Annotated in this window: 39 protein-coding genes; 8 read left to right on the forward strand and 31 right to left on the reverse strand. The window is 31.4% G+C overall.

The window, feature by feature from the left end; translation table 11 throughout:
• Positions 1–66 precede the first annotated feature (66 nt).
• Together RH915_RS10215 and RH915_RS10220 are read right to left on the reverse strand one after the other, a co-directional pair.
• Entirely contained in the window at positions 67–879 is an 813-nt protein-coding gene (locus tag RH915_RS10215; protein WP_310479840.1) for a phage integrase N-terminal domain-containing protein, read from the reverse strand.
• 562 nt (positions 880–1,441) lie between these two features.
• On the reverse strand, positions 1,442–1,573 hold the full coding sequence (locus RH915_RS10220) for a hypothetical protein (RefSeq protein ID WP_310479842.1): 132 nt from the start codon (positions 1,571–1,573) through the stop codon (positions 1,442–1,444).
• A gap of 631 nt (positions 1,574–2,204) precedes the next feature.
• Here RH915_RS10220 and RH915_RS10225 point away from each other — a divergent pair.
• Positions 2,205–5,096, forward strand: coding sequence for a DEAD/DEAH box helicase family protein (locus RH915_RS10225; protein ID WP_310479843.1), 2,892 nt, complete (start codon positions 2,205–2,207; stop codon positions 5,094–5,096).
• 46 nt (positions 5,097–5,142) lie between these two features.
• Here RH915_RS10225 and RH915_RS10230 read toward each other — a convergent pair whose 3' ends face one another.
• From RH915_RS10230 to RH915_RS10250, 5 genes are all read right to left on the reverse strand, one after another.
• Positions 5,143–6,513 (reverse strand): DNA methyltransferase, encoded by a 1,371-nt coding sequence (locus tag RH915_RS10230; RefSeq protein WP_310479844.1) that lies wholly within the window; start codon positions 6,511–6,513, stop codon positions 5,143–5,145.
• A gap of 2 nt (positions 6,514–6,515) precedes the next feature.
• The gene (locus RH915_RS10235; RefSeq protein WP_310479845.1) at positions 6,516–8,369 is read right to left on the reverse strand and encodes a DNA methyltransferase; all 1,854 of its coding nucleotides are present in this window, start codon (positions 8,367–8,369) and stop codon (positions 6,516–6,518) included.
• 208 nt (positions 8,370–8,577) lie between these two features.
• The gene (locus RH915_RS10240) at positions 8,578–8,790 is read right to left on the reverse strand and encodes a hypothetical protein (RefSeq protein WP_310479846.1); all 213 of its coding nucleotides are present in this window, start codon (positions 8,788–8,790) and stop codon (positions 8,578–8,580) included.
• 93 nt (positions 8,791–8,883) lie between these two features.
• Positions 8,884–9,099 carry a helix-turn-helix domain-containing protein gene (locus RH915_RS10245; RefSeq protein ID WP_310479847.1) on the reverse strand — a complete coding sequence of 72 codons (216 nt, stop codon included), beginning with the start codon at positions 9,097–9,099 and terminating at the stop codon, positions 8,884–8,886.
• A gap of 381 nt (positions 9,100–9,480) precedes the next feature.
• Positions 9,481–11,118 carry an ATP-binding protein gene (locus RH915_RS10250; RefSeq protein ID WP_310479848.1) on the reverse strand — a complete coding sequence of 546 codons (1,638 nt, stop codon included), beginning with the start codon at positions 11,116–11,118 and terminating at the stop codon, positions 9,481–9,483.
• Between the two features lie 183 nt (positions 11,119–11,301).
• On the opposite strand from RH915_RS10250, the gene RH915_RS10255 reads away from it, so the two are divergent.
• Positions 11,302–11,517, forward strand: coding sequence for a helix-turn-helix transcriptional regulator (locus RH915_RS10255; protein WP_310479849.1), 216 nt, complete (start codon positions 11,302–11,304; stop codon positions 11,515–11,517).
• A gap of 72 nt (positions 11,518–11,589) precedes the next feature.
• Here RH915_RS10255 and RH915_RS10260 read toward each other — a convergent pair whose 3' ends face one another.
• The 7 genes from RH915_RS10260 to RH915_RS10290 all read right to left on the reverse strand — a co-directional run bounded on the left by RH915_RS10260 (position 11,590) and on the right by RH915_RS10290 (position 19,261).
• Positions 11,590–12,804, reverse strand: coding sequence for an OB-fold nucleic acid binding domain-containing protein (locus tag RH915_RS10260; protein WP_310479850.1), 1,215 nt, complete (start codon positions 12,802–12,804; stop codon positions 11,590–11,592).
• A 156-nt stretch (positions 12,805–12,960) separates the two neighbouring features.
• Positions 12,961–13,296 carry a hypothetical protein gene (locus tag RH915_RS10265; protein ID WP_310479851.1) on the reverse strand — a complete coding sequence of 112 codons (336 nt, stop codon included), beginning with the start codon at positions 13,294–13,296 and terminating at the stop codon, positions 12,961–12,963.
• Positions 13,297–13,710: 414 nt separating this feature from the next.
• Complete coding sequence (locus RH915_RS10270) at positions 13,711–14,880, reverse strand: hypothetical protein (RefSeq protein WP_310479852.1); 1,170 nt, start codon at positions 14,878–14,880, stop codon at positions 13,711–13,713.
• Positions 14,881–14,924: 44 nt separating this feature from the next.
• Positions 14,925–15,767 carry a hypothetical protein gene (locus RH915_RS10275; RefSeq protein WP_310479853.1) on the reverse strand — a complete coding sequence of 281 codons (843 nt, stop codon included), beginning with the start codon at positions 15,765–15,767 and terminating at the stop codon, positions 14,925–14,927.
• 358 nt (positions 15,768–16,125) lie between these two features.
• Positions 16,126–17,112 carry an endonuclease/exonuclease/phosphatase family protein gene (locus RH915_RS10280; protein ID WP_310479854.1) on the reverse strand — a complete coding sequence of 329 codons (987 nt, stop codon included), beginning with the start codon at positions 17,110–17,112 and terminating at the stop codon, positions 16,126–16,128.
• A 159-nt stretch (positions 17,113–17,271) separates the two neighbouring features.
• On the reverse strand, positions 17,272–18,252 hold the full coding sequence (locus tag RH915_RS10285) for a hypothetical protein (protein WP_310479855.1): 981 nt from the start codon (positions 18,250–18,252) through the stop codon (positions 17,272–17,274).
• Positions 18,253–18,322: 70 nt separating this feature from the next.
• Positions 18,323–19,261 (reverse strand): hypothetical protein, encoded by a 939-nt coding sequence (locus tag RH915_RS10290; protein WP_310479856.1) that lies wholly within the window; start codon positions 19,259–19,261, stop codon positions 18,323–18,325.
• A 383-nt stretch (positions 19,262–19,644) separates the two neighbouring features.
• On the opposite strand from RH915_RS10290, the gene RH915_RS10295 reads away from it, so the two are divergent.
• From RH915_RS10295 to RH915_RS10305, 3 genes are all read left to right on the forward strand, one after another.
• Positions 19,645–21,225, forward strand: coding sequence for a recombinase family protein (locus tag RH915_RS10295; RefSeq protein WP_310479858.1), 1,581 nt, complete (start codon positions 19,645–19,647; stop codon positions 21,223–21,225).
• A gap of 220 nt (positions 21,226–21,445) precedes the next feature.
• On the forward strand, positions 21,446–21,646 hold the full coding sequence (locus RH915_RS10300; protein WP_331618392.1) for a hypothetical protein: 201 nt from the start codon (positions 21,446–21,448) through the stop codon (positions 21,644–21,646).
• Positions 21,636–22,460, forward strand: coding sequence for an ABC transporter permease (locus RH915_RS10305; protein WP_310479860.1), 825 nt, complete (start codon positions 21,636–21,638; stop codon positions 22,458–22,460). The genes RH915_RS10300 and RH915_RS10305 overlap by 11 nt, the downstream gene beginning before the upstream one ends.
• Positions 22,461–22,548: 88 nt before the next feature.
• On the opposite strand, the gene RH915_RS10310 is transcribed toward RH915_RS10305, so the two are convergent.
• From RH915_RS10310 to RH915_RS10335, 6 genes are all read right to left on the reverse strand, one after another.
• Positions 22,549–23,301: a hypothetical protein gene (locus tag RH915_RS10310; RefSeq protein ID WP_310479863.1), complete on the reverse strand. Its 753-nt coding sequence runs from the start codon at positions 23,299–23,301 to the stop codon at positions 22,549–22,551.
• 90 nt (positions 23,302–23,391) lie between these two features.
• Positions 23,392–23,685: a hypothetical protein gene (locus tag RH915_RS10315; RefSeq protein WP_310479864.1), complete on the reverse strand. Its 294-nt coding sequence runs from the start codon at positions 23,683–23,685 to the stop codon at positions 23,392–23,394.
• A 31-nt stretch (positions 23,686–23,716) separates the two neighbouring features.
• The gene (locus tag RH915_RS10320; RefSeq protein ID WP_310479865.1) at positions 23,717–24,376 is read right to left on the reverse strand and encodes a hypothetical protein; all 660 of its coding nucleotides are present in this window, start codon (positions 24,374–24,376) and stop codon (positions 23,717–23,719) included.
• A 129-nt stretch (positions 24,377–24,505) separates the two neighbouring features.
• Entirely contained in the window at positions 24,506–24,913 is a 408-nt protein-coding gene (locus RH915_RS10325) for a hypothetical protein (protein ID WP_310479866.1), read from the reverse strand.
• Between the two features lie 630 nt (positions 24,914–25,543).
• Positions 25,544–25,930, reverse strand: coding sequence for a hypothetical protein (locus RH915_RS10330; protein ID WP_310479867.1), 387 nt, complete (start codon positions 25,928–25,930; stop codon positions 25,544–25,546).
• Positions 25,920–26,213, reverse strand: a complete 294-nt coding sequence (locus RH915_RS10335) for a hypothetical protein (RefSeq protein WP_310479868.1) — start codon at positions 26,211–26,213, stop codon at positions 25,920–25,922. The genes RH915_RS10330 and RH915_RS10335 overlap by 11 nt, the downstream gene beginning before the upstream one ends.
• A 176-nt stretch (positions 26,214–26,389) precedes the next feature.
• Here RH915_RS10335 and RH915_RS10340 point away from each other — a divergent pair, with 176 nt between their 5' ends.
• Positions 26,390–26,866 carry a metal-dependent transcriptional regulator gene (locus tag RH915_RS10340; RefSeq protein WP_310479870.1) on the forward strand — a complete coding sequence of 159 codons (477 nt, stop codon included), beginning with the start codon at positions 26,390–26,392 and terminating at the stop codon, positions 26,864–26,866.
• Positions 26,867–26,907: 41 nt separating this feature from the next.
• On the opposite strand, the gene RH915_RS10345 is transcribed toward RH915_RS10340, so the two are convergent.
• The 11 genes from RH915_RS10345 to RH915_RS10395 form a co-directional block, all read right to left on the reverse strand.
• Positions 26,908–27,861, reverse strand: coding sequence for a DUF523 domain-containing protein (locus RH915_RS10345; RefSeq protein ID WP_310479872.1), 954 nt, complete (start codon positions 27,859–27,861; stop codon positions 26,908–26,910).
• Between the two features lie 164 nt (positions 27,862–28,025).
• On the reverse strand, positions 28,026–29,219 hold the full coding sequence (locus RH915_RS10350) for an aspartate aminotransferase family protein (protein WP_310479873.1): 1,194 nt from the start codon (positions 29,217–29,219) through the stop codon (positions 28,026–28,028).
• 13 nt (positions 29,220–29,232) lie between these two features.
• Positions 29,233–30,090: an acetylglutamate kinase gene (gene argB, locus RH915_RS10355; RefSeq protein WP_310479874.1), complete on the reverse strand. Its 858-nt coding sequence runs from the start codon at positions 30,088–30,090 to the stop codon at positions 29,233–29,235.
• 12 nt (positions 30,091–30,102) lie between these two features.
• Positions 30,103–31,323 (reverse strand): bifunctional glutamate N-acetyltransferase/amino-acid acetyltransferase ArgJ, encoded by a 1,221-nt coding sequence (gene argJ, locus RH915_RS10360; protein WP_310479875.1) that lies wholly within the window; start codon positions 31,321–31,323, stop codon positions 30,103–30,105.
• Positions 31,324–31,338: 15 nt separating this feature from the next.
• Positions 31,339–32,382, reverse strand: coding sequence for an N-acetyl-gamma-glutamyl-phosphate reductase (argC, locus tag RH915_RS10365; RefSeq protein ID WP_310479876.1), 1,044 nt, complete (start codon positions 32,380–32,382; stop codon positions 31,339–31,341).
• A 172-nt stretch (positions 32,383–32,554) separates the two neighbouring features.
• Positions 32,555–32,956 (reverse strand): hypothetical protein, encoded by a 402-nt coding sequence (locus tag RH915_RS10370; RefSeq protein WP_310479877.1) that lies wholly within the window; start codon positions 32,954–32,956, stop codon positions 32,555–32,557.
• Between the two features lie 15 nt (positions 32,957–32,971).
• The gene (locus RH915_RS10375) at positions 32,972–33,364 is read right to left on the reverse strand and encodes a YtxH domain-containing protein (protein ID WP_310479878.1); all 393 of its coding nucleotides are present in this window, start codon (positions 33,362–33,364) and stop codon (positions 32,972–32,974) included.
• Positions 33,365–33,646: 282 nt separating this feature from the next.
• Positions 33,647–35,608 (reverse strand): glutamine synthetase, encoded by a 1,962-nt coding sequence (locus RH915_RS10380; protein ID WP_310479879.1) that lies wholly within the window; start codon positions 35,606–35,608, stop codon positions 33,647–33,649.
• A gap of 346 nt (positions 35,609–35,954) precedes the next feature.
• Complete coding sequence (locus tag RH915_RS10385) at positions 35,955–37,169, reverse strand: SpoIIE family protein phosphatase (protein WP_310479880.1); 1,215 nt, start codon at positions 37,167–37,169, stop codon at positions 35,955–35,957.
• A gap of 167 nt (positions 37,170–37,336) precedes the next feature.
• A complete protein-coding gene (locus tag RH915_RS10390) occupies positions 37,337–38,152 on the reverse strand; it encodes a hypothetical protein (protein WP_310479882.1) in 816 nt (271 codons plus the stop codon).
• Between the two features lie 204 nt (positions 38,153–38,356).
• Positions 38,357–39,151 (reverse strand): MgtC/SapB family protein, encoded by a 795-nt coding sequence (locus tag RH915_RS10395; protein WP_310479883.1) that lies wholly within the window; start codon positions 39,149–39,151, stop codon positions 38,357–38,359.
• Between the two features lie 155 nt (positions 39,152–39,306).
• On the opposite strand from RH915_RS10395, the gene RH915_RS10400 reads away from it, so the two are divergent.
• Positions 39,307–40,935 (forward strand): MBL fold metallo-hydrolase, encoded by a 1,629-nt coding sequence (locus RH915_RS10400; protein WP_310479884.1) that lies wholly within the window; start codon positions 39,307–39,309, stop codon positions 40,933–40,935.
• Positions 40,936–40,992: 57 nt separating this feature from the next.
• Positions 40,993–41,892, forward strand: coding sequence for an intracellular short-chain-length polyhydroxyalkanoate depolymerase (gene phaZ / locus RH915_RS10405; protein WP_310479885.1), 900 nt, complete (start codon positions 40,993–40,995; stop codon positions 41,890–41,892).
• Positions 41,893–42,030 lie beyond the last annotated feature (138 nt).

A 42,030-nucleotide genomic window follows, 5' to 3' on the forward strand; every position in this document is an offset into this window, starting at 1 on the left:
TTATATCCAACTGAATATTTCTTGCCAGATTGAGTTTTATTATTTACTCAATAAGCACAAATTTATTTACAGTCTCAGTTTTTCTAAGCATTTTTTATCAAATCCTCTGTAATCTTTTTTATCTTCTCCTTTTTCATTAACTAATTCTTTGTATCTTTCCTTTGCATATTCTGCTCTGAAGGCATGATTATCTATCTTTTTTGTGTATCTATTAAATAGGGTTTCCCCTTCTTTTTTATCTTTTAAAAATTCCTTAAGTTCTTCTCTATGTTCTTTTAAGATCGTTGCATATCTTTCTTTTCCGCCTTTCTCCTTTAAATGTACTTTTTCTGGTAAATTATTCTCTCCGGTAATAAAATTTTCTGGCTTTATCTTAAGGATACTTTCTCTTCTGCACCCTGTTGCTTTTGCAACTAACATTTGATATCTATAATTATCAGGATTGTACTTCCTGTCGTTTTCCGTATTTTCTCTGCTTCTTGTTATATATTTATAACTTCTCTGGTCAATATTTGCTTCTTTTTTTGTTATATTCGTATTAAATAGTTTATTAAGTGCAGCCATATCTTTGCTGACCGTGTACATACTTTTTCCTTGTTCCTGTCTTATTTGCAAATACTCGATAATGTGTCCTTTTGATATTTGAGATATGTTTTTTATATCCTTATATTCTGCTCTTATATATTTTATAAACTCCTTACTCGTTTGCTTATAAGCGTCATAGGTCTTATAACTGTGTATTCCTACTGTTCTATTAAAACTTTTTTCATTCACTGCTTGTCTATATTCTTCCTTTGCTTTGTGTCTACTCTGCCCTATACACTTCATTTCCTCCATCCGTTCATGCATTTGGTAATCTAAATAAGACATTCTTGGCATCTCATTCACCTCCTCCCTTTTCTTATGTAAAAGGACAGAAGGATGGTGTATAAGGTTAAATAAGTTTTCTTTCTTTAACGACTAAGATTAAAGTCAAAAGACTGTAAAATACCTACTTCAAAAACATAAAATGCCTTTTGCGGTTCGCTGGGGTTTATATTCCCCTGCGCAGCGCTTGGGATAATATAACCCCCAGCGCCTCAGCCAAATTCCTGTAGATGCAACTTCCCCGAGTACAGTTTCTTCATCAAATGACCTTCTTATTTTCCTAATATCCTTAACTGTACTACTGATGATAAAAGTAGGTTTTACATGAATTTAAATTCCTTATTTAATTGAGTTAAATACCTTAATACCTTAAATGTAATATAATGAATAATGGTTTTTGTTGTCAAGTTTTTAAAAAAATAAATTTTTCTAAACTTTTAGATTTAATTCTTATTAGGACTAAACAATAATAAAGCATTAGAATAACAGTCGCTTTTTTTCTCAAATAGACTAAAACAGGTTAGTTTATCCCCTACTTATAAACTAACCTGTTCATTTCAGCGGTGTTAAATTGTTATAGATCTGATAGCATTACTTGCCAATCTAATGAAAAAATACCTCTTATCTTTCTATGGTTATATCCCTTTGTCTTATAATAATCTACTAATTTGATTACATTAGATACATGAACTGCTGACCCACGCACATTTGTTTCCTCTGCTATTGCCCTTATTTCCCATCAATGTATTTAGCAAATTTACCTGTTATTTAGTCTTCCAATTTTCTTTAGGCTTTTTTATTTATTTTGAAAGGTATTTAATAAGTTATACGTTATTGACAGGTACTACTATTCAAGTTGCGTATGAGAGGCCCAAAAAATAATGGTCATTATTACTTTAATTCTTATTAGAAGGGTTTTTTCTTATTGCCAAACATATCTCGCATCTATCGCCTTCTTGAGATTCACTTCAAAAAAAATCTAAAGTGGCTTCGTCTTGATATTCAACATCATTGAAGTTTCAGTCTATCTCGGAAGGGTTTTCTTCTATATGAGATGATAGCTCCTCAAATATTTTATTATAAAATAAGTCTTGTACGACATCTCTAAAAGAGTTTATTGTTCCCATTAAATTCCCCCTTTTCATAAAGCTTTATGATTTAATTGTAATTGTTTTCCACAATTATAACTATATTTTATCATCAAATGTACGATTTGTCACGTGTGTTTATTTTATCACTTTGTAATTTTATTTCACGTATATAACAATTTTGCTATATACAAATCTTTTATCACGTGTTATAATATGCACATACTAAAATTTGGAGGTCGATTTAATATGAAAAAAAGAAATGCACTTGTAAGCATGCCGTTTGAAAATTTTGCTGAGTTAGAACATGTCATCGAAGAAATTACTGATAACAAAGAAAAAGGAGATGCAATGGAACTATTTGCGTTTTTTTACCTTAAGCAACACTCTGACATCTTTGATATCAAAGAAATCTATTTAGAAGATGAAATTCCTCAAGAAATAAGAATTAAACTTCGTCTTGAAAGAAAAGATAATGGTGTAGATGGAGTTATTGAGCGAAATGATGGAAAGTATGTTGCGTATCAAGTAAAATTTAGAAGTAATCGATCCATCCCAACGGCACAAGATTTGTCAACATTTTGGGCTGAATCAGAGTACGCAGACTATCGTCTAATCATAGCGAACTGTCCAACCTTACCCAAGGTCTCTGATAAAAAGAAAAATCAAATGTCACTATTAGTAGATTCATTTTTAGATTTAGATGAGGCTTTTTTCATTAATTTTAAAAACAGCTTAATTGGAAAGCCTTTAATAGAAAAAGAAAAGCATTTACCTCTACCCTATCAAAGAAAGATCCTAGATGATATCAAATCCGGATTCAAGAATCATGAGCGCGGCAAACTGATAGCTGCATGCGGAATAGGCAAAACATTAATTGCAATGTGGTTACAGGAAGAAATGATATCTTCAACTGTTCTATATATCGTGCCTAGCCTAGCTTTAATAAAGCAAACACTTGAATCATGGATGGAGCAACATAATGAACCATTCGACTTTCTATGTGTTTGTAGTGATAAAACCGTAATAGGAGATTTTGAAGAAGATGAAATTGATTATTCAGCATCGGATATGGCTTTTCCTGTAACAACAAACCCAGTAGAAATCGATTCGTTCCTAACAAAAGAGGGTAACAAAAAAATTATTTTTGCTACATATAATTCTTTAGATGCTGTAGCAAATGCTCTTAATGGTCTAACTAATTTTAGTTTCGATCTCGGAATTTTTGATGAAAGTCATCGTACTGCTGGTACTAAAGATAGTTTAATGTTCATTTATGGCATGAGTGATGAATATATTAAAATTTCAAAGCGATTATTCATGACTGCAACAGAAAGATTGGTTTCTCCTAGAATTAAGTCAGCATTAAGTAGTACGGATAATGTTGTTTTTTCAATGGATGACATACAGAAATATGGTCCAACTTTTTCGTCATTAAACTTTGGCGATGCGATTTCAGAAAACATAATTTGCGATTATAGAATTGTAGTTGCCACCATTACTGAAAAAGACATCTATGATCTATTTAGGTACAACAACATAGTCTCTTCTGAAATAGGAGAAGAAGTTTCTACAACCGATCTCAATACTATTCTAAAACAAGTTCTTACTGGTAAAGTGATGAAAGATCTAGATGTAAAAAAAATGATCACCTACCATTCATTTGTAAAAAATGCTCGTACCTTTGTAAATGGTTCCTCAACGATTCTTCCTATCGAAAACATCATCGATAACATACTAAATGCGTCATCTAATGAATCCGTCTATACAGATCACATTAATGGCTCAATGTCAGCGGGGATTAGAAAAGAAATACTATCAAAGTTTGAAACTAGTTCACGAGGATTAATATCAAATGCTAAGTGTCTAACTGAGGGAGTAGATGTTCCAGCTATTGATGCAGTCTATTTTGTTGATCCTAAAAGTTCAATGATCGATATAGTTCAAGCAGTTGGAAGAGCGTTGCGAAAATCACCAACGAAGCAGAATGATTTCTCATATATTATTATTCCTGTGATCATTCCTGAAGAGGCCTCAATTTTCGGTCATATCGAGACTTCAAGCTTTGATACATTACACAATGTAGTGCAGGCCATGAGGTCACAAGATGAATCTCTAGCGGATATTATTGATGAAATTAATTTTTCAGCGGCAACAGGAACTCTAGGAAACAAATCAAATAAGTTATCTTCAAAAATCTTATTTATGCCTTACTCAAAACTAAATATTCAAGATTTTGAACACTCATTAAAGTTAAGAGTTGCTGAAATTAATAAAAATCCTTCAGATACTGATAAACCAAGTGTGTGGATTGAAAATACACCAAAGGCTAGGAAAAGTAATTTTAAAAGAGTTTTTGTGTCAATTGGAGATTACTCGTTGGATGCGTATAAAGATAGCTTGATTATGCCAACTTTGAGTAAATTTGACGATATTGAATCCAGTTTATCCGGTTCAGAATTAAAAATCAACCACAATAATGTATCACATTCAGTTAGAATGGGCGTTATAAATAAAGCCGGTAACAACTATTCATTAACTCCAATAGGAAAAACTCTGATAGAAAATGATACAGTTTATCCATCAATAGTAAAAGAGCAGATTCTAAAATACCACTGTTATAACAAAGAAGACAATGAATTTCTATTCCCTTATAGAGCTTTGATGAAAATATTTTTAGAACTTGATCATATTACTAGATTTGAATTTTTATACTGTATCTATTCTTTAAGAAGCACCTCTGATCATGCAATAGCGAACGCAATCTCTCGTATTAATTATTTGAGAGACACATATCCAAACATTAATATATTAAGTGACTCAAATAAAGAAAAAGTATTAGCTCTTCTAAACACAAAATATGAAGTAGAGTTTGGTTTCAAAGATATCTGGACTAGTAGAACTACAACTTACAATCAATTTAACTACTTCAAAAAACATCTTTGGGCATTCGACAAAGTGTTTATAGTAGACGATTCATCGAAGGATGACAGAGAAAAAATTAGGATCAACACTGGTACACGCTCCGCTATTCAAGAAATGCTAAAACTAACTGAAGCAATAGAAAAGCCTGCATCAGAGAATGATATAACAACTCTTGAATCTTTATATCAAAAAAGAATATCTACTCAGATAATCTAAAATAAAGAATGGCCTTAACACTCTTGATTGTATAAAGGCCATTCTTTTATATTTTTTCAAGGACTACAATACTTTCTCTTAAGCAATTTCTTAAATATGGATATTTTTGAATTTGTTGACCGGATGTCTTTGCTGCCCTACATATTATAATTTCAGAAACTTTAAAATTGTAATCTTCTGCAATAGCTGCAAAGAATAGATCCGTTGGCACAAGTCTTCCTAAGTAGGCACTCTGATCAACAACAATATAACATTTTTTCCCGGACTTTAAGACATCACTACTTTCGCTTATTACTTTTTCCATATCTGTAAAGTATCCTCGAATCATTTTAGGTACTTTTCTAGTCCTTGAGTCTCTTTTTCCAGTTAGGGTTTCTTTTTCAGGAATAGCCAATTCAATTTCTTCGGCCATCCAATTAATTAATTCTCTTGCTTTTTCCCTTTTTTCATTTCTACCTATGAATGACTCAACTGCTTGCTTTCTATATGAGCTGATGCCTTTCATATTACTTGCATAGTCAGCTAATATTATCTCCATCTTATAAGATTCAAAATAATCAAATGAGTTAGCATAAGGAGGAGAGTACATTATTGCTCCCAATTCTTTATTAGAAATACCTTCATACTTTCTTACGATCTTTGACAATTCCATCGCATTACCAAATTCAAGCTTTGCATTAACCCCCTCTTCTATCCTATTCTTAGTTATATCGTTTAACATTAAAGCAATTTTTTCCAAATATACGTCTAACACATTGTCAACTTTTGATGTTTGAGTTTTTAGGCCATTTCCATCTCTCTTTCTATCTGAAACATCTTCGATTATTGAAATGTAAGCACATAGAAAGAACTCAAAAATTTTCTTTCCTTTTGAACTTAAAATTGCGTCTATTAACTCTCTAATTCGTAATAAATTACTATAATTTTCCTGACTAAAAAACTTCTTTACATCTCCATATTTTTCTAAATAATCAATACTAGCTTCTTTATCGGGATAGTTGCTTATGAAATAATCTTTCAACTGAAGTAAATGGTTTATTTCATCATCACTATAACTTCTACACTTAATTTCAGAAATAAATGCTGACATAGGATTTATATCTATACCACAACCTGAATAGCCTTTTAATGCAGCCTCAACAACCGTAGTTCCGCTCCCGCAGAATGGATCAAACACAAATTCATCTTTAGAAATTTGACTTCTTCTTATTAGCTCTGATATAAGAGTAAATGAATAGCCCTCTCTATATTTAAACCATCCATGATATGGAATATTTTTATTTTTGGAGAAATTAACTAGCTGATTAAAATAGTCTATCTCATTAACTATCTTGTACTTTTTCTCTAACTCATAAACCGCTTTTTTAAGTTTCTCATCTTTATATATGCCGTATTTTTCAATTGAGTCTAATAGCATGCTTACTCTCCTTCTTTCAGTGTCCACAACTGGCTGTTTAAAACCAAGTATTTACCAATAATGTCATCGATAAAAGTTTTTGACAGCTCCTCAATTACCTCAATATCATTGGTTTCATCTTGATACACATAAGCCATCAAAACTCTAACAATACTACTGTATATTCTCTCATATAATTCTGTTGTCGTATAACTAGTTTTAATTTCATACATGTGTCTAAGGCTATCTATTATTCTTGTTTCTATTGTCTCTTTAAAATCACCTAACTTCTCAGACTCAAATTCAAAGTCTTCTTTCCTAAACGAGTAAATAAAATCTCCATGTATGTTCCCAGAATACTTCAAATGTGAAGTGTTTTTATATTCTTTTATAAAATCTTGATAGATTATTCCATCTTCAGGAAGATTGAATCCAGCCCTAACGATTGCTTTTAATACTTGAACCCACACATTGATATTTTTATTATTAAAAGTAAAAACCAAGTAACCCTTATCTTTCAATACTCTAGATGCTTCTGTAAACACTTCTGTTAGCATGTCTCCATAATGGTCCACATCTTTCGCACCTTCAAAACAAGACTTTCTATTAACAACAGCCTCTTCATCATTAAATATGAAGTTATCTAAATTTTTGTATTGCATGTACCATACATTCCAAAATGCAGATAGCTCTCCATACTGAACATTGCTACCATAAGGTGGATCTGTTATTACAACGTCAATGGATTTATCCGGAATCGGCGTTTTAGAAGCACTTTGAGTGAGTATTAGGTAATCTTTTTTCTCCAGTAATTCTTCAAAGGTTTCTGCTTTTAATTTTTCACTTTTTATATGGCTCCTTGTATATTCAAGCCCCTTAATTACAGCCTGCATTCTTTCATTTAGTTTTTTCAATATATTTACTTCCACATATTCATTTGGTAACCAATATGCATGCTTATCCATACATGTAGGGCTTCCATTCTCCCAATTTTCCGTTACTCTCGACATTTTATTCGTATATCTCAGAGAAGAGCTAAACGCAAAATACAATAAGTCTCTCATCTGAGACTTAGGCAGGTTAATAATTTCATTGAATATTTCTAAGTTTATAAATAAATTTCGTTCAGTGAAAAAATCGGCAAATGTTGTTACTCCTTTTTGTGGCAAACAATCTTCATACCATCTATCCCAATTACTCGGTATTTCTTGTGTTAGAAAATTATTTTTAAATTCGTATTTAGCTAACTGGTTCTTAATAGCCTGCTTTTCCTCATCGCTCAGTATATTAACATTTGTACTGCCATCTAATTTAGAATACTTCATTCTTATTGGCACACTAGAATGTGGCAAACATTTCGTTCTATTTACACCATTTCTTTCATTTATGTTACTAGAACAATTGGGATTACTACACTTATAAATACCATTTGACAATTTGTTTTCTTGAGATAATTCTATAATAGTGTTGCATTCATAGCAGTTCACTTCATAAATCCATTCTGTCCATTCTATACTTACTTCTTCTCCACCTAATCTATACAAATACTCAGAAGCAAATTTGTTTTCCATTCTAGTGTAGAAATCTTGAAAATAATCTAACAAGATTTTTATATCAACTTGTTGTATCTGCATTTCAGTAATAAAAGTTGCTAACGGATTTATATCAATTCCGATTACTTTCCTATTAATAGATAATCCTTCTGATATTGTTACTCCGCCCCCACAAAAGCAATCTAAAACTATATCACCCTCTTCTGAATAGTGTTTTATTAGATTGTTAAATATATTATGTGGTCGCCTTGCATAATATTTATGCATTTGATACTGAGGTGTATGTCTTTTAGCTTTGATTGTTTCACTTATAGGTTTTATCACTCTTATACCTCTTTCTATTAGTATTGTGTAGTACTATGCCATACTTATTAGTAATGTTCAAGTTGTTTATTTTATAAGTAAGTTTTCACGAAAACTATTGTACTTTTTCTCTCCTACTAAAGTAAGATTTCCATCAATAAATTCTAAAAGCTTTGTTCCGTCTAAATTATAATACATTTGTGGTAGCATGAATCCGTTAAACTCATATCTAAGTTCCTCTAATGTTATTACTGTAGTCTGGCTGGTACGATTTAATTAGAATCGCATATTTATGCTTAACTTGTAGACTTTTCATTGTCTCTATGAAATCTATATCATTATCATATAAATCTATGGATTCTGATAAACTACGTCTACTACCAAGTTCTAATACCCCTTTTATTTCCATAGCAGGTCTACTCACATATAAATAAGCGATCACTTCATCCTCGCAAAATCTTTTTCTATATTCGAAGTTTTTTTGCGCTCATTATTTCGTCATACCAATTAGGTATTAAACTCAACAAAATTCTTTTCATTGCTCATTTCCTTTTGATGTATTCCTACGCCAGTCTTTATATCGTCCATTTTTAACCCTACCATCCTTTGGACGAACAGTATTACATGGAATAGCCCACGATTTTCCAAACTTTATTGCTCCATTTATCTTTCCTTCGCTGCAAAGAGTCTGAATGCGCCTCATTGAAATGCCCCATTTTTCTGAGGTTTCTTTTACTGTCATATAGTTCATTTTATCACTTCCTAAAATGTGATTATACAAAATTAAGCATGACCGCAATTTTAATTTTATTCGTTAAAGCGTCGCATGTCAATTAACTCATGATAAATAATCCACGAAACAAACATATTATAATTTTGCTAAACAGTTGAACCCTTAAAGCAAAACCACATTTCCATGGGTGAGTACAATTCATCACTAAAACCCTATACCCTTAAAACACACCCAAAATCTATTACTTCACCAGCCATCAAAAATAAAAAAACTCTGAAACCAGCTTAATTAGCCTATTTTCAAGGGCATCTATTTTTATTTTTTAGTCAGCAGAGCTACCGCCTCGACATGCGTAATCTGTGACACTATTTAAAAAACATTGTAACTATAATACTACATCTAACCGATAATTGTATTGCCCTTCAAATCCTCTACCATAGATTTTAACTCTATAACTTTAATAGATCTATCCGCACCATATTTTAGATACCAATTTTCGCTGTCCTTTTTTAATATTATTTTTTTATTATTTAGTGTTTTATGCTCATTAATCTCCATATCAATCATCCAGCAAATTACTATATCAATGGTATCCAGTGGATGTTCATGTTTAAATAGATTTGAGAGTTTGTACTCTACTTCTGCTAAAAGTTTCTTTCCATTGTGATCTTCCAAAATCATATCTGTTGACGAAGCACCAGAATAATCCCCTACTTTATAATCCATACATTTGCGCGCTAATAACATTGAAAATAAAACGATAACTTGCCATTCATTCCTTGGTAATTTAACAAGAGGAATATCTTGTATATTTAAGTTTTCATATTTATCATACTCATAGAGCCTTTCTTTCGTCTCTATAATTTTCTTCTCCATTTTATCTCTTTTGTCTTCTTCCTCTTTAAGTTTAAAGTAAGATTCCTGTGCAACTTTATAAATTTGTTCTCTCACGACTTCTTGTGCAGTATTTATAATCCAATCTACTTCTTTAGAATCTAAATTGGTAATATTATTGCGGTCTGAAGTCAATTCAAAATTTTGTGAGTTAATCATAATATGAAAATGGTTGTAGTTTGCATCATCTAATAAAAAATCCTTTCTATTTATGATATACATGAAATCCTTACACAAAACAACCCCGAATCTAGACTTGTGAGATTGACCTTGTTGTAGATTAACAATCTGGGATCGTTTATTATGGCCTGATACAGTTGCATATATCTGAAATGAAACATATTTACCATCTATTACCGTATGTCTGTGAAATGGACCAAAATGTTTGCAGTAATTTAGTGATAATTTATTCTCTGTTCTTATTTCGTCATTTTGAGGGTTCTCATCTGGTTCTGAAAATCGATGTTCCCCAACAAACTCTTCTTCTCTATTATTAATTTTATCTACTAGTCTAATAATAGGGGATATCTGTATGTTCTTTACTAATTTCCTTAACTCTTTTACATGCGTAAATTTTGTTTTAAATGATCCTGCTGCTGTATACCAAAGTATATAGTCTTTTAACGTATCGAAATCAAAATGCTTTGTTGCAGCATGGTCTACTTTGTAGTCAATAATTCTAACTTCAGTTCCATCATGACCGTCAATTGGTTCTTTCTCTTCAATGCTATACTCTAGCATAATATTTTTGTTGAGTTTTTCCCAAGGTTTATCTAACTGACCGATAAATCTTTTACCGTTTTTTTGTGATGTTACTATTAGTTTTTCACATTTGAAAAATGTCTTCGTTCCAAGTCCTTTTTCTCCAATATTGTCATTGTCTTTTCTTGACTCCCCTAAACTGAAAAAACTTTCAAAATCCTCTAGGTCCATACCCATACCATCATCTCTAATAATTAAACAGAATTGATTGCTCTCTTGATCAATAGATACTTCTATCGTAATATTTGTAGCAGATGCATCAATGGCATTACTAATGGCTTCTCTGATAATCTCCTTAGACTCTAAGATATTTTTAGCAATCTCTTTAAACAGCGATGTTTTATTTACATTACATACTTTTGTTTGAATGTTTTTTTTCATTTGATTCCCTCCAAAATGTTTTTATTTGTTTACACTATAAAGTGTATTGTATCTATATAATTTAGTTTTATACATTTTAAAGTGTATTTAAATAGTGTAATAATACATTTTAAAGTTTTAAAAATACAAAGTATTTGATTACAGTCATTTTAAAGTGTATAATCTAGATATGGAGGGGATTATATGAAACTTTCTACAAGTGAAAAAATAAGAATTTTATGTAAAAGAAAAAACATAACGCTGGCTCAATTAGCAGAAAAATTAAATATATCTAGTCAGAATTTATCTAATAAACTATCTAGAGATAATTTTCCTGAAAAAGAATTGAAGAAAATCGCAGAAACGCTTGGCTGTTTTTATGAGTCTTATTTTGTTTTAGATGATAATGAGAAAATATAAAAGCAATTGACACTAGTCAAATCTAGTACCAATTGCTTTTTTTTATGATAAAACATAAATTTTGAATTCCATTTACCTAACTTCTGTTATTTTTAATTCTATATTCCCGTTATAATATTGTACTTCTCCTATGAACCTATAAGTTTTTCCTTTTTCTATATATGGCACTTTAGTATCTTTGAATATAACTGCTTCCAAATCCCCAGTCCCATCATTTAAAGTTAAAAATTTCACACCGCTTTGATTATGGTGAAAAAATTTATCAACGCGTGCTTGCATATCAACTTTCTCTCCTACATTTTTATCATCTATAGCTGAAAAAGTTAAAGTTGTATCTCCAGTATTGATTTTTTTAACTGGAGTCGTATTGCTTTGACTTGATATATTGCGAGCTGGGAGAGTGTTATTGCTTTCGTTTGATTGGCTTTCTCCTGATAATAAATAGACTCTCTCTCCGTCAAAAAAATCATTTTGATTTAAATAAACAAAACCAATAGCAGTAACTAACATTAATCCAACTAGCATTAAAGCAATAGGTTTCTTCTTTTTCTTTGTTCCACTTTCACTTATATCGTTTAATTTCTCACTTACCTTTGCAATCATTTCTTCATGTTCCTGAATTTTTTCATAATATTCGTCATCTTGTCTATTTGTGCATGAAGATTTTATGCTGTTTGCGATTTCACTTAACTGTCTTGGATGGAGATATCTTTCTCTATTTTGAAATTTAGCTGCCTTCTCTAAAACTTCTTCCAGATTATTTGATTGGGACATTTCCTTATAAAATAAATGATATTTAAAATAATCGTTTATCTCTTTCTTCTCCCATTTATCTATTTGTTTTGAAAACTTTTCTTTAAATTCGCGTTCACTAAAACCTTTATGTATTACACAATAACTAATATCTCTATACGGATCTGTAGTTGCATTTAAGCTATTGGACATAATAAAGTTTTTTAATGGTTCTAAATATGTTTTCACCTGGCTAAATGGATTTATTGTTTTGTATTTCGTCTTTAGTAGCCCATTAGACATAGCCTTCTCGATATAATTAATGTTCATATTTTTAACTTCAATTAATTTATAACCAAACCGCGGTGATATAATTAAGAAATCTGGTTGCAACTCTCCAATCTCTGGTTGCGCAATGACATATGTATCTTCGAGTAAATTTTTTCTTAAAAAATCTCCCACTTCTATTTCTGCTTTAATTCCTTTTTTATCTTCTGGTCTTTTTGCTTCTTCTAAACACATGACTAACTGGTCTCTTCCTTTGAAAAAAGCCATATTTTATCCCTCAATTCAATTTTTTTACTATTTAGTTGCATAGTAGATGTATATTACCTTTTGTTCTTTATATATTAGCACTATTATTTTAATAGTGTTATAGTTCTCTCATTTTACTTTTTCTTATAGTTTAAGTTTAAGTATTCATCTTAATACTTATTCCACGTCCCTAACAAACAGTCCTTTGCTTAATATAATGATCTTTAATTGTTTTTTTAAATCTTCATTGATCTCTTCGTTAATACGTATTAATTCGTAACCTGATTTTACCGCTTCCGAGTATACCCTTCGCTCAGGTATATTAGTATTTTTTATAAGTTCTATATATTCTATAACCCTCTGATTATTTAAATTCTCGGGAAGTCTAAGAGTAGCCTGCATAATTCTTTTTCCTGCTCTATAAGTTTTTATAATTATATACATAATTCCAGTTCCTGTAGTTAAAGAAACAATAATGCACGCCATAATAATTACATGTAAAATTTTCTCCATATTATACCCCTTTCTATAATAATGTATAATTCTGTATATATTTAAAAAAACCTGTAAAAATACAAAAAATTATTATAAAAATTGTAGTATTAAAAGAATTACTCATACCCAACTATATCAATATCATAGTCTTTATTTATAGTTTGATAATCCATAATAACAATACAATTAAAAATAAATTTTAAAAATTGTAGAACTACTTAGCTATTATTTATTCTTATTTTTTTAAATCAAAATTATAAATTATAAAAAGCAATCGACGCTAGTGTACAAACTAGTAACGATTGCTTTTTATAACTACTTAAAACATATCTTATAGGACAATTTGATTCCTATTTATCAGCATTATAAACTATTGTTACTCTGTATTTTTTTAGATTGAATATAATTCTACAGATGCGTTCGTTTTCAACATCAAAATTGTTCTTGTTCTCTCGCCTCAAAGTAACACGCAACACGAACTAAAAGTTTGATTTCGCCTCCGTTCATTTTACTTGTATTAATTATAACCCATTTCTTAGCAAACTCATTAGAAAACGCTTGTACTTGTTTTATACCACAAGCATAGTTTGTTGAAAGTTCGTCACCATCATTGAGATAACTAAATATTTTTTCTAGTTGATAATGTAACATTTTATGACTGATTTTAGGTTGAGCATATAGTATACTCCCAAGTATATTTGACAGCTTTTCATAATCTAATTCTTCAACTGCATCTATTAAATCAGGGATTAAATCAGTGATGTGTTTTTGATATTTCAAAACAATATTCATATTTGTTTGTTCAGTAAGCGTGCAATTAAGAATCTTTATCGCAAGCTCTACGATAGACGAATCTTGATAACGATTTTCAAGCATTTCCACTATATTTTCTAAAGTAACAATAGGAGACAAATCGATGGCCACTTTCTCTTTTTTCCATTCTGTCCTTTTGTTATAAATTATTTGATATACTTTCTCAGTTGCTTCTTTCATAAGAATAAATCGAGAATTAATATATTCTTTCAAAATATTAAATGAAAACATTAAATCTTGAGTTTCTTCGAATTGATTAGAATATATCCGAACTCCTATCCCATCATTCACACCTCTCAAACCACTAAGGGCACTGTTTGTGATAACCCATGGTGAATATTGGATCTCATTTTTTCTGAAAAATTTTGGTCTGCTTGTTTCGAATGGGTGAGCCATCGAAAGCGAACGAAAATACTCAAAAAATTTATCATCAGTTGGACAATCATCCTCAGGAATACTTAACGGGGCGTTAATACAAACTTCTTTAAAAAATGTATATGAATCTTTATTTTTAACAGAATAGACATTCGGTATATCTAAAGATTTTAGCAATTGTTTTACAGCATCTAGAATCATACATGAATACATGATAAAAAATAGTAGTGACTCCTCTGTCTTAGGTGGATTTGCATTTTTGTTAAGATATGAAACGCTTTTGTCCAATCTATCCATTACTGCACAAATTAGATTGTAATGCTCTTTATATTCTTTATCATAAATAAAAATGTCCTCTTCATTAATTGCTTTTCTGAAATTTTCACATAGTTCGGTATCTAAGAATTCACCCATCTGATGCCTCCTAGGTTGTTTGTCTTACTTAACGTTTTTATTTTTTAAAAAAATTCATCAAAATTACTCAGATTATAATAATTTGTTCTTAATTTATCTATTATCTGTTCTTGACTAAGATCTTTTTCTATAATTTCTTTTTCTAGAGATTCAAGCCATACTATTTTTATCTTTTTAAGGTATTTAATTATAAAAAAATCCAATAATAACATTAAAAACATAGTACATATCCCATATATCCATACACTAAAGTACTTTTCTGATTGTATTTTCATGATTTCATTTATTGGTATAAGTGAAATCACAATTAATACGAGTGAACTAATACAGGAAATTATTAATTGAGAACTTTTAACTTCTATTGTTTTCTTTCGTACTTGCTCTCTTTTTTCATACCTATAAATTACTTGTTTTACTACTATATATATTGGGACTACAGATGATACGGCAAAATATATTGCAAATATCCAAAATACTATAACAATTTTAGAATCTAAAATTGTAGTTATATATATATTAGTTAAAAACATAACCAATGTTATACAACATTCCACACATCTAACTATTACAGAAAATTTAAAATCAATTTTATTAATACTAATTTCTGAAAAGAGTTTTATCTTTTTCTGTCTAATAGTTTGATTAAGTAGCATAAAAAGACTTCTGATAAAATTACCTGAAATAACAAAACTAATTACAAATATGTCAAATGTGTCCTGTGAGTAAGTAATTTGTGGATATCCTTTTAGTATAAATAAAGCAATTGCAACAATACTACTTCCTATGCCCCATAATGTTGCGCCAAATAATTTCCCTTTCTTATCTTCTTTTAATTGTAATTGCATTAAATACTCTATCCATTCTTTCTGATTTAATCTAGTTTTCATCAGTCACCTCATATAATATGTTTTTTCTATATAAGTTTTTAGAAACAGAATTAACTTAATGTATAGTATTTAATTCTTCAATTTTTTTCTAAATCCTTTGTTGATTTAAAGTTCAACTACAAAAAAATCGTTTCATATCACAGAAACGATCTTTTTAATACTTTGTTTAATATTTATTTTTTACAACCACAACCACTGCACCTACTTATTCTGTTTAACTAGTAGCGGCAACACTCCACATGGCACGAGAGGATAGGAAATACGTCTTTATCGCACTTTTCCAGCCTTTCGTTTGTGGGAACATATCCACTGCATTTTTGTGTGTCGACAGGAACAAATCTACTCAAATAAATACTGTTTACCTACTATATGTGTTATTACCACAATCTGATATATAACCTCGTTCAACACATTTCTTGATAAGTTTTTCTCCGTCTGCCTGACCATATCCTAAATCACTTTCAATTTTAATTAATAGTTCTTCAATTGTATATGTTTCGCCACCATCCTTGAAATAATCACCTGTAGCTTCATAGTCTTTATTCAAAAAGGCAAGACATTCAGCCACTAAAATATCATGATCAGACAACTTATCAACTGCAGTAGTATCAGATTTTTTTGGTTCTAGTCCATGCACAAAAATATGATCATCCGGAACATAACCATTATGTGTCGGAATAGATTCTCCTGTCTTACCCACATTCGTCATTTTGAACCCAATTCTTTCAAATTTGTCTTTAATGATATTCAAATTATAGTTTATCTGAGCTTTTCCATTATAGTTTCGAGGATTAAATTTCTCATTTAGATTTCCACAACAACGTGCATTATTAAAATCACCACAAACGATATATATATGATCTTTTTCAAGTGAGCTAATCATGGGTAGCAAAATATTATCAAAGTTATTACTTGCACTATCATACTGTGCTTGAAGATTTCCCGCTCCACCTGTTTCCATTCTGCAGCCTATAATACAAAGATTTATACCGCATTGCAACGGAATCGCAACTCTTAAAATATTGCAACCTTCAACAACAGATGAAATTGTATTACTGTTATATACTTCATTTACAAGGTCATCTGCTTTAATCAAATCTTTTTTTATTCCAATTAAAATGCCATTTTTCCCTGAGCGATTTGAAATAAACCAAATATATCCCTCGTTTTGAAATCTCTCAAATAAATAATCTAAGCCCTTGGCAATAACAAACTCCGTTAAAACGATGATATCTGCATCTTGCTTAATTATTTTATCAACCATTAAGCTATCTATCTTATATTGATTGTTCCATCCTAAAGATGCTGCACCTTTTATATTCCATGTCATTATTTTCAGTTCCATTCAAGTTCATCCTTTCATTAATCCTATCAACTCGCTCAATCTGACATCCGTTTTGTCAACTAAACCATCCGAAACCAAGAGAACTCCCTTGATAGAGACAAAGCGGACAGTGTGTACTAGACCCTATTCTTTATATCTCTTTTGAGCTTACTTTCCTCTTCAAATCCTTTCCCAATTATTAAATATCTTATCAATTGCTTCTTTTGTTATTTGTGCTCTTTTTCTTAAATTCATAAGATCATTTAATCTACCATGCATTATGTCATTTCTAGGTTCCATAACTAGATCAATTAAAACTTGTAATTCTTTTGTATCAATACTATTTTTTATGTAGCCACTTGAAATTAATTTATTAATTCTCTTTTTTAAACTTAAAAAATTTCCCTTTTTATCTTTAACGTAGCCCTCGTCTTCTAAATCATATAATTGTATCAATTGAGTAATATATGTCTCTAATGATATTGCCACATATATAATACTTCTCATGAAATCATAAACCTCATAGGAATACTTGCTTTCATTATAAAAATGTTTCCATACTTGAAAATCTTTTTCTAAATTTTCTTGTAAGGATTCTTCTTTATATCTACAAGAGCTCGCTCTACCGTTAGGAGATATAACTGAACGTTCATCCCTACCACTTCTATCAACATAAAAACAAGCTATTCTACTACAATCGTAAATTGATGGATTTACAAAGTGATTCCCACCTAGACTTTCATTGTATTTAAATAAAAAAAATTCCATGGTTGATTGAATTAAATCAGTAATTAATTCATCTTTATTTTCATCAAACTTTTTATAAACATATGCTTTTTCTGAATAAAAGCTTTCAACCATAATTATTATATCTGTGCTAACAAAACTATATATAGTATCTTCTCCATTTGAACTAAGCTCAAATGTAGAGTGCCTTATTGCAATGGATTGATTTTTGTGAACTCTATTTTTTACATATAAAATTATATTCCTTTCTCTGTCAGGCAAAGAATAAAAAAATTTACCTCTTGTTTTAAAATAGTAATGTCTCTCCGGCAATTTTAATTCATAAGGTAGAGAAAAGCTAAAAGAAAAAGTCATTTCTATATTATTTATATCTCTAAACTTATTCATTTCTTTAGTAAATAGAGTGATTTTCATAATAAAACCTCACAGTATATATAATAGATTCATCTCCATACATTAAGCTACAGCAGACATACATACTAGATTATCTAATCGCAAAAGCTATATTATACTCTTTTAAAAAATCTTTAAGTAACATGTTATTTATCACACCTTCAATCTCGTCTGCATAATTTTCAATAAACCAACAACATTGCCCATCCGACCGAAGATGCAAGGTAGATATTTTGTCAGAGTCTTCAATAGTGATTGCATCTTTTCTAAATTCTAGAACAGTAAAGGCTACTTGTTCTAGCTGATGCTCACTTACAATCATAGGGACAAGAATTAACAAATCAAAACCTAAAGCATCAATACCGTATTCTTTAGCAATATTCTCTACCTGTTTAAACGCTCTTATGAGTGCACGTCTCCCTTCAAAAGGTGTTCTTATATTATTCTTGATTATCACTTCTAATATGCTACATGCATACCCATAGTTTATAAAGCTATTTTGCTTTAAATAATCAAGATATTCATTTTTATATTTATCATAAACATACATAAACTCAGTCATTCTTAGTATTTGAAAAATATCTTTTTCAAAATTATTAGTATCAGCTAAGTTAGAACATAAAAATTCCATATAACCTTTGCTTTCAATATTTGATGAAAAACCCCTTTTATTTTGTTCCTCTAAAATTAATTTGTGAGCAATAATATCATCAATATACCCAGCAATAAATTCAACTCCCTCATTAAGACCTAATGTACAAGTAACTAAATATCCATTTCGAAACAAATATTCATGTAATAACTCATGAGAAATTGTAAATTCATCTAAAGAATAGTCTTTTAATAATATGGTTGAAGTATTATTAAAAAGATCAATATTGCATCTGCCTGCTACAATATCAGGTAGTTCTTCTTCTGCTGCAATTCTAATATCTAGTGCTCTATGAGAATTCAAAGACATTATATCATTATACAGTTCCATTAAATTGTCAGTAAAAATATAATTACCCAGTTTAATTTTATTTTGCATATTTATCTCCTTTTCTAACTATATAAACCTTGTACACTGATTTTGCTACTCATCAAATACATACGTTTCGTTATTATTCAAAACAATACTCATTGTTTTGAATTAAGTAGGCGGATATCTTCATACTACTCCCCCTATATTTTAAAAGTTTTTTTATTGCCACTTATTTAGTGTATAATTTTTCTCCAATTTATTCCAACATTGTATATTTACTGATTTATTCTACAAAAACTTACAAAACCCTTTAAGAACCTACATAATATATTTTAAATTTAATATATAATTATATAAACCTAACTATATTTTGTTAATAATCCTCACTTAAAATATTAAACTGTTTACTATATAATAGAACTAATAAGAGCAATTAAAGGAGCCTAACTATGAAAATAGCTATCTACTCTAGAAAATCCAAATTTACCGGCAAGGGTGAATCTATAGAAAACCAAGTTCAAATGTGTAAAGATCATGTCAATCCAATTTATGATAATATAGAGTTTTTTATTTATGAAGATGAGGGTTTTTCTGGCGGTAACTTAGACCGGCCTAAGTTTAAACAGATGATGAAGGATGCTGCTAATAAAAAATTTGAAACTATTGTCTGCTATAGGCTTGACCGCATTAGTAGAAATATCGCTGATTTTACAAATCTAATAGAAAATTTAGACAAGTATAATGTTTCCTTTATATCAATTAAAGAAAAATTCGATACTAGTACCTCTATGGGCCGGGCAATGATGTATATCTCCTCAGTTTTTGCACAGTTAGAACGCGAAACCATCGGAGAGAGAATCAGAGATAATATGCTAAAATTAGCTCGTACTGGTCGTTGGTTAGGTGGTAAAGCACCTACTGGGTATAAGGGAGAAACCATATCTTATGTTGATGGTAGCGGAAACACAAGAAAGGCAACTAAGCTGGTAATTGTTCCTGAAGAAGCAACACTTATGAAAAACGTATTTCAAAAATATTTAGAGCTTGGCTCGTTATCTAGATTAGAAACTTGGTGTCTGCAAAATAATATCAAATCAAGAAATGGCCTTGATATTAAAAAAACAACTCTAAAACGAATGTTAGAAAATGCAACTTATGTAAAAGCCGATGAAAATCTCTATAACTATTTTAAAAAACTACAAGTCGATATCGCAAGTCAAAAGAGTGAATTTAATGGTGTTAATGGTATTCTTTTAAGTAATAAGCATAATATTAAAAGCAAAAAATACCATAAAATTAGAGAAAAAGAAGAGTGGATCATAGCTGTTGGACAACATGAAGGTATCATCAACTCTATAGATTGGATAAAGGCGCAGGATTTACTCAATTCTAATAAAGGTAAAGGACCTAAATATCAGGCTGGATCAATTGGATTAATTACACCATTATTAAAATGTCAATGTGGATCTAATATGAGGATCAGCATAAAGTATTATAAAGGTCTTCCAAGATGGTACTATTATAAATGTATTTTAAAGGAAGCTTCTAAAGGAAGTCGTTGTAGTTCAAAAAATATAAACGGTACTGAAGCAGATTCTTTGGTAGTAAATGAGATTAAGAAAATGGAAATTAACAAAGGCATATTATCCGATCAGTTAAAGAAGAAATTTGTTAAACCGATTCAAGTAGATGCAAATTCAATTAAAAAAGAAATTGAAAAATATACTAAATCTATTAATCGTCTGACGGACCAAATTGCAGAGGGCAGTACAGCTACTAAATACTTAATTCAAAAAATCGAAGAGTTTGATATTAAAATAAAAGCATTAGAAAAAGAATTAACTCGCAGTGAAATGGCAGATGAAAAAAATCAACAAGTATTAGACCAAATTAATATTACGAAAAACATGATTTCTCAGTTTAATACTCACTATGATGAAATGGATATTTTTCAAAGAAGGAATTTATTAAAGAGTTTTATTAAAGAGATTGAATATGATGGTGAAGATTTGTTGATAAAAGTGAGATAGACAATTGCAGGGTTATCGTTTTAAACAGTGCAAATAATTTGTACTTCAATAAAAATACAAACTCTTTCCTGAAAATAATTAGAATTAATTAAGATCCAGGAAAGAGTATTTTTTTATGAGTACACTATCAATAGATGGTTACATTCATACTCTCCACCCAAAGTTTATTTATAATTCAAAATAGAAGTATTACACAGGCTTATTCTTAGGATCAACTATGTTGTTCTTTGTGTACATTGCTGAAGCTATATCCATGGCAGACAGAGTTTTAGTTCTTTCCAATAGACCAGCTAGAATCAAAACAGCACATGATATTCAACTAACCTGTGAGGATCATTCACCACTTAAGTGTCGTGAAGCGCCTGAATTTAAAGACTACTTTAATAAAATTTGGAAGGAGTTGGATATCTATGTTAAGTAAAACAAAAAATAATGATCTAACTTATTCCAAAGACCATTTAAAATATATTAAAAGTGTACAAATGAATCAGCTTAAGGTACGACTTTGGCAGGTAGGCTTCTTAATTGGGTTTTTGTTTATGTGGGAGATAGCAGCTAACTTAAATTGGATAGATAAATTCTTCTTTAGTAAACCTTCAGATATTGGTCGACTCATTTATCGTTTGACTCGTGATGGTTCTTTGCTTATGCATACTTCTATTTCTGTATATGAAACCATTGTTGCCTTTGTGCTAGGTACAATTATCGGTACGATTATTGCCATCATTCTTTGGTGGTCGGAATTTGTTGCTAAAGTCATGGATCCCTATTTGGTTGTGTTAAATGCCTTACCTAAAATCGCTTTGGGTCCAATCATAATTATTTGGGCTGGCGCTGGTACATCGGGGATTATCGTTACTGCTTTAGCGATTTCTTTAGTTGTAACAATCTTATCAACCTATAGTGGTTTTAGAGAGGTTGATTCTGAGAAAATTAAAATGCTTAAAACCTTTGGGGCAACAAAATTTCAAATTTTACAAAAGGTTATTTTTCCTGCAAGTATTCCTAATATGGTTAATACTATGAAGATTAATCTTGGTATGACTTGGGTAGGAGTCATTGTCGGTGAGTTTCTTGTTTCAAAGGCAGGTCTTGGATATTTGATCGTGTACGGTGGGCAGGTATTTAGATTAGATATCGTTATGGCAGGGGTTATTGTCTTAGCAGTAGCTACTTTCTTAATGTATCAGCTTATTGTCGTAATTGAAAATCGTTTTATAAAATGGCGTCAATAGAATATGTTATGGCACTAGCTATTGCTAGTGCCATCTATCATTATGGATATGATTAATGTAACTATTAGAATATAAATCTGCCTTAGGACTAGATAGTTATAGAGTCTACTATCTTTTGTACGTTTTCTGCATTCTCTTCGTAGTCTGTTTCAGTGCTTTCAAAATAGATATTCACGCTTATACCATCTTTAACTGCTACAATCATAGTTTGTCTTATAATTTTATCGTCTTTCTCACTCAAGTAATGATTAGCGTTATCTATCAAACCTTTTGCTATCATTACTCTAGTCTCTTCATGACTTTCAGTATTACTCAGTAATGATTTAAGTTCCTCTAACTTACTAGGGTCGTTTTTAATTTTTCTAATAAACCCATCGGCTTCATATTCACTCAGATAATTATTGTCCTCATTATCTAAGTTCATATCTTCTGTTAAAAAGTAATAAAGCTGCTCAATGGCATTATCAATGAGTTGAACATTTTGTGTTAAGGCTTTAGCTTCTTCACCATCTATTGTTATATCATCGAATGATACTACTTCCATTGAAAGCATTTTTTGAGCCAGCTTATATCCTTCGTTTAGGTCTTTTTCTATTTGAGCTCTTATTTCCTCATCGTTTTTGTCTCCGATTACTTCAACATCAATGATAACCTTTAGATCTGACTCGTTTTCTAGTATGATTTGATTTGTATATTTTGAGTCATCATTTTTTATTTCCCAATCGTCAGAATAGTTAAGAGAAATATGCTCTCCAGTATATACACTTGTACTTGATCCACATGCAGTTAACGCTAAAATCGATATAATTATTAGAATAAATAAAGATTTTTTTATATTCATAAACAGCCTCCTAGTTTCTTTTATATTTTCTTCAGGACTAGTAGTGTTTTTTATCCTGTATGTCTTTAAAGTTCTTCTAAGCCGTTGCAGTCATGCTAAAAATTTAGAACGAATTTTTGCAACAAGCTTGATAACAAAATATATAATTAGTATGTTAATTAGTAAAATTGCTGGATTTATAGCTAAGCCTGCATTTCCAGTAAAGAAGTTAGCACCAAACCAATTGCTTGAAGTTTCTGTCTGAAAAAAGGTTATATAATTTATGGGAAAACCATATTCATATTGCAATATACCTGTTGATTGATCTGGATTACTGGGTAAAATTATAGTGGTTACTATTGCAATAATGGTACTTATGATAAAAAATTTTCTTCTACTTTTCACCTTTATTCCCCCTATTTTACTTAGAACAGTTTTAAGAAGTTAAAACCGTAACAATATTTGAAATATCTTCGGCTAGTTTTTGTAATCTTTCAATCTGGTTATCATCTAAAGATATTCTATGTTGGGTAATACCAAATGTAACTCCACTACTAGAACTCCCACTTCTGAAGTAATGGGCAAAATTAAATAACTTTGTTTTCAATTGATCATAGTGCATAAACTGATCTTTATCAATTTCTTCACCTTTGGCAATAAGGCTATTGTGATGTCTCAAAAATATGGTTAATTGTTCAGATAAATCATCAATTATGGTGTGTAACTGTTGATGTTGTTTTCTAGCAAGTAGTCTTGTATTGTCCATCTGTATTAATAGTGGCTGGGTATGGTTAAGTATATCTTCAATTATTTGATTTAGCACAACAATATCTTCCATACGCTTTGTGTCTTCATATGTAAATTGCCTGGTTTGTTCCATGCTGTTCGTGGCTAGCTGATACAAGTTATAAGTGGCTGTATTATGGCTACTTTTGGTTTGTACATAGTTATAAGTCACAAATATATTAATTATTAGTAATGTGCCCACTATGAGTATAAAGCGTTTATTAAATAATTTTGACTCCTTACTAAGTTCCTTAATTAAATATAAAAGAACAACTAGCAATCCTATATTTAAAAATAGCGAATCGAACATAGATATCCTCCTCAATATTTTGCTTGATTCTTCTGACTACAGTATCATACAACGCCAACGCCCTAACCCTGTATTGTACGGTTTTCACTAAAATACGTCACTACACTCTTATTATTTATTGCAAGCATTTTATTCTATTAAGGTTTTATATTCTTCTACATCATCAAATTCTGTTCTAACTGTTGTTGGAATACCAGAAATGTTTCTCATTAAAATTGGATTCTCGTTATTTATTTTTTTAATAAAAATCTCAAAGGCATTATCCTCATTCAAGGTAATTTCAAAGTTTTGTTTATCACTTTTTATTCTGTATACACGATCTTCTACGCTTTTATAAATTCCACTATCTACTTCCCTATTATCGATATATAGAATAAAACTATTATCATGATGATTAATAGCCATTTGAACAAAATATCCGTTAACATTCTTTTCTGTCTGATAAAAACCCTTTAAAGTAGGTTTTATATTAGATCCACATGCGCTTATTATTAATATAGTTACTATTGATATCACAATAAAAACTACTTTTCTCATAAAAATAATCCCCTTGTTAAATCTTTAGATTTGTAATTTAATATTATTTTCTTATATCTTTATAAAGTTACGTGATTTAATCTTAGTATTAGTAAAATGATGTAATATCTATTAAAATCAGTTTATTTGCTATATACTATAACGATTTGAATCTACACCTTTATTTAAAACTTAATTCCACCTCATATATATGTAATCTAAAATCTATTAGATTTATATCCTTTTCCAAGTGGACTTCATATAGTAACTATGTTCTGTATTTTCTTCAATTTCTGCTGTCCATTCATATGTGGTAGGCCACTTTTTAAATATCTTTGCTACTGTATAAAGAAAGTGAAGTGATAATTTAGTAGCTCGTGGCTTCCAACCAGTTGAAGGAATCATCGTAATTTTTGTTTTATTGTCCTGTTTCGTGACAACGTAGTGTCCTGCTATTTGACCTGTTGTTGGATGGCCCTCTATTTGAAACTTGCCTTCTTTTTTTATATTGTTTTCTATGGATTTAATGTTAGTAAAAGGGTTTTCAAAGGATAATTTGATTGGATATATTGGATTATTACGAGTAATACAACGGATGGCTGGTTTTCCATTAATCCATTCTAATTGGATATTATATTCTCCTATATCTATCTATTTTTGTTGTAATTCCACTTCTAATGGTATTAGTGGATTATTTACTGCAGGATTTAGGGTTACAATTAAGGGTTTTGGACTATAACGGGTAAATAGCATTTTCATCCAATCCATAGGTAACGGTAGTTCGTCCGGTTGATGCTTTCTTCCATCTATTATTATTTCAATGTTGGTATGATTTTTTCGAACAAAGTAAAAGTCATGTAGCATTACTAGGGGTATTGATGAAGGGTTCTCTGCAGCTGCGCCCATTGGAGCTAATAAGCCAAAGGGGTTACGTTTTTTGCCATTGTTTTCATTGATACTAATGACTACATTTCTGTTGTTTATGTCTTTGAATTTGTAATAAGCCTGCACGCCAAGGTCATTGATATTATAATCCATCAGTAAAATCTCGTTCAACAATATTAGCTAGACCTTTCCCTACAATGTCATAATCCTCTGGATTAAGTTTTAAACTCGGCTGATGAAATATATCGACTTTTCCGTCCTGTCTCCACCCTATTATTAAGTGACCTTTTCCATGGGGTGTATCATCAAAAACTTGAGGTTCAAATGCTACATAAATTGTATCTGGATCTTTTTCGAAATTAATAAGTAATAATCGTTCCATAGGATCTACATCGATTTTAAAGGGGTTTATTAAATATTGTTTGCTCTGTTCCATAGCTTTGGCTCCTTTATAATAGGTACATATTTTAAGTCCATTGTATCAATTTTTAATTTTCATTTTTGTCGAAAATTGTTATATAAGTGTAATTAATAAAGTAAATCTCAGTGCATATAATGTATACAGGGGAATGATATCAATTTTATTGGATAAAGTAAAAGGTTGTGGTAATCGTGAAAAACAAAGACAAATACTGTACTGTAAGAGGATACGAGCTTCAAAGAAGAGAGGAAAATCTACTGACGCATAGTATGGAAGATTATCTGGAAATGATTTATCGTCAGTGTTTGGATGAAGGTTTTGCAAGAACAAACACTTTAGCTGAGCAGTTAAATGTTCAAGCTCCGTCTGTCTCAAAAATGGTTCAAAAACTTACTCGTTTAGGTTTGCTAAACTACGAAAAGTATGGGGTTATTCGTTTAACTGAAAAGGGCAAATCAATAGGTGCATTTTTACTGTATAGACATAATACGATTAAGGACTTTTTAAGACTTTTGACAATAGATGAGCACTTACTTTCTCAAACTGAAACATTGGAACACAATATTAATATTGATACGCTAAAAAAACTGACTTTATTAATTGATTTTTTCAAAGAAAACGCTGATCTACAAGAAAAGTTTCAAACACATGTTAAAAATAATATTTAGTAATTATGAAAAAATACCATAATGAAAAGCACTAGCTTTGGCTAGTGCTTTTTCTTTTGCAGCATTTTTGCTATTCTCTGTTTGTCTCTGTACAAAATTGGTGCCGAGGAGAAAAATGTTCCTTTTTCGAAAGCTTCTCTTTCTAAAAGTATTAGTTCCTGTGCGATACGGGTCATTCCACGATCTGTTTCTGGTCGTTTGATTAAATCTATCTCTTCATTAAACTTTTGTTTATAGTATACATAGCTTTTCCATAAACGCTGTTTTATTCTAGGTAACGTTGAAGGCTTTCTTAAAATGGTTGTAACCTCATTTTTTATATTTTCTGCTATATTAGCATCAAACCCTTTTGGTAGGTTTGCAAGGTCTTTTCCAATTTGTTTTGCTGCTTTAGGTGCTAGCTCTTGGCATAAAAACTTCACTGTGTACCAAAAATTATATAAATCTTGTTTGTTTCTGATTTCTTGTTTTTTCACCCATACAAAAGCGTGTAGTCGTCTTCGCCAATCCCACCACTTAATTGGACTTTCTAAATCTAAAGCTGGTATTAGGAAAAAACCTTCTTTAATTAGTAAAGCACCAAATACTCCCGGTGGCTTGCCTGCACTTCTTCCTTTTAAAGTGGTTCTTTCAACGCCACATGTGGGACTACCTTCCATGTAAACATAGCCTACAGCATTGACTTTTTTAAGTAGGTCTAAAGTTTGTAAGGAAGCTTCTTTTAGTTCTTCTGTTACGTCTCTTGCACTACTACTTCTAACTCTAGCATTTCCTTCCCAAACATCGTTGCCATTTCCTCCAACGATTTTAATCGTATCTCTTGGTACTCCAAGACCGGCCATTACCTCTGGGCATACGGGATGCCAAATAAAATCCCCTTGTTCTCTCCCTAGGTTACTAAGTCTATCCCAGCCTTTTTGGTTATATCTAATAGGTGCCCCCATGTTACAAGCACTTATACCTAACACAACTCTTTCATCAATAATACGTTCCATTGTCATCCCTCCAAATAAGTGTGAAGAAAACTAGTGTATTTATCTATTTATTCTTTACCCTGTGAGAGTGGCATATAATCAAAAATAAGTGGTATTTTTTCATGCAAATTCTTACAAAAAAAGCGCCCTATTGGACGCTATATAAAAGCGTAAAACTAAATTTATTATTTTATTTCTTTAAATATATCCGATAATGTACTAATTACTTGATCAACTTCTTTTTCAGTTATGGTTAAAGCAGGTAGAAACCTTAGTACAGTACCTGATGTACAGTTGATCAGCACACCTTTTTTAAATGCACTTTCTACAATTGGCGCTCCTTCAATCTCTAATTCTAAGCCTTTAATTAACCCTTTGCCTTTCACTTGTTTCACCCAAGCATACTGGTCAACAAACTTTTGTAATTGATTTGAAAAGTATTCGCCGATTTTTTCTGCATTTTCCCAAAGTTTTTCTTCTATAATTGTTTCCATTGCAGCGACTCCTACACCACAGGAGAAAGGATTGCCACCAAAGGTTGTACCGTGGTCACCAGGATTAAAGGCACTTGCTACCTCATCTGTAGCAACTACTGCACCGATTGGTACACCGGCGCCAAGGGCTTTTGCTAGTGTCATAATATCTGGTATAACACCGTAATCCTCGTAAGCAAAAAGTTTTCCTGTTCGACCTATACCACATTGAACTTCATCAAAAATAAGTAAAATGTCTTTTTCTGTACATATTTTCCTTACAGCTGTTAAAAATTCCTGTTCTGCTGGGGTAACGCCACCCTCGCCTTGCACTGGTTCTAACATAATTGCACATGTATTTTCAGTAATGGCAGCTTCTACGGATTTAATATCATTAAATGTAGCTTCTTTAAAGCCTGCTGGAATAGGGGCATAGCCTTCACGATATTTTTTATTTGCTGTTATACTCAACGTCGCCATTGTTCTACCGTGAAATGCACCGGACATGGCAATAATTTCGTTTTTTCCTTCACCATATTTCTTATATGCATACTTTCTCGCAAGCTTAATTGCACCTTCATTCGCTTCAGCACCACTGTTTGCAAAAAAAGCTTTGTCGGCAAAAGAATTTTCTACTAGCATTTTTCCTAATTTAACTTGGTTTTCAATCCAATATAAATTTGAAGTATGAAGCAGCTTTTCTCCTTGATTCTTAATTGCTTCAACAATTTTGGGATGGGAATGACCTAGTCCATTAACTGCTAGACCACCGACCATGTCTAAATATTCATTTCCTTCTGTATCTTTTAAATAGGATCCTTTCCCTTCGGAAAAAGCAATTGGTATTCTTTTATAAGTATTCATTAAATAGTTTTGACCGTCTTGTACAAGTTGATTAATATCCATTTGTTTTCCTCCTTTATGCATCCGTAATCATCGTTCCAATACCATCATCTGTAAATATTTCTAATAGTATAGAATGTTGCTTTCTTCCATCAATAATATGAGCGCTCTCCACACCGTTTGTTACAGCTTCAAGACAGCATTTTATTTTTGGTATCATACCACCCTTTATTACGCCACCATGAATTAAGTCCATAATTTGATCTGATTTTATACGGGGTATAATACTGTCAACGTCGTTTGCATCTTTCATCACGCCGCGCACATCTGTCATAAGTATTATCTTCTTTGCATTAAGGGCCGCGGCTAAGTTCCCTGCAACTTCGTCTGCATTTATATTAAAAGACTGGCTGTTTTCTCCTATACCTATAGGAGATATTACAGGTATATAACCTTTTTCAATAACTGTATTGATTAAATCTGTATCGATTGATTCTATTTTACCCACTAATCCTAAAGTAGGATCTTTTTGTTTTGCTTGTATGGTATTTCCGTCTTTTCCATTTATACCAATAGATTTAATCCCATTTTGATTAAATAAAGAAACAATTTGATTGCTAATTTTACCTGTCAATACCATTTCTGTAATGTACATCGTTTCTTCATCTGTTACTCTTAATCCATCTATAAATTTGGTTTCTTTACCTAACTTTTTTAGCATTTCAGTAATTTCTGGTCCACCGCCATGTACGACAACTGGATTCATGCCTACGTATTTCATAAGAACAATATCTCTTATAACTGTTTTCTTTAGATCTTCATTAATCATGGCATTACCACCATACTTAATAACGATTGTCTCATTATGAAAAGATTTTATATATGGCAGACTCTCTATAAGTACGTCTGCCTTTTGACAGGGTGTCATCTCCATTTTTACTTCCTCCTATGTTCTATACGCTCCATTTATTTTAACATAGTCATAAGATAAATCACAGCCCCATCCTGTTGCTGATTCATCCCCTTCATTAAAATCTACTAAAATTTTTATTTCTTTGTATTTTAATATTTCGGCTACGTCGTCTTCTTCATAGTCTGTTCCTTGACCTTTTTCAAAAATGGTTACACGACCACCTTCACTCTCAAGGGTAACATCTGTATTTTCTATGGTAAAATTAGCTTCTGAATAACCTATGGCACAAACGATTCTTCCCCAGTTTCCGTCTTCACCAAATATAGCTGTCTTTACAAGACTGGAGTTTAAAATACTCTTTATTGATTTTCTTGCGTCTTCTTTTGTTGCACTATTTTTTACGGTTACTTCTATAAATTTTGTTGCGCCTTCACCATCTTTTACAATAGATTTGGCTAGATATTCGTGTACATACTTAAATGCTTCAATGAACTTTTCCTTATCCTTGTGTTTTGCTGTTATTGTTTCATTTTCAGCTAATCCGTTTGCCATGGCACACACCATATCATTTGTACTAGTATCGCCATCAACTGAAATCATATTGTATGTATCCTTCGTTACATCTTTTAGTAGCTGATCTAAATATTCTGAATCTATATTTGCATCTGTTGTTACAAAGGCTAGCATTGTTGCCATATTAGGATGTATCATTCCCGATCCTTTGGCGATACCACCTATTGTTACTTTTTTATCATCTATTTCAACCTCTACTGCAACATTTTTTTTACCAGTATCTGTCGTTAGTATTCCTTCCGCTGCGTCTTGCCCCCCATTATAGCTTAAAGCATCTGCTGCGGTTTCAATTCCCTTCATAACGGTTTCCATTGGCATACTAACACCAATAACCCCTGTAGAAGACACAATAACAGCTTCTTTTGGAATGTTTAGCACTTCTGCTGTTTTTTCTGCCATGCTCTCGGCATCTTTTTGACCTTGATCACCGGTACAAGCATTAGCATTACCACTATTTACAATAATTGCTTGTGCTTTTTTGTTTTTTATATGCTCCCGTGACACCGTAACTGGCGCTGCACAAACTTTATTCGTAGTAAATAGGGCAGCTGTACTAGCCATAACATCACTAAGGATTAAAGTCATATCTTTCATTTTCTTTTTTATGCCAGTATGCACTCCACTTGCTTTATATCCTTTAGGAGAGGTTACATCGCCCTCTATTATTTTATAATTTTTCATTTAAATCCCCCCACTTTAAGGCAAAATTGGAACATGATTTAGCCCTTCTGTTTCATCAATACCAAACATAATATTCATATTTTGTATGGCTTGCCCTGCAGCACCTTTTACTAAATTGTCAATGGCGCTAACGATAATAATTGATTTTGTTCTTTCATCTACTTTAAATCCAATATCACAATAGTTCGATGCATATACAGCTTTCGTTTGAGGATACACATCTTTATCTAGTATTCTTACAAAGGGTTCTTCCCCGTAATATTTACTGTAAACAGATTTTATTGCATCATAATCTAATCCTTTTAAATTTTTAACGTAGATTGTACTAAGGATGCCCCTGGTCATTGGCGCTAAATGGGGTGTAAATTGTATAAACATTTCCCCACCAGCAGCTTTTGATAGTTCCTGTTCAATTTCTGGTGTATGTCTGTGGCTTCCTATACCATAGGCTTTCATGTTTTCATTACACAATGCGTATAGATTCCCTTCTGAAGGTGTTCTGCCTGCTCCTGAAACTCCAGATTTTGAGTCTGCTATTGGTATATCTTGATCGCTTATTATTTTTTCTTTTAATAAAGGATATAAGGCTAATATAATACTTGTCGGATAACACCCTGGATTTGCGATTAATTTGGCATTCGGGATTTTCCCTCTATTAATTTCGCATAATCCATATACCGCATCCTTTAGTTCTTCTTTTGCGGTATGTGCTACTTTGTACCAAGCTTCATATGTATCCACATCATCGATCCTAAAATCTGCTGATAAGTCAATAACTTTTACCCCTTTTGACAAAGCATGCTTAATAGCAGATTGGCTTAGTCCATGGGGTAAGGCTGAAAATAAAATGTCAATATTTTCTAAATCATATTCCATATTTACGGTACTACATTTTTCAGTTATAATGTCTAACATGTTTGGATAAACTTTCCCAAATTCTTTATCTTTATATGTTCTTGAATCTAAAAAAGCAATATCTACCTCAGGGTGATTTGCTATTAACCTTGTTAGTTCTGCTCCTACAAATCCTGTAGCGCCTATTATACCCGCTCGAATCATACTCCCACTCCTATCTAATATTTATAAAAATATATGTATATTTATTCATTATATACTATTCAGAATATTTTCTCAAATGCTTTTTTTGTATACATATTTAGTATACAACACTTAATCTATAAAATAAATGATCTACACTGTTTGTGTAGATCATTTTTACTATCTTTATTTATTATTTTTTAAAAATTCCTTTTTTCTTAGGTTTCCCAAACACATCAGCAATTAAACTAACGATTCCCAACAGATCACGGATTGGTTCTATAATATCTTCGTTTACACCTTGTACTGCTGAAGCTGTATATTCTACTGTATCATCAATATTTTTAAAAGCATTTTTTACATGTTTCATTTCTTCATTTACATCAGTAGTAATTTCTTCTACATTTGAAAGTACATTTGGAATACGCTTTAAACTTTCATCTATATTTTCTTCATTTTTTGTTAAAATATTTTGTACTATTTTTAAAGTTTCATTCAATTTTTGAACTGCTGTAAAAATAACGACTAAAACACCAACGCCAAGTACCGTTAATATTAACCAAAGTATTGTATTTAAATTAACTGTTACCTCCATTATAACCCACCTTTATTAGTTATTCTCTTCTTCATCTTCCATTGTGCATACTTCTTCATCACTATATATATTACATGTCCCACTTACTTTATCTTTAAGGATAATTAGTTTATCTTCTACTATCTCTTTTTGATCAGCATATATTTCTGTAAGTTTTTCTTTCCCCTCAGCAAAATTGGTTTGAAGTTGATCTTTAACTTTGGATAACTCCTCTTTTGTTTTTTTACGAGTGTTTTCTCCTTTATCCGGCGCAAAGAAAAGTCCGGCTAATCCACCGATAACCGTTCCTGCTATTAAGCCCTTTGTGATACCTTTTTTTCTTTCGTTATTTTTTTCTTCTTGAATCTTTCTTCCGTCTAACATTTTTTTTACGGTTTCAATTTTTTCTTGTGCATTTCGTATGTACATATATTTCCCCCCTATTTTTTAGTTAAATTTATTTATATGGTAATTATACCCTAAAAAAACAAGTTAAATCAATAGATTTAAAATAAGTGGCTCACGCCACTCTCGCTAGGAAACCCAAGTTTTCCCAATAACAACAAAACTGTCTGAGCACCTTACTAGTACCGCAGGAAATTTCATCCTCCACAAACCCTGTTTTTATAGTAGAAAAGTAGAATTTTCCTACTATATAAAAAAGGATAGAGATACGCTACGTATCTCTATCTTAAATACAATTTATATAATTTAATGTATTCTCTCTGTATCGCTATAACCATTTACTTCTTCAAGCAAATTTCTTCTGTAGGCAGCATACAGTTGCTTTAGGCAAGTAATTTTATCTGACATTTCAATTTGAAGACTTGAGGCAGTATCATAGTCCTGAATTTCTACGGCTTCTCTTATTCTTGTAAATAAAGATTTATTTTCTAAGCTATCCTTCATTAAGTAATTTCTCAGATTTTTTATTTTTTCCCAATTAACAACATCTAGATCTGTTACATTTTCAGTATCATGTAATTTACATAGATTTCTTATTAGCTTCATATTGTTAATAATGATTCGCCCAACTAATTCTTTTTCCCATTGATCTATTGTTGCAATCATATATGAATTTATTATAGCCTCTGTAAAAACGCCACCCTTTAGTAATATTTGTTTTTTGTGTTCACTATTTCTAAATCCATTTACATTTTGCCACACTGTTGCCGGGGGTGTGCCAAATAATTTGTTTCTCTCTTCTTCTGGCAATTCATACACATCTTCTTCACTTCTAAATTGTCTTTCATTATCTAAATAATACTTCTCTTCCCCTGCTTTTTTTGAAAATTCTGCTTCAAGTTGTTTGCTAGCCATATTGCTTGTTACCGCTGCTTTTATTCCATCTAACATGGTTTGATATGAAGCAGCTACTGTTAAGTAAGTATTTGTTGTTGGGTTTGGTGACCGTAGTTCAAATCTTGTAGCTAATGGATTACCCATATCTCTCACTAACCCAATTAATACTGTACGATTTCTTGATGGATTTTCTGGCACATGTCCCACTGAGCCAACAGTACAGATCGGCGCTTCAAAACCAGGCTTTAATCTGTTAAATGCGTCATTAGATGAGGTAACAAAAGGGTTTATTACCTCATAATTGTTTAACATCCCCATAAAAGCTCCCCAACCCATAGCACTAAGGAAATCTTTTTTCATATCTTGCGGCGCAAATATATTAACGTACTTTCCATTTTTAAGTTTTACGTTAACGCCCATGTGGGTGTGTTCACCACTACCAGCTACACCTTCAATAGGTTTTGCTTGGAATTTAACCTGTAAGCCATGTAGTTCGAAAACTTCATCAATTAACTCTCGTATAAACAATTCATTATCTGCACTTTGCATTGCCTCATCATATTTCCAATCAATTTCTAGCTGCTCCATAACATGATTTAGCTTACCGGTAACACCAATTTTTGCAGTAATTCCTCCGACCTCTTTATGCCCCATTTCCGGTTCTACACCATACTTGTCCATTAGCATAATAGACGCTTCTAATGCTGTTCTTACGGTCCCTTTTGTTCGTTTCCAGTACTGTTCCTTAAGCGACTCAGAGGTTGTTAGTTTTTCTTCATTTGCTTTGTCTTGAGGCGTTCTAACCCAAAATTCCAATTCAGTTGCAGTCGTCAAATTTACCTTATCGATTTCGTCAAAGGATGAAATGCCATACTCTTTTAAAATTTCAGGGTTGCTTCTTAATAGCATTTTAATTTCTTCTTCAAAGTATTTAATAGATCTTTTTAAAACAGATCTTGAATCTACCATTTTACCATCATGTTCTAGAAATGCTGGTATGCGTAATGTTCCTACTGGTAGTCCGGTTTCTTCATAAATATGTTCGTAATTGTAATCTACAAACCAGTTCACATCTAAATCTGGTCTTAAATCAACTTTTGCATTGTTTAGTGTTGCGATTTCATGAAGCATAACACTTGATCCATCTGTCTGTACACCCTCTGTTAAAAAATTGTCAATGTCTTCTAAGAATATTGACACCGGTATTTTTTCATCGGTGTTATTTCCCCTTAAATCTATAGCTCCAAAAGATACGAACTGTATGGATGGATGTGCCTCAAGAAGCTTTTTAAGCGTCTCTTTCTCATGAGTCCATACTGGAAAAGTGTAAAGTATTGGCTCAGATAATAATTCTTCTAAACTTTTTTTCATGAATGTCCTCCTTAATTGATTTATTATATAAATTATCTCTTTTTAATATAGTGATTTTACATGAATTTGATGTTTATGTAAATAACAATCAAATAAATTCAGTGATATATCGTAGTTGCATAATTTAAAACTTATTAATAATTAAGTCATTTTCTCATTTGTTAGAATTGCATAATTACACTATAAAGGTTTAAGAATAAATATAAAAAATGTCACCTGAGGTCGCGCCACATTTGTTGACTTGTATCACTTATTTTATCATAAAAAAACAAGTCGACAAATTCGAAGCAGGGAAGGTATATTTTTTATATTTATTCCAGTAAATTTAATTATGCAATTTCCTTATTTAGATAAATTTAACCCACTTCATCTCTAGAATTGTTAAATCATCAGTTAATAAATTTTTTCTTGCCATTTGATTTAGTTCAGAAGTTAAATGATAACTGTTTTCAGTCATTTGTTTTTGTAAATATTTAATCAGATTTTCTTGTTCAAAAACTTGTCCATTTTTATCTTCTAATTCTAATAATCCATCTGTATAGATCATTAAGCTATCTCCTGAATCTAAATATAGGGTTTTTTCTTCATAGTCTTCAGAGAACTCAAAACCTACTGGTGTTCCATAGGCATCTAAAACAGTGGTCTCACCACTATTTTTGATTAAGATTGGCTCAGGATGCGCTGCCCTTACATAATTTACTTCCCCTGTCTTAACATTCATTATCATATAAAAGATAGTAAAGTAGTGTTTGTATTTTGCATAGGGAAACCTTTTATTTAAGTAATTTATAACCTCTTTTGGTGATACAATCTCGTAGTATGGCGGTGTCGCTTTTTTCTTTTTTAAAGGGGATCCTCTATCTACATCAATAATCAAAAACTCGGATAATGCAACGGCAAGCATAGAAGATGCCATTCCATGTCCCATAACATCGATCATATACAACCCCATATGTTCCTCATCTAGCATAAATACATCAAAAATATCTCCTCCGACTCTTCCTGAAGGCTGAAAGTTCCATTCAAAAGAGCAATTTGGTATGTTTCCAATTGTTTTTGGAATCAAAGCCTCTTGAATTTTCCCTGCTAAAGATAAGTTAATATCCAGTTCTTTTCTTTGTTTTTTAATCGTTGAAATACTTTCTTCAAGTGCTTGATTTGACTGCTCTAATTTTTTCTGTAATTTTACTGCTTTTTCTAACTTCTTTATTTTATAGATAAGTTCATGATCATCAAATGGTTCAACTAAATAATCGTCAATGTCAGCTTCCATCAATATTTTCTTTTTCTGCTGATTATTATGGACTATAGTTAAAATTTTGGCTCCAATTTTTTTGCTATACTCCTTAATTTTAAAACATCCCTCTACAGATAACTGTTCCTTTTCTGAGGTATATAATAAAATAATATTAGGACTTGATTTATGTATGGTTTTTTCTACTTCGTGGCTAATACATGTCTCATCTACCACTTCGTAACCATGATTTCTTAATACATTTTTTATCGGTTTAGTTACAATCACATTTTTTTCTTTTAGAATAAGGATTTTTGTATCAATCATTTTCTAATCCCCTTTGTAAAATTTGGTATAACTATAGTTTATCTTTTATTTCTCTTTTTATCAATCTATTTAACTGAGGATTAGACATTTTATACTATATAAATAAAAATCAAGACAGAATTCAATATGAATCCTGTCTTGATTTTTAAATTATTTTATTTATCTATTTATCTAGCTAACATACCACTAGTTAAAGGTAGGTATTGTGAATACCTGTCATTTAAGTGGTGATCGCTTCCATTTACCATTATTAAATTATTAAAGTTTGTTGTATTATCATATCCAAGACTGTCCTCAGTACCTAAATATCCTCTATAGTTTGCTAGTCCATTAGGGCTATTCACGCCAATCCCTAAAGAGATAAATGTAGTTTGACCCAACATCCAACTTCTTCCTTCATTTCTTAATCTGAAAAATGCGTTTGCTGAATCCATACTACCTTTACTGTGTCCAACTACTCTATGAGGGCGTGCACCATTACGATACAATAAATACAGTTTATAAGATGCTGCATTACTATAATATGTACCATCAATATTATTTGGACGTCCTACATAATATCCTTGTGGTCCATAATACCAAATAGTCGAATCTCCCCAACCTGAAACAATCCCAGCTACAGGTTGACCCAGTTCGTTTGCTACTTGTTTTGCCATTGCAGCAGTACCAGTAGAACTACTTCCTACACCAGCCATAACCACAGTTCCTACTTGATTAGTTCTTACTAAATATTCAGCCCATGAGTATGTATATACTGTTCTATTACTTCCCGGATACATAACCATAACAGTTCCTGGCGCAAGTCCATAAGTTACACTAGTTTCATAAGAATTTAATAAATGTAGTGGATACATCTTTGCCTCAGTATAATGAAAGGCATCAGCTTCTAACGACGCACCTGGGAGCACACCTCCTATTGCTAACATAAATGTTAATACTAATGTCAGTGCAACTTTCCACTTCATGTTCTTTCTTTTTGCCATATGTATTCCTCCTTTTTTTTATAATTTCATTAATATATGTAATTAACCATCGACATTTATGACACATTCGATGTTATCTTCATTTTACAATACCAAATAATGCTATGTCAATAAATAATTCAATTATTTATCTAAATAATCAGATTTTGTATTTTTATCACACACATATATGCAAAAAAAAATACTCCCTATGAGAGTATTTTTTTATTTGTGATTTATAACTTTTACATCGTCCCATACTACTGAATTTAAACCCTTAATTTTACCTAAATCGTTGCATACTTTATGTTTTTCAAGTTTTACAGGTGTAATAATGTAAAAATTTATTTGAATACTTTCTTCATACATATCTTCTTCCGATGTTGCATAATTTTCTAGTTGGATATTTTTTATGCTTATATAGTGTTTCCCGAAAACCATTCCAATTTCGCCAACTAATCCCGGTCGACCAATCCCTTTAATTTCTACTTCGGAATAACGTTTCATTTTTGAAAGCCGTTTATTCGTTAACTGCACACTTGTCAATGAGGCTAATGAAAGTAATGTTGTAACAACAGCTGCCACATAAAATCCCGCGCCTATTGCTAAACCAATCCCTCCGCTGATCCAGATACTTGCTGCAGTTGTGAGCCCTCGAACATTCATTCCTTCTCTCATGATGGTACCTGCACCAAGGAACCCAATACCACTTACTACTTGCGCAGCTAATCTAGCTGGTTCACCACCTTTACCTTCTGGTCCCAAACCCACAAAACCGTATATAGAAAGGATCATAATCAAACAAGATCCTAAAGTAACTAATATATGCGTACGAAACCCGGCAGGTCTATTATTTACTTCTCTCTCAAAACCTATAAGACCACCAAGAAGCGATGCTACTACTAATCTAACTATGAGATCTAAAGAAGAAATCATGTAATCACCACTTTCTACTTCAATGAATAATATCTTGCTTACTATTATATCATATATTTTTCTTTTCGTTCTAAAATAGGACAATTTTACCTTTTAAATTTTTGACCAAAAAAAATTTTATTAATAAATCTTATAATATTTTGTTCAATTAGTATTTTAATATGATTTTAAAAATAGTTTATATGATATAAAGTGTTTTTGGGTATAAAATAAATATACTTATATTAGGAGGGTCAACTATGAAAATACATTTTTTAGGTGCTTCAAAAGTCGTTACCGGTTCCAACATCCTAATAACAACAGATAAGTACAATGTTTTATTAGACTGTGGTTTATTTCAAGGCAGTGAGGAACTAGAGTCGTTAAATCAACTCCCCTTTGAATTTGAGCCAAAAGATATCGACTACCTCTTTTTAAGTCACTCTCATATTGATCACAGTGGTCGTATTCCTAAACTCGTAAAAGAAGGTTTTAATGGAAAAATTCTATGCACGAAGGCAACGAAGGAATTGTCTGAAATTATGCTTGTTGACAGTGCTCATATCCAAGAATCCGATGTGAATTGGGAAAATAGGAAACGTAAGCGTGCCGGTAAACCATTAATCTCTCCTTTATATTCAGTTGAAGAAGCTGAGGCAAGTTTAAGGTACTTTGAATCGGCTCTTTATAATCAAAAAATAAGTGTTAACGAAGACATTTCAGTTCGTTTTAGAGATGCAGGTCATATACTAGGTTCTTCTATTATTGAGATATGGATTACTGAAAATAAAAGTACAACAAAAATTGTTTTTACCGGTGATTTAGGTATGACAGATAAACCTTTAATTAAAAATCCAGAGATCATCGAAGATGCGGATTATCTTATAATGGAGTCAACTTATGGAAATAGATTACACGAGAACCGTGAAAAAAGAACCGAAAAACTGATGGACATTATTAATGAGACAGTCTTAAGGGGTGGCTCCGTAATCATTCCTTCTTTTGCTGTTGGCCGTACTCAAGAACTAATTTACGAACTAAATAAATATTATGAATACAAAAAAGATCTTGAAGCCCATATGAAAATTCCAATATATATTGATAGTCCTATGGCAACGGCTGCAACAGAAGTATTTAAAGAAAATGCTTACTGTTTTAATGATGAAACCCGTCAAATGATCTTAAAGGGTGATAATCCTTTTTCCTTTGAGAACTTATACTTTATTAAAAGCCATGAGGAATCTATGCGTCTGAATGATACTAATTACCCAAAGGTTGTAATTTCTGCAAGTGGTATGTGTACCGCCGGTCGTGTTCGTCATCATTTGAAACACAACTTATGGAAAGCAAATAATAGTGTTGTTTTTGTGGGTTACCAAGCCAATGGCACCTTAGGACGACTTCTTCAAGAAGGGGTTAAAAAAGTAAAATTACTGGGTGAAGAAATTGTTGTACTTGCAAATATACATACGATCGAAGGCTTCTCAGGGCATGCGGATCAACAAGAATTACTCAGTTGGGTTGATAAGATAAAAAGAAAACCAAAAAGAATTTTCTTAGTGCATGGTGAGGAAGCATCTACAGAGACGCTTGCAAAGATGCTACGGGAAAGGTTTAATATTAAAACAATTACTCCCAACATTGGCTATGTCTATCAGATTTCTAATGGATCTACTGAATTTTCCAGAGAGATATTAGAACCAGTTCAAAGAAAAGAAAATATTAAAGAAGAACTACAAAAAGTTTACGAACAATTTGAAAGTCTAGTTTTAAAAACTGATCGCTTTTGGAATCCAGAACTACTTGATAAGGATTATGACAAAATAAAAAATAAACTTTTAGACCTTCAACGAGAACTACTTGACTTGAGTATTCTACTAGGTGATTAATTTCATTGGCTTACTTCTTGCATGTTTTTTACAAAAACACATCTAAGGAGTGAGACTATGTTGAATAATATACAACCTTGTACAATAGAATTATCAAACGGTGAAATATTAGGTTATCGTGAATGTGGATCTGGACCTGAAACCCTTGTACTTGTTCACGGAAATTTATCCTCATCAAGACACTGGGATATTCTTATGGAGGAATTAGCCCCAAAATATAAAATTTATGCACTTGATTTAAGAGGTTTTGGTATGTCTTCTTATAATAAACCCATTTCGTGTCTTAGAGACTTTGCCCATGACCTGCATTTATTTATTCAAAGCCTTAAACTAAAAAACTTTACTTTAGCTGGGTGGTCAACCGGTGGTGGTGTATCCATGGAGTACGTTATTAATTATCCTAATGTTGCTAAGAAATTAATTTTGTTTCAATCTGTTGGCATTAAGGGGCTTAAAATATATAAGAAACCATCAAACAGAAAAAGTAATGAACCTGGTTATTTTATTACCCGAGAAGAGATGCATGCTGACACGCAACAGATTCAACCTTTATTGAATGCACAGAAAAATGGTGATAAACAGTTTTTTAAGAAAATCTGGGATAACGTCATTTATAATTTAAATCAACCCCCAGCTGAACGTTACGATGGCTATTTAGAAGAAATGTTGAATCAAAGAAATAATGTAGATGTTTATTACGCACTAACGCATTTTAATATCTCAAAGGAACATAATGAAGTTGTTGAAGGTAATGGTCTAGTTGAAAGAATTAATATTCCAACATTGATCATTCATGGTAAAGAGGATTTAGTCGTACCACTCAAGGATGCATTATATACAAAAGAAAATCTAGGAGAGCTTGCTGAACTTGCTGTAATTGATGATGCAGGCCATGCCCCTTTAACGGATAAGTTTGAAGAAGTGAAAAATCATTTTGTTCGCTTTATTGATGGCTAGGCTTTAATTATGTTTAATAGCAATACAAGAATCATGATAAGTTTTCTTGTATTGCTATTTATTTGGCTCTTTGTCAATAGTTGGGGTGGGATTATATTTAATCCCGCTCCATTATTACATTAGAGCCTATTTTAGTAT

This window comes from Serpentinicella sp. ANB-PHB4 (assembly GCF_031432315.1).
Taxonomy (GTDB): domain Bacteria; phylum Bacillota; class Clostridia; order Peptostreptococcales; family Natronincolaceae; genus Serpentinicella.

Excerpts from the sequence above, each read along its gene's own strand:
- RH915_RS10260 (WP_310479850.1), bottom strand. The coding sequence starts at position 12,804 with ATGGCTTTTTTCAAAGGAAGAGACCAGTTAGTCATGTGTTTAGAAGAA.
- RH915_RS10255 (WP_310479849.1), top strand. The coding sequence starts at position 11,302 with ATGAAACTTTCTACAAGTGAAAAAATAAGAATTTTATGTAAAAGAAAA.
- RH915_RS10320 (WP_310479865.1), bottom strand. The coding sequence starts at position 24,376 with ATGTTCGATTCGCTATTTTTAAATATAGGATTGCTAGTTGTTCTTTTA.
- RH915_RS10335 (WP_310479868.1), bottom strand. The coding sequence starts at position 26,213 with ATGGAACAGAGCAAACAATATTTAATAAACCCCTTTAAAATCGATGTA.
- RH915_RS10400 (WP_310479884.1), top strand. The coding sequence starts at position 39,307 with ATGAAAATACATTTTTTAGGTGCTTCAAAAGTCGTTACCGGTTCCAAC.
- RH915_RS10380 (WP_310479879.1), bottom strand. The coding sequence starts at position 35,608 with ATGAAAAAAAGTTTAGAAGAATTATTATCTGAGCCAATACTTTACACT.
- RH915_RS10250 (WP_310479848.1), bottom strand. The coding sequence starts at position 11,118 with ATGAAAAAAAACATTCAAACAAAAGTATGTAATGTAAATAAAACATCG.
- RH915_RS10265 (WP_310479851.1), bottom strand. The coding sequence starts at position 13,296 with ATGGAGAAAATTTTACATGTAATTATTATGGCGTGCATTATTGTTTCT.
- RH915_RS10280 (WP_310479854.1), bottom strand. The coding sequence starts at position 17,112 with ATGGAACTGAAAATAATGACATGGAATATAAAAGGTGCAGCATCTTTA.
- RH915_RS10385 (WP_310479880.1), bottom strand. The coding sequence starts at position 37,169 with ATGATTGATACAAAAATCCTTATTCTAAAAGAAAAAAATGTGATTGTA.
- RH915_RS10270 (WP_310479852.1), bottom strand. The coding sequence starts at position 14,880 with ATGGGTGAATTCTTAGATACCGAACTATGTGAAAATTTCAGAAAAGCA.
- argB (WP_310479874.1), bottom strand. The coding sequence starts at position 30,090 with ATGGAGATGACACCCTGTCAAAAGGCAGACGTACTTATAGAGAGTCTG.
- RH915_RS10215 (WP_310479840.1), bottom strand. The coding sequence starts at position 879 with ATGCCAAGAATGTCTTATTTAGATTACCAAATGCATGAACGGATGGAG.
- argC (WP_310479876.1), bottom strand. The coding sequence starts at position 32,382 with ATGATTCGAGCGGGTATAATAGGCGCTACAGGATTTGTAGGAGCAGAA.
- RH915_RS10350 (WP_310479873.1), bottom strand. The coding sequence starts at position 29,219 with ATGGATATTAATCAACTTGTACAAGACGGTCAAAACTATTTAATGAAT.
- RH915_RS10370 (WP_310479877.1), bottom strand. The coding sequence starts at position 32,956 with ATGGAGGTAACAGTTAATTTAAATACAATACTTTGGTTAATATTAACG.
- RH915_RS10390 (WP_310479882.1), bottom strand. The coding sequence starts at position 38,152 with ATGGCAAAAAGAAAGAACATGAAGTGGAAAGTTGCACTGACATTAGTA.
- phaZ (WP_310479885.1), top strand. The coding sequence starts at position 40,993 with ATGTTGAATAATATACAACCTTGTACAATAGAATTATCAAACGGTGAA.
- RH915_RS10330 (WP_310479867.1), bottom strand. The coding sequence starts at position 25,930 with ATGGATTATAATATCAATGACCTTGGCGTGCAGGCTTATTACAAATTC.
- RH915_RS10290 (WP_310479856.1), bottom strand. The coding sequence starts at position 19,261 with ATGCAAAATAAAATTAAACTGGGTAATTATATTTTTACTGACAATTTA.
- RH915_RS10375 (WP_310479878.1), bottom strand. The coding sequence starts at position 33,364 with ATGTACATACGAAATGCACAAGAAAAAATTGAAACCGTAAAAAAAATG.
- RH915_RS10275 (WP_310479853.1), bottom strand. The coding sequence starts at position 15,767 with ATGAAAACTAGATTAAATCAGAAAGAATGGATAGAGTATTTAATGCAA.
- RH915_RS10310 (WP_310479863.1), bottom strand. The coding sequence starts at position 23,301 with ATGAATATAAAAAAATCTTTATTTATTCTAATAATTATATCGATTTTA.
- RH915_RS10285 (WP_310479855.1), bottom strand. The coding sequence starts at position 18,252 with ATGAAAATCACTCTATTTACTAAAGAAATGAATAAGTTTAGAGATATA.
- RH915_RS10295 (WP_310479858.1), top strand. The coding sequence starts at position 19,645 with ATGAAAATAGCTATCTACTCTAGAAAATCCAAATTTACCGGCAAGGGT.
- RH915_RS10245 (WP_310479847.1), bottom strand. The coding sequence starts at position 9,099 with ATGAACTATATGACAGTAAAAGAAACCTCAGAAAAATGGGGCATTTCA.
- RH915_RS10325 (WP_310479866.1), bottom strand. The coding sequence starts at position 24,913 with ATGAGAAAAGTAGTTTTTATTGTGATATCAATAGTAACTATATTAATA.
- RH915_RS10345 (WP_310479872.1), bottom strand. The coding sequence starts at position 27,861 with ATGGAACGTATTATTGATGAAAGAGTTGTGTTAGGTATAAGTGCTTGT.
- RH915_RS10225 (WP_310479843.1), top strand. The coding sequence starts at position 2,205 with ATGAAAAAAAGAAATGCACTTGTAAGCATGCCGTTTGAAAATTTTGCT.
- RH915_RS10230 (WP_310479844.1), bottom strand. The coding sequence starts at position 6,513 with ATGCTATTAGACTCAATTGAAAAATACGGCATATATAAAGATGAGAAA.
- RH915_RS10305 (WP_310479860.1), top strand. The coding sequence starts at position 21,636 with ATGTTAAGTAAAACAAAAAATAATGATCTAACTTATTCCAAAGACCAT.
- argJ (WP_310479875.1), bottom strand. The coding sequence starts at position 31,323 with ATGAAAAATTATAAAATAATAGAGGGCGATGTAACCTCTCCTAAAGGA.